Source organism: Massilia norwichensis (genome assembly GCF_024753245.1).
GTDB lineage: Bacteria > Pseudomonadota > Gammaproteobacteria > Burkholderiales > Burkholderiaceae_D > Telluria > Telluria norwichensis.
This window is the reverse complement of the sequence record NZ_JANUGX010000021.1, coordinates 56,294-113,114: the sequence shown is the minus strand read 5'-3', so window position 1 is coordinate 113,114 and position 56,821 is coordinate 56,294. Positions and strand designations below refer to the sequence as shown.

Annotated in this window: 49 protein-coding genes (2 of these 49 cut by a window edge); 14 read left to right on the top strand and 35 right to left on the bottom strand. The window is 67.6% G+C overall.

The window, feature by feature from the left end:
• Together NX782_RS17390 and NX782_RS17385 are read right to left on the bottom strand one after the other, a co-directional pair.
• Positions 1 to 1,186, bottom strand: the beginning of a protein-coding gene (locus tag NX782_RS17390; protein ID WP_258846738.1) for an LTA synthase family protein. 1,196 nt of this gene lie to the left of the window's left edge; 1,186 of the gene's 2,382 nt are visible here — the first part of the coding sequence; it begins with the start codon at positions 1,184 to 1,186; its stop codon lies off the left edge, out of view.
• A gap of 2 nt (positions 1,187 to 1,188) precedes the next feature.
• On the bottom strand, positions 1,189 to 2,448 hold the full coding sequence (locus NX782_RS17385) for a YaiO family outer membrane beta-barrel protein (protein ID WP_258846737.1): 1,260 nt from the start codon (positions 2,446 to 2,448) through the stop codon (positions 1,189 to 1,191).
• Positions 2,449 to 2,654: 206 nt separating this feature from the next.
• Here NX782_RS17385 and NX782_RS17380 point away from each other — a divergent pair, with 206 nt between their 5' ends.
• Positions 2,655 to 3,632 (top strand): DUF3108 domain-containing protein, encoded by a 978-nt coding sequence (locus NX782_RS17380; protein ID WP_258846736.1) that lies wholly within the window; start codon positions 2,655 to 2,657, stop codon positions 3,630 to 3,632.
• Between the two features lie 13 nt (positions 3,633 to 3,645).
• Here the strand turns inward: NX782_RS17380 and NX782_RS17375 are convergent, their stop codons facing one another.
• The 7 genes from NX782_RS17375 to NX782_RS17345 form a co-directional block, all read right to left on the bottom strand.
• Positions 3,646 to 7,911, bottom strand: coding sequence for a pilus assembly protein (locus NX782_RS17375; RefSeq protein ID WP_258846735.1), 4,266 nt, complete (start codon positions 7,909 to 7,911; stop codon positions 3,646 to 3,648).
• Between the two features lie 13 nt (positions 7,912 to 7,924).
• Entirely contained in the window at positions 7,925 to 8,533 is a 609-nt protein-coding gene (locus NX782_RS17370) for a hypothetical protein (RefSeq protein ID WP_258846734.1), read from the bottom strand.
• Entirely contained in the window at positions 8,530 to 9,738 is a 1,209-nt protein-coding gene (locus NX782_RS17365; protein ID WP_258846733.1) for a PilW family protein, read from the bottom strand. The genes NX782_RS17370 and NX782_RS17365 overlap by 4 nt, the downstream gene beginning before the upstream one ends.
• Complete coding sequence (locus tag NX782_RS17360; protein WP_258846732.1) at positions 9,735 to 10,175, bottom strand: prepilin-type N-terminal cleavage/methylation domain-containing protein; 441 nt, start codon at positions 10,173 to 10,175, stop codon at positions 9,735 to 9,737. The genes NX782_RS17365 and NX782_RS17360 overlap by 4 nt, the downstream gene beginning before the upstream one ends.
• Positions 10,172 to 10,795 (bottom strand): pilus assembly FimT family protein, encoded by a 624-nt coding sequence (locus NX782_RS17355; RefSeq protein WP_258846731.1) that lies wholly within the window; start codon positions 10,793 to 10,795, stop codon positions 10,172 to 10,174. Before NX782_RS17355 ends, NX782_RS17360 begins: the two co-directional genes overlap by 4 nt.
• Positions 10,795 to 11,229, bottom strand: coding sequence for a type IV pilin protein (locus NX782_RS17350; RefSeq protein ID WP_258846730.1), 435 nt, complete (start codon positions 11,227 to 11,229; stop codon positions 10,795 to 10,797). The genes NX782_RS17355 and NX782_RS17350 overlap by 1 nt, the downstream gene beginning before the upstream one ends.
• A 160-nt stretch (positions 11,230 to 11,389) precedes the next feature.
• The gene (locus NX782_RS17345) at positions 11,390 to 11,938 is read right to left on the bottom strand and encodes a GNAT family N-acetyltransferase (protein WP_258846729.1); all 549 of its coding nucleotides are present in this window, start codon (positions 11,936 to 11,938) and stop codon (positions 11,390 to 11,392) included.
• A gap of 149 nt (positions 11,939 to 12,087) precedes the next feature.
• Here NX782_RS17345 and NX782_RS17340 point away from each other — a divergent pair, with 149 nt between their 5' ends.
• Genes NX782_RS17340 through NX782_RS17325 form a run of 4 tightly spaced genes read left to right on the top strand, consistent with a single transcriptional unit; the run spans position 12,088 to position 18,954 of the window.
• Positions 12,088 to 14,430 carry a GH92 family glycosyl hydrolase gene (locus tag NX782_RS17340; RefSeq protein ID WP_258846728.1) on the top strand — a complete coding sequence of 781 codons (2,343 nt, stop codon included), beginning with the start codon at positions 12,088 to 12,090 and terminating at the stop codon, positions 14,428 to 14,430.
• Complete coding sequence (locus tag NX782_RS17335) at positions 14,427 to 16,724, top strand: GH92 family glycosyl hydrolase (RefSeq protein ID WP_258846727.1); 2,298 nt, start codon at positions 14,427 to 14,429, stop codon at positions 16,722 to 16,724. The genes NX782_RS17340 and NX782_RS17335 overlap by 4 nt, the downstream gene beginning before the upstream one ends.
• Position 16,725: 1 nt before the next feature.
• A complete protein-coding gene (locus NX782_RS17330) occupies positions 16,726 to 17,709 on the top strand; it encodes a LacI family DNA-binding transcriptional regulator (RefSeq protein WP_258846726.1) in 984 nt (327 codons plus the stop codon).
• 15 nt (positions 17,710 to 17,724) lie between these two features.
• Entirely contained in the window at positions 17,725 to 18,954 is a 1,230-nt protein-coding gene (locus tag NX782_RS17325; protein ID WP_258846725.1) for an AGE family epimerase/isomerase, read from the top strand.
• Between the two features lie 44 nt (positions 18,955 to 18,998).
• Here NX782_RS17325 and NX782_RS17320 read toward each other — a convergent pair whose 3' ends face one another.
• The 5 genes from NX782_RS17320 to NX782_RS17300 all read right to left on the bottom strand — a co-directional run bounded on the left by NX782_RS17320 (position 18,999) and on the right by NX782_RS17300 (position 21,436).
• Positions 18,999 to 19,316, bottom strand: coding sequence for a hypothetical protein (locus tag NX782_RS17320; RefSeq protein ID WP_258846724.1), 318 nt, complete (start codon positions 19,314 to 19,316; stop codon positions 18,999 to 19,001).
• Positions 19,317 to 19,338: 22 nt separating this feature from the next.
• Entirely contained in the window at positions 19,339 to 19,497 is a 159-nt protein-coding gene (locus NX782_RS17315; protein ID WP_258846723.1) for a hypothetical protein, read from the bottom strand.
• Positions 19,498 to 19,692: 195 nt separating this feature from the next.
• The gene (locus NX782_RS17310; protein ID WP_258846722.1) at positions 19,693 to 20,076 is read right to left on the bottom strand and encodes a nuclear transport factor 2 family protein; all 384 of its coding nucleotides are present in this window, start codon (positions 20,074 to 20,076) and stop codon (positions 19,693 to 19,695) included.
• A 24-nt stretch (positions 20,077 to 20,100) separates the two neighbouring features.
• Positions 20,101 to 20,955: a protein phosphatase 2C domain-containing protein gene (locus tag NX782_RS17305; protein WP_258846721.1), complete on the bottom strand. Its 855-nt coding sequence runs from the start codon at positions 20,953 to 20,955 to the stop codon at positions 20,101 to 20,103.
• A gap of 64 nt (positions 20,956 to 21,019) precedes the next feature.
• A complete protein-coding gene (locus NX782_RS17300; RefSeq protein ID WP_258846720.1) occupies positions 21,020 to 21,436 on the bottom strand; it encodes a secondary thiamine-phosphate synthase enzyme YjbQ in 417 nt (138 codons plus the stop codon).
• A 64-nt stretch (positions 21,437 to 21,500) separates the two neighbouring features.
• On the opposite strand from NX782_RS17300, the gene NX782_RS17295 reads away from it, so the two are divergent.
• The gene (locus NX782_RS17295; RefSeq protein WP_258846719.1) at positions 21,501 to 21,905 is read left to right on the top strand and encodes an efflux RND transporter permease subunit; all 405 of its coding nucleotides are present in this window, start codon (positions 21,501 to 21,503) and stop codon (positions 21,903 to 21,905) included.
• Here NX782_RS17295 and NX782_RS17290 read toward each other — a convergent pair.
• The 3 genes from NX782_RS17290 to prsT all read right to left on the bottom strand — a co-directional run bounded on the left by NX782_RS17290 (position 21,859) and on the right by prsT (position 26,346).
• Positions 21,859 to 23,115 (bottom strand): M56 family metallopeptidase, encoded by a 1,257-nt coding sequence (locus NX782_RS17290; protein WP_258846718.1) that lies wholly within the window; start codon positions 23,113 to 23,115, stop codon positions 21,859 to 21,861. The genes NX782_RS17295 and NX782_RS17290 overlap by 47 nt on opposite strands.
• Positions 23,112 to 23,486, bottom strand: coding sequence for a BlaI/MecI/CopY family transcriptional regulator (locus NX782_RS17285; RefSeq protein WP_258846717.1), 375 nt, complete (start codon positions 23,484 to 23,486; stop codon positions 23,112 to 23,114). The genes NX782_RS17290 and NX782_RS17285 overlap by 4 nt, the downstream gene beginning before the upstream one ends.
• 88 nt (positions 23,487 to 23,574) lie before the next feature.
• Positions 23,575 to 26,346, bottom strand: a complete 2,772-nt coding sequence (prsT, locus tag NX782_RS17280) for an XrtA/PEP-CTERM system TPR-repeat protein PrsT (protein WP_258846716.1) — start codon at positions 26,344 to 26,346, stop codon at positions 23,575 to 23,577.
• A gap of 40 nt (positions 26,347 to 26,386) precedes the next feature.
• On the opposite strand from prsT, the gene NX782_RS17275 reads away from it, so the two are divergent.
• Complete coding sequence (locus NX782_RS17275) at positions 26,387 to 26,605, top strand: hypothetical protein (protein ID WP_258846715.1); 219 nt, start codon at positions 26,387 to 26,389, stop codon at positions 26,603 to 26,605.
• Between the two features lie 21 nt (positions 26,606 to 26,626).
• Positions 26,627 to 27,427, top strand: coding sequence for a hypothetical protein (locus NX782_RS17270; RefSeq protein WP_258846714.1), 801 nt, complete (start codon positions 26,627 to 26,629; stop codon positions 27,425 to 27,427).
• A 1-nt stretch (position 27,428) separates the two neighbouring features.
• Here the strand turns inward: NX782_RS17270 and NX782_RS17265 are convergent, their stop codons facing one another.
• From NX782_RS17265 to paoA, 5 genes are all read right to left on the bottom strand, one after another.
• Entirely contained in the window at positions 27,429 to 28,610 is a 1,182-nt protein-coding gene (locus NX782_RS17265; RefSeq protein ID WP_258846713.1) for a tetratricopeptide repeat protein, read from the bottom strand.
• An 86-nt stretch (positions 28,611 to 28,696) separates the two neighbouring features.
• Positions 28,697 to 29,143, bottom strand: coding sequence for a hypothetical protein (locus NX782_RS17260; protein ID WP_258846712.1), 447 nt, complete (start codon positions 29,141 to 29,143; stop codon positions 28,697 to 28,699).
• A gap of 104 nt (positions 29,144 to 29,247) precedes the next feature.
• The gene (gene paoC, locus NX782_RS17255) at positions 29,248 to 31,449 is read right to left on the bottom strand and encodes an aldehyde oxidoreductase molybdenum-binding subunit PaoC (RefSeq protein ID WP_258846711.1); all 2,202 of its coding nucleotides are present in this window, start codon (positions 31,447 to 31,449) and stop codon (positions 29,248 to 29,250) included.
• Between the two features lie 3 nt (positions 31,450 to 31,452).
• Positions 31,453 to 32,406, bottom strand: a complete 954-nt coding sequence (locus tag NX782_RS17250) for an FAD binding domain-containing protein (protein ID WP_258846710.1) — start codon at positions 32,404 to 32,406, stop codon at positions 31,453 to 31,455.
• Positions 32,403 to 33,110 carry an aldehyde dehydrogenase iron-sulfur subunit PaoA gene (paoA, locus tag NX782_RS17245; RefSeq protein WP_258846709.1) on the bottom strand — a complete coding sequence of 236 codons (708 nt, stop codon included), beginning with the start codon at positions 33,108 to 33,110 and terminating at the stop codon, positions 32,403 to 32,405. The genes NX782_RS17250 and paoA overlap by 4 nt, the downstream gene beginning before the upstream one ends.
• A gap of 182 nt (positions 33,111 to 33,292) precedes the next feature.
• Between paoA and NX782_RS17240 the strand changes: the two genes are divergently transcribed.
• The gene (locus tag NX782_RS17240; protein ID WP_258846708.1) at positions 33,293 to 36,130 is read left to right on the top strand and encodes a hybrid sensor histidine kinase/response regulator; all 2,838 of its coding nucleotides are present in this window, start codon (positions 33,293 to 33,295) and stop codon (positions 36,128 to 36,130) included.
• 9 nt (positions 36,131 to 36,139) lie between these two features.
• On the opposite strand, the gene NX782_RS17235 is transcribed toward NX782_RS17240, so the two are convergent.
• Genes NX782_RS17235 through NX782_RS17210 form a run of 6 tightly spaced genes read right to left on the bottom strand, consistent with a single transcriptional unit; the run spans position 36,140 to position 42,826 of the window.
• A complete protein-coding gene (locus NX782_RS17235) occupies positions 36,140 to 36,493 on the bottom strand; it encodes a DUF5710 domain-containing protein (protein WP_258846707.1) in 354 nt (117 codons plus the stop codon).
• 7 nt (positions 36,494 to 36,500) lie between these two features.
• Entirely contained in the window at positions 36,501 to 39,056 is a 2,556-nt protein-coding gene (locus tag NX782_RS17230) for a response regulator (RefSeq protein ID WP_258846706.1), read from the bottom strand.
• A gap of 21 nt (positions 39,057 to 39,077) precedes the next feature.
• Positions 39,078 to 39,962 carry an ABC transporter permease gene (locus NX782_RS17225; RefSeq protein WP_258846705.1) on the bottom strand — a complete coding sequence of 295 codons (885 nt, stop codon included), beginning with the start codon at positions 39,960 to 39,962 and terminating at the stop codon, positions 39,078 to 39,080.
• On the bottom strand, positions 39,959 to 40,846 hold the full coding sequence (locus NX782_RS17220; protein WP_258846704.1) for an ABC transporter ATP-binding protein: 888 nt from the start codon (positions 40,844 to 40,846) through the stop codon (positions 39,959 to 39,961). Before NX782_RS17220 ends, NX782_RS17225 begins: the two co-directional genes overlap by 4 nt.
• Before the next feature lie 12 nt (positions 40,847 to 40,858).
• Entirely contained in the window at positions 40,859 to 41,878 is a 1,020-nt protein-coding gene (locus NX782_RS17215; RefSeq protein WP_258846703.1) for an ABC transporter substrate-binding protein, read from the bottom strand.
• Positions 41,879 to 41,911: 33 nt separating this feature from the next.
• On the bottom strand, positions 41,912 to 42,826 hold the full coding sequence (locus NX782_RS17210; protein ID WP_258846702.1) for a TauD/TfdA dioxygenase family protein: 915 nt from the start codon (positions 42,824 to 42,826) through the stop codon (positions 41,912 to 41,914).
• A gap of 192 nt (positions 42,827 to 43,018) precedes the next feature.
• Here NX782_RS17210 and NX782_RS17205 point away from each other — a divergent pair, with 192 nt between their 5' ends.
• Both NX782_RS17205 and NX782_RS17200 read left to right on the top strand, forming a co-directional pair.
• On the top strand, positions 43,019 to 43,468 hold the full coding sequence (locus tag NX782_RS17205; protein ID WP_258846701.1) for a DUF2231 domain-containing protein: 450 nt from the start codon (positions 43,019 to 43,021) through the stop codon (positions 43,466 to 43,468).
• Positions 43,455 to 44,777, top strand: a complete 1,323-nt coding sequence (locus tag NX782_RS17200; protein WP_258846700.1) for a PQQ-dependent sugar dehydrogenase — start codon at positions 43,455 to 43,457, stop codon at positions 44,775 to 44,777. Before NX782_RS17205 ends, NX782_RS17200 begins: the two co-directional genes overlap by 14 nt.
• A gap of 99 nt (positions 44,778 to 44,876) precedes the next feature.
• On the opposite strand, the gene NX782_RS17195 is transcribed toward NX782_RS17200, so the two are convergent.
• The 3 genes from NX782_RS17195 to NX782_RS17185 form a co-directional block, all read right to left on the bottom strand.
• On the bottom strand, positions 44,877 to 46,040 hold the full coding sequence (locus NX782_RS17195; protein WP_258846699.1) for an efflux RND transporter periplasmic adaptor subunit: 1,164 nt from the start codon (positions 46,038 to 46,040) through the stop codon (positions 44,877 to 44,879).
• Positions 46,030 to 49,227 (bottom strand): efflux RND transporter permease subunit, encoded by a 3,198-nt coding sequence (locus NX782_RS17190; protein ID WP_258846742.1) that lies wholly within the window; start codon positions 49,225 to 49,227, stop codon positions 46,030 to 46,032. Before NX782_RS17190 ends, NX782_RS17195 begins: the two co-directional genes overlap by 11 nt.
• 256 nt (positions 49,228 to 49,483) lie before the next feature.
• Positions 49,484 to 50,881 carry an aminotransferase-like domain-containing protein gene (locus NX782_RS17185; RefSeq protein WP_258846698.1) on the bottom strand — a complete coding sequence of 466 codons (1,398 nt, stop codon included), beginning with the start codon at positions 50,879 to 50,881 and terminating at the stop codon, positions 49,484 to 49,486.
• A 141-nt stretch (positions 50,882 to 51,022) separates the two neighbouring features.
• On the opposite strand from NX782_RS17185, the gene NX782_RS17180 reads away from it, so the two are divergent.
• Entirely contained in the window at positions 51,023 to 51,244 is a 222-nt protein-coding gene (locus NX782_RS17180) for a hypothetical protein (protein WP_258846697.1), read from the top strand.
• Between the two features lie 8 nt (positions 51,245 to 51,252).
• Here NX782_RS17180 and NX782_RS17175 read toward each other — a convergent pair whose 3' ends face one another.
• The 3 genes from NX782_RS17175 to NX782_RS17165 all read right to left on the bottom strand — a co-directional run bounded on the left by NX782_RS17175 (position 51,253) and on the right by NX782_RS17165 (position 53,873).
• Positions 51,253 to 52,233: a diguanylate cyclase gene (locus NX782_RS17175; RefSeq protein WP_258846696.1), complete on the bottom strand. Its 981-nt coding sequence runs from the start codon at positions 52,231 to 52,233 to the stop codon at positions 51,253 to 51,255.
• Between the two features lie 43 nt (positions 52,234 to 52,276).
• The gene (locus tag NX782_RS17170; protein WP_258846695.1) at positions 52,277 to 53,242 is read right to left on the bottom strand and encodes a chemotaxis protein; all 966 of its coding nucleotides are present in this window, start codon (positions 53,240 to 53,242) and stop codon (positions 52,277 to 52,279) included.
• A 148-nt stretch (positions 53,243 to 53,390) separates the two neighbouring features.
• Positions 53,391 to 53,873, bottom strand: a complete 483-nt coding sequence (locus NX782_RS17165) for an Lrp/AsnC ligand binding domain-containing protein (protein WP_258846694.1) — start codon at positions 53,871 to 53,873, stop codon at positions 53,391 to 53,393.
• A gap of 104 nt (positions 53,874 to 53,977) precedes the next feature.
• Here NX782_RS17165 and NX782_RS17160 point away from each other — a divergent pair, with 104 nt between their 5' ends.
• Positions 53,978 to 55,270, top strand: coding sequence for a D-amino acid dehydrogenase (locus tag NX782_RS17160; protein ID WP_258846693.1), 1,293 nt, complete (start codon positions 53,978 to 53,980; stop codon positions 55,268 to 55,270).
• A gap of 1 nt (position 55,271) precedes the next feature.
• Positions 55,272 to 56,375: an alanine racemase gene (gene alr / locus NX782_RS17155; protein ID WP_258846692.1), complete on the top strand. Its 1,104-nt coding sequence runs from the start codon at positions 55,272 to 55,274 to the stop codon at positions 56,373 to 56,375.
• 150 nt (positions 56,376 to 56,525) lie between these two features.
• On the opposite strand, the gene NX782_RS17150 is transcribed toward alr, so the two are convergent.
• On the bottom strand, positions 56,526 to 56,821 hold the 3' end of the coding sequence (locus tag NX782_RS17150) for a DNA polymerase II (RefSeq protein WP_258846691.1). The gene runs 2,095 nt beyond the window's last position; 296 of the gene's 2,391 nt are visible here — the last part of the coding sequence; the start codon falls outside the window, past its right edge; the stop codon is at positions 56,526 to 56,528.

The window sequence follows — 56,821 nt, the reverse complement described above, 5'->3', positions numbered from 1 at the left end:
CGCGCTCGCTGACGAAGCGTTCGACGCCTTCCTGGCGCAGGTACAGGCCTTCGTTGTCGAATTCCAGATTCGAACCGCTGTAGAAATTCAGGCGATAGCCCTGCGATTTCAGGACGCTGAGCAGCGAGGCATGGCGCGGCATCTTGTCGCCCAGCGCGGCCAGGCCGTTGTCGCCGAACGGCAGCGAGCCGAACACGGTGGTCAGCACGCCGAAGGTGCGGCCCTGGCCGGACAGGAAGTTCTCGAAATAGAGACTGCGGCCGGCCAGCTCGTCGAGGAAGGGCGTGAAGCTGCCCAGGCGCGCGCCGGGACCGGAAAAGTTGCGGCCCAGGCCTTCGACGATGATGAAGACCAGGTTCGGCGGGGTGGCGGACGGCCGCGCGAACAGCGGCCCCAGCGTATCCGGGGTCCGCTCCGGGCGCAGGAAGGGATAGCGCGGATCCTTGCCGGACCAGGGCAGCTCGCCGGTGGCGGCCTGCTGCGTATCGGCAGCACCCGACCCGGTCAGGTGGGCCAGGTTGCGGTCGGCAAAATAGGCCATCTTGTTGCGCAGGTAATCGATGCCGGCTTCGCTCTGCGCGGCCGGCGGTGCGAAGTGATCGGGCAGGAAGGCGAAGGCCAGCAGGCTGGCGGCACCCGCAACCAGGGTGCGGCGCGCACTGGCGCGCGGCCACCAGGCGCGCATGGAGACCTTGAGCAGGCCCCACAGCAGCGCCAGCGCGGCCACCAGGCCCAGGACCAGCGGCGGATCGACCCGCCAGCCGCCGCCGACCGTGGTCGCGAGCTCGGCCCGCGTATAGCCGAACAGGTCGGCGCCCAGCGGCACCCCGGCGATCCAGTGGTATTGCAGCAGGCCGGCTTCGACGGCCAGCAGCAGCGACCAGGCCAGGCCCAGCAGAAGAACACGCCAGCGCCGCGCCGGCACCAGCGCCAGCAGCGGCGCGCACAGCACGAACAGGAAGCCGTAGCGCAGCAGTGCCAGCAAATCGTTGGCCAGCGCCGGCCCGAACATCGTCGCGACGCGGATCTCGCCGCCGGCCGCGTGCCAGGTCTCGGCCACGCGCAGGCACAGCCAGGCCAGCATCAGGGCCGGCAGGCAGCTCAGCACGTCGCCGAGGGCTGCGGCCAGCGCGCGGCGTACGGGTCCCGCTTCCCTGGCAGGCGGCGCGGGCGGCTTGTCTGCCACGGCTACCATCGGCGGTACAGCGCGAACGAGAGCCCGCGCTCCCGGCCAGAGGCGGCGCCGTCGGCACGCGAGAAGCTCGCGCCGATCTTGCCGCCCCACTGCGGGTTGAAGTAACGAACCCAGGCCAGCCCACCGCCGCCCGAGCGGGCGCGTCCGCCGGCCAGGCTGAGCGGATCGTCGCTGCGGCCGCTGTTGGCCGTCAGCTCGAGGTAATTGTCGGCGTCGCCGGCGTAGTACCAGCGCGCCAGCAGGCGCTGGCCGGTGCTGTGCGAGCCTTCGGAGACGATGTTCTGGTGGCGCAGCTGCACGTAGAAATTGCCGCTGTATTTGGCGATGCTGACGCCGTAGATGTTGACGCGCGAATCGAAGCCCAGCACGTCGTCGCTGAGCGAGGCTTCCCAGCCCTTGCCGAGCGCCTGCCAGACTTCGAGACGGCCGCTATTGGCCGGGAACAGGCGGCTGGTGGCCGAGTGCTGGTAACGCAGGTTGGCGTAGGCGCCGTCCCAGAGGCCGGCATAGCCGTCGAGCGCCCAGGCGTAGTCGTGCTGGCCGAAGCGGTGCGCGCGCAGGGTCTCGAAGCCCAGCGAGCCGCCCTTCATGTAGCGCCGCAGGCTGAGGGTCTGGTCGTTCCAGCGCGGGCCGTTGCCGACGTCGGTCCAGCTCGAGGACAGCCCGGCGCCCCAGGTATAGCCGGCCGCGTTCACCGCATCCGGCGTGCCGGCGGACGGGATCGCCGCATTCGCGCGGACATTGGGCTGCAGGTCGGGCAGCAGGCCGTCGATCTCGCCGGCGTCGCCGCCCAGCGTGCGGGCGCGTTCGAGGTCGGCGCGCGCCTGCGCGGCATGGCCGAGGGCGCGATGGGCGCGGGCCCGTGCCACCAGCGCAGCCGGGTCGTTCGGGCGCAGCGCCACCAGTTGCTCGTAGGCGTCGAGCGCCTTGGCCGGCTGTTCGCTCCAGCGATAGGTATTCCCCAGTGCCTCCCAGACGTCGGCATAGCCGGGCGAGATCCTGGCGGCCGCGCCGAGGTCGGCCTCGGCTTCGTTCCAGCGCCCGAGGCGCGCGTAGACGATGCCGCGGCCGAGCAGCACGTCGGCATTGCCGGGCGAACGGGTCAGCAGCGCCGAATAGGCGGCCAGCGCCAGTTCGGGTTGGCCATTGTTGGCGAGCGCACGCGCCTTGGCGTACTGGTCGTCGAAGGACGGGATGCCAGGCGGCTGGACCTGGGCGGGCGGATCGGAAGGCAACTGGAGAGCGATGGGCATGGAGCGGTAACAAGGACGAAAGCGCAGGCCAAACTGTGCCGGACTCATCCTATTGCGTCAAGGAAAGCACCTATTCGAACGCCCGGATGTCGCGCGGAATCCTCAGTTCCTTGCCGCTTCATCATCGAGGCCGTCCGCTGAGTGACGGATGAGCGGCGGATGAGCGACGGATGGGCGGCGGCGGCGCCAGACGGTACACTAGCGGGATGAAGATTGCCGCCCTGCTCTCCAGGCACCGGCGCCTGCTGGTGCTGTGCGGGCTGTCCGCCTGCGCCCACCTGCTGCTGCTGGAACTGGCTGCGCGCCGCACGCCCGCCGCCCCGCCGCGGCCCGTCCTGCGCGAAGCGATCGCCCTGCGCCTGGCGCCACCGCCCTCGCCGGCAGTCGCGGCCCCGCCGCCGCGCGCCGCTGCCGGCGCGCCGCAGGACACCGTGCGTCCCCGCGCACGCGCGGCCGTGCCGCAGCCACCCTCCGTCGTTGCGCCCCGGGCCGGCAGCACGCAAGCCGCCGTCGCCGCAGTCGCCGGGCCGCCGCTGATGAGCGCCAACCCGGGCGCCTACCGTGCCGATCTGCCGCCACCGGCGCGCCTGGCCTATCGCTGGCGGGACGGCGCCGGCGGCGATGGCCCGGCCTATCTCGACTGGCGCCGCGACGGTGGCGGCTACCGCCTCGAACTCGACGGCATACTCGGACGGCTGTCCAGCCAGGGCCTGAGCGGCGATACCGGGATGGAGCCGGCGCGCGCCAGCGAGACCCACGCCGGCCGCGAAGAGGCCATCGGTTTCGATACGCGAACCGGGACGATCGCGTTCGAGGCCAGCGGCGCCAGCACCCCGGCCACGCTCGGCGTACAGGACCGCGCCTCGGTGCTGGTGCAGCTGGCGGCGATCGGCCGCGCGGCGCCGGGCCAGTTCCCGGACACGGTGCGGATCCCGGTGGCGGGTGCAGACGCGGTACGGGTCGAGGAATACCAGTTACTGGGCGAGGAAAGCGTGGACACCGGCATCGGCACGCTGGCGGCCTGGCACCTGGCGCAACTGACGGCGCCGGGCCAGCCCCGGCTCGAACTCTGGCTGGCGCCGACGCAGGACTGGCTGCCGGTGCAGCTGCGCCTGACCAGGGCCGACGGCAGCGTGTCGACCCAGGTCCTGGCCAGCGCCGAACGCGCCGCCGCGCAGCCCTAGCGGCGGCCGCCGCTCATTCGCGCACGCGGCGCCAGCCGGCGCGGTGGGCCTCGACGTCGGTGGCGCGCGCCACGCTGGAGGTGATGGTGTTGCCGTCGGCGGTGGTGGTGACCATCTTCAGCGCGCCCGAGGGCAGGCGCACGATGATGAAGCCGACCGCCGCCGAATTCGCGGACAGCGTGGAGCCGGCGATGGCGCCGATGCCCTGCTGGCTGTTCACCGGGGCCGCCGTGCAGACGTTGAGCTGGTACACATTGCTGCTGCCGCCCACCTTGCACGAAGACGAGGACGAAGGGATGTTCGACACCACGGTCAGCGTGCCGGCCGCGACCTTCGGATCGAGATTGACCCGCTCGCCCGCGTTCTGGTCGAGGTCGAAGAACCAGCCTGCCTGCGTCCCCAGGTTCACGCCGGCGCCGCTGATGGTGTAGACCTGGGTGTTGGCGGGATGGGCCAGGGTCTTCTCGACCATCGAGCTCGGGTTGCGCCAGCTGGCGGCCGGGATCCCCGTGTTGCTGTCCTTGAGCACGTAGACGCTCTGGGTGTTGGTGTCGGCGATGTCCGGCAGGTCGAGCAGGCGCCCGGTGCCGAAGATGACGACCTTCTGCGCACTGACGGTCCTGACGCCGGCGGTGTCGGTGTTCTCGACCTGGCACATCGTCACTTCCGGTCGGCTGGTCACGGGCTGCGCGGTGCCGGCATCGCCCATCTGCACCACGGTCGGATCGCCGCCCGCGGTGTAATCGAAGCGCCACATCTTGCCCTGGTTGTCGCCGGCGTAGACATAGGTCACCAGCGGATCGGTGAGCGGGTTGTCGGTGATCGCCGTGATCTTGGCCAGGCCCGAGGGCGTGGTGGTATCGCCGACGTTCGTGCTCTTCTTGCTGAGCACCCGGCCGGTGGCGACGTCCACCACGTAGAGGTAGCCCTTGCCGTCGCCGCCGAAGCCGCCGCCCGGCACATTGTTGTAGCCGGAAGTCAGGAACACCACCCAGCGCTCGGCGCCGGACGCGTCCTTCCAGGTGCCGAACTGCGGATTGCCGAAGGACAGGCCGAGGTCGGCGTCGTAGTTGTTGCCGCTGCAGATGGTCGAGTCGGCGCACAATTCCCACAGCGCGACCGGGTTGGCCGGGTCGGTCACGTCCAGCGCGTAGTAGCCGCGGCCGCCGGCATTCAGGCCGGCCACCAGCACGGAGCGCCAGTTGGTGCCGATCTTGACGTCCGAGATCTCGGGCGAGCCGTCGGTGCTGAACTGGTGGTTGGTGCTGTAGGTCGTGCTGGCTTGCAGGTGCAGCTTCTTCATCGTGATGCGCGGCATGTAGGCCCACAATTCGTTGCCGTTGCCGGCGTCGAAGGCGTGCAGCATGCCGTCGTTGGCGGCGACGAACACCGCCGGCGTGCGGCCGGCCTTGGCGACCTTGAATTCGGCGTAGCCGGCGGCGGTGTAGTTCTTGCGCGGATCGCGCTGGTAGGCCGGCTTGGACGCGGCGATGTCGCCCAGGACGATCGGCAGCACCTGGGTCACGCCTTCGTCCTTGGTGTTCGACAGGCTGTAGGCGCGCAGGCGGGTGTCGTCCGCGTATTGCTGGCGTCCGCGCAGCCAGCCCACGATATTGCTGCCGTCGTTGACGATCAGGCGGTCGGCGGGCGACAGGTTGCTGCACTGGGCCAGTGCCCCGCACTTGTTGTCGAACCAGGTCTTTTCGGTGTCGTTCAGGTTGGCGTAGTCGAATTCCTTGAGGCCGCCGCGGTCGACGTCCAGCATCTTGATCCTGCGCGAATCGGTGGTGGCCGCCACCTTGGTGCCGAGGGTATTGCTCGAGTGCCAGGTGATGGACTTGATCACCTCGCCGCTGACCGGATCGAGCTTGCGGTCGGTGAGCACGCCGAACCACTTCACGGTGGTGAAGGTGGCGGAGAAGATGTCGTTGTCCTCGAGCGTGATGTTCGGGGTCGAGGTCGCGGAGGCAGCGGCGGCGCCGACGTGCACCTCGATATTCGACAGCGCTTTCGAGAGGCCATCGACCACCTCGTTCGGGTCCGAGGCGCTGAAGTACTTGCCGCGGCCGTTGATCGCGGTGTGCCACAGGTCGTCGACGCGTTCCTGCAGCGCCGCGCTGTCGCTCACCAGGCCGACGTTCGGATCCGGCCACACCCAGGCCCTGCCGCCATTCCACGGGCAGCCGGTGCTGACGCCGGTGACCAGCTTGTAGAAATCCGAGCCCTCGGTGGCGCCGGTATCGTACTTCGGATCGAAGGTCATGACGCCATCCACGCCCAGGCCCAGCGCGTAGGTGTTCATGTGCAGGTGCTGGTTGTCGCCGGCGGTGGCGGCCGGCACCACGCCGTCCTTCGTCATCGGGTCGATGTCGGGACGCAGCGAGACCGTGCCGGTGCTGGAGCCGCCGTTATACCAGTGCAGCGCGACGTCGGCCAGCGTGCCGGCGCTCTGCCGGCGGGTATCGACGCAGCCGAGGCGCTGGCTGCAGAAGCGCGTCAGGTTTTCCGACTCGTCGTTGCTGGCGACGTTCGAGGCCGGCCCGCCGTTCCAGTAGCCGTCGGTGGTGATGAAGGCGAAATTCTGCTGGCACGGAAACTTGATCACTTCCGAGCCGACGGCACGCCTGAAATTGCCGAGGTTCGCATACATCTTGCCGATCGCATTCAGGGCCGGCCGCAGCGGGGTCGAGCCGCTCAGGGTCATGCCGTACAGGGCGCCGTACCAGGCGCTGCGGTTGTCGCCAGAAAATTCCGCCGGATAGACGAAGTCCCTGGACGTTTCGGTTGCTGCGCTCGACAGCGGCACGATGCCGACGTTGTACTTGTCATTGATCGACTGGAAGGCCAGGCCGACCGCCGTCTTCATCATCTGGTTGCGCGACTTGTAGTAGGTGTACCAGTTGGCGAAATTGGTCATCTCCTCGTCGTAGGTGCAGGTCGTGCCGGCGCAATCGGTGCGCGCCGCATCCTTCGGATAGCTGTTGTTCTCGGGGACGATGTCGGTCCGCACGAACACCGAGGCGCCGGTGCCGATCGCCGTGGTGGTGGCCGGGATGACGTCGGTGCGCCCGTTGACCGTGCGGCTCTGGGCGCTGGCAGTCACCGCCCAGCCATCGCGGCTGCCGTCGGCCAGCACTGCGCAATCGGGGTCGTCCTTGGCTGCACCGGCCGGACAGGTGATCGGTACCACGGCGAGCGTGTTATTGCCGGCCAAATTGATACCAAAGCTGGCGCAGTCCGGCACGCTGCTGTTGGCCGGCGGCGTGCGCACGCAAGCCGTGTACTGGCGCGTCAGGCCGGTCTTGGCGACGATCGACGCCGCCAGCGCGTTCGCCAGCGCCGCCTGCCTGGAGAGGGTCGTGGTGCCGCCAACCGCAGTGACCGCGCCGTCGGTAACGACCACCGCGCGTCCCGATTCCGTCACCGAAATGCTGTTCATGACCAGGTCATTGGTGGTCGACGAAGCGCCGATCGTGACCGTACCGTAGGCGCCGGTGACGGTGCTGCCGGTGGTCGAAAAGCGTGGGTAGATATAGCCGCCGCTCGTGTACTTCGCCTGGCAGGTATTCAGGTCGGTGGTGGTGCAGAAGCGCACCTTGGCCGGATAGGGATAGCCCGCCGGCGCCGGCGCACCGATCGTGACGGTCTTGCAGACGGTCAGTGCGGCGTCCTTGCAATACTCGGCCACGTTGATCGTGTAGTAGAACGGCGCGGTGGCGTAGGTGTAATTCGAGCTCTTGTAGGTGCCGTTGGGGTAGTTGTAGGCCGCGCCGGTGCCGTACACGCAGTTGGTCGAATTCGGTTTGCACCAGGCCATGTCGGGATAGCCGCTGGCCAGGTTGGACCGGGTCTGGGCATTGCCCGACATATTGGTGTTGTTGATGCCGAAGCCGTCGGTCGGCACCGAGGTCCAGTCCGAGGTCCGGCTGCGCGTCATGGAATTATACGAATTGCCGAGCGCATCGACCGGCGGCAGGTAGCGCACCTTGGGGTTGTAGTACTGGCGGTTGAAATCCGGGCTGTTGAAAGGCGGATGGCCTTGCGAGCAGGCGGTCCGGCCGGCCTTCAGCGTCACATCGTTGCGGCAGGTATCGTTGACGTAATCCGGCGTATAGGTGTACGCCATCGAGTTCGAGTTATCGTACAACAGCATCAAGTTGGGCTTGACGTTGCCGCTGCCGGTGATGTTCAGCAGGGGCAGCTGGGCGATGCCGGTGGGGGCCGCGCTGGCGCCGGCGCCGAGCAGGACGAGCAGGAAGAAGGCGAAGAGTTTTTTCATGGAAGGCCCGCGCTTACGCACCGATGAGCACGATCATCTGGTTGATCACGTTGCTGCCCCGCGGCCCGTTGATGCGCGAGGCGATGACATAGTGGAGTTGCGGCGCGCCGTCGAAGCTGGGCGCGTCCGATGCCAGGCTTTCGCCCAGCGCCACGGCGTTGCCGAGGCTGCCGCGCACCGAGGAGGTCTGCACGCAGCGGTTGTTGTTGGTGTCGAAGCGGCCGTCGCGTGCGCACAGGCGATGCACGACGTACTGGATGCTGTTGCCGTCGGCGTCGGTCAGCGTTTTGGCGCCCTCCCAGAAATCGTCGTCGTGCGGGGTCAGCTTGGTGCTCAGCGAGGCATGGTAGCCATCGTCCGTGTCGTCGGTTTCGAGCGCGGCCTTGTTGGCGGCGGCGGTACTGCTCAGCCATTGGAAACCCTGGTGCAGGCCGAGGTCGGCGGCGCGGTTCAGCGTCGCGTCATAGGCCAGGTTGCCGGTCGCCAGGGCGGTCGAGTGACTGGACTTCATCAGGTACACGCCGCCGACCAGCATCACCGCCAGGATCACCAGCATGACCGGCAAGGCGATGCCCTGCTCGCGGGCACGGCGCAGGACGCGATACGACGCCTGGTTCATCATGGCCTCCACACGAAGTTACGCAGCGGGACGATGGTCTCGAACACGCGGTAGCGGTAGCAGCGCCAGTCGACGCTGTCGCCGGGGACGGCCAGCTTGACCTTGACCGGGACCGCGGCGGCCCCGGCGGTGCCGCTGGCGAACACCTGGAGCGGCGCGGTGGTCGCGGTGCAGGTGCCGCCCGCGCCCGCCGCTTCCGGCGTCCGGCTGCGCGCGACCACGGCCAGGCGCACGGCGGCGATGCGCAGGTAGTCGCCGGCGCCGCCGGTGACGCCGTCGCCGTCGGCATTGATCATCGTCGACGACCATTGCTTGACCTGCATGCCGGCATCCGGCGTGAAATTGCCGCCGGCGCGGTCGTCGAAACCGTACTGCGCCTTGATCGAGACGATGTCGCCGGCCACCGCGGCCGGGCTGGCGGCGGCGCCTTTCATGTCGGTCGAGCGCAGCTGCAGGAAGCCGTTCGCGACCGACCAGGTATGGAAGGACAGCGAGGCCGCCGGACCGAGGTTGAACACGCGCGAGATGCCGGCGCCGAAGCCGGTACCCAGGCCGCCGCTGTTGTAGCGGAAATCGTCGCCCTGGTTCACGTCCACCGTTTGCTGGGCCGGCAGCGCAGCCAGCGCATCCGGGTCCGAGGAAATCTGGGCCAGCGCGCATTTGGTGCCCAGGCGCTCGGGCGCGACCACGACCACGTCGCCCTGGCGGAAGCCGTAGGGGACGCGGTCGACCACGATGCGGGTGCCGCTGGTATAGCTCGACAGCAGGCGCAGGGTGCCGGTGCCGGTGATCGAGCTGCCGGCATAGAAGCTGATCCGGTCGGGATTTTCGCCCTCGGTGGTCGGCGCACCGCTTGCGCCGGCGGCTTCCTTCTCGATGATGACGGGGCCCAGCGGCTTGACCGCGATGCCGCCAACCGTCACCGAGGCCAGTGTATAGCCGGAGACGTCGCTGAAGATGGTGTCGCAACCGGCGACCAGGGGATCGTTCAGGCCGTACCCGGCCTGGGCTGCGTCGCCGCTCATGGAAAACAGCGCCAGCATCCCGTTCTGCATCGCGTCCGAGCTGCCCATGCCATTGCGCTGGGTGCGCTCGGCGCCGCTCATCAGGCGCAGCGCGAACACCAGCGCCAGCATGCCGATGACGATGCTGATCATCAGTTCGACCAGCGAGAACCCCTGTTCACGCGAACGCAGTCGGCCTGTCATGTCTTGCTGCCTGCAATATAGGAAGTGATCCGGTGCTGGTTGGCGCTGGTGCCGGCCTTGCGGGTCCAGGCGATCCGGATATCGACCCGGGTGCCGGCGGCCGCGGCGCCGGGGGTGACCGTGACGCCGATCGTCGCGCTCGGAATGCGCGCAATGGTGGCCTGGTGCCAGGGGCGCAATTGCGCGCTCGGCGCCGCCCCCGCGGCCACCGCGTAGGCGGCCAGGTTGGCCTGGTCGGTGGCCATGATCCCGAGCAGCGATTCGGCGGCCAGCGTCGCTTCGGTACGCATCGCCGAATCTTCCAGCGCCGCGACCGAACGCGCCTGCAGGCCGAGCATGCCGATCAGGCCGATGGCCAGCAGTGCCACCGCGACCAGGGATTCGACCAGCGCGAAGCCTTGCTGCGCGCGGGTGCGGAACAGGCGGGCCGGCTTCATCGCGGGCACCTGCGGCGGTCGGGCGCCACCGCCGCCGGGTCGCAGCGCATGGCGATGCCGGCCAGGGTCAGCGACACCGCGAGCGGCGCGAAGGCGCCGGCGCGGTCGGCCGTGGGCGACAGCGTGATGCGCGAGATTTGCGGCGCGATGCGGGTGTCGACCCAGCCCAGTGCAGTGAAATACACGGCATTCGCGCCGGACGGACCGACCAGCAGGGACACCGCCCGCGACGACGGCAAACCGTCGGCGCTGCGCACGATCGATTTGTCGCCCAGGGTGCCGCGCGGATCGCCGGCCGCCGGCGCGCTGGCGGTGGACCATCCGGTGCTGTCCTCGTCGCAGGCGTCGTCGCTCGAGGGATAGCACAGATCGACGCGCCATTGCTGCTGGCCGCTGACCGCGTTATCGTCCAGCACCAGCCGGCTGGCGCTGTTGCGGCCGATCGCCTGGTTGCGCGCGAAGGCGAAGCCGTCGGCGTAATAGCCGGCGGCGGCGGTCGCCTTGCGTCCGAGCAGCCAGGCCGACATGCTGGGGATGCCGACGCTGGCCAGGATGCCCAGGATCGCGAGCACCACGGCGGCCTCGATCAGGGTGAATCCGCCGGCACGCGGCGCTCGCATCACTGGACGCACCGGCCGTCCTTGCGGTCGATCCAGCAGCTGGTGCTGGTGGTCCAGCCAGTGGGCGCGTGCGGGGTCGCACGGCCGCCGTTCTGGTCGATGGTGAAAGAAAAGTCCTGGGCCGGGCCCCTGCCGACCGCGGTCACCACGTAGGCCGAGGCAGTGGCGCTGGTGAGCGAATAGGAGAAGTTCGCGCTGGTGGCCGGCAGGCGGTCGAAGCCGACGTAGGTGCGGTTGTTCGACCAGTATTCTTCGGCAGCGGTCTGTACGGTGCCGAGGCCGGAATACGCATCCGCCAGGCGCGCGCGCGTCACGTAATTGCCGTAGGCCGGGATGGCGACGGCGCTCAGGATACCGATAATGGCCACCGCGATCATCAATTCGATCAGGGTGAAGCCGCGCTCCCGCGCCGTGGTTCGCTTGAAGCTAGACATATGGAATCCGAGAAAATACTTGCCCAACGACAATATTAGCCTAAGCCACCGGAATTTGGGCTCGGCAGCCGACAAAAAACAACGAAATCGGGGGCGATTTAAGGGGCGAAAATGCGCACGGCAGCGCAAACGATGTCGATCAGTTACCAGGTGATGACGATTAACTATCGACTGTTATTTTCCGCATATCGCGCGTCATGTACAGCGCGCCATCCGGATAGGTCGCGAGCGCTGCGGCAAGGTCCTGCCCGGCGTCCCGCACCGCGAAGCCCTGCCCCTCCCAGAAGCGGCGCGAGTCCTGCACCGCCACCAGTGCCGCATGCGGCAGCGCCAGCGTCCTCGCCCTTTTGGACAGGCCGGCGAGCAGCCGGCGCGCCAGGCCCTGCCCCAGCGCGGATGGCGCCACGGCCAGGTCGTGGATGTACAGCGTGTCCGCATCCGGCGCCGGCGCGAAGCGGGCGCCGAGCGGCGTCACCGCACCCAGCCGCGACGGATAGGCGAACACATAGGCACAGACGCCGTCCGCGCCGTCGGCGACCAGGGTGGTGCCGGAGGCTGCACGCAGGCGCGCCAGCACGATCGCGGCCGGCTCCTGCATGGCGGGCGGATAGCATGCGGCCTGCACGGCCAGCATCGCGGGCAGGTCCTGTTCCGTCATCAAGCGGATGGTGGCGGTGTGGGTGTCGGTATCGATCGGTCGCTCAAGCATGGGGCGGTATTATGCCCGATCGGCGGGAGGCGGACGAGGCCGCCAGCTATTGTTTAGTAAACGGCATAAACATCCTTCCCGGCATCGTGTCACTATTGCTCCTCCATAATTTTCGGGCTATGTTTCCGAAATTGCATCAAGGAGACACCATGGGCAAGCGCCACCTTCTCGCCACCCTCCCGCTGGCCGCCAGCCTCCTGTGCGCCGGTTTCGCCGCGGCCCAGCCGGGAGCTGCTTCCGGCAGCAAGACCGCCGAGGTCAACGTCTTCATCGGCACCGGCGGCGACGGCCATACCTTCCCGGGCGCGACGCGGCCCTTCGGCATGATCCAGCTGAGTCCCGACACCCAGGTCCGCCATTTCAAGCAAAGCTATCCCTGGGCCGCCGGCTACCGCTACGAGGACGATTCCATCCTCGGCTTCTCGCACACCCACTTTTCCGGCGCCGGCCACTCGGACCTTGGCGACGTGCTCCTGATGCCCACCAGCGGCGAACTGAAACTCGAACCCGGCTACCCGGAGCGCCCCTTCAGCGGCTACCGCTCGCGCTTCTCGCACAAGGACGAGCAGGCCGAACCCGGCTACTACGCCGTGAAGCTGCTCGACAACGAAGTCGACGTCGAGCTCACCGCCAGCGAACGCGTCGGCCTGCACCGCTACCGCTTCAAGCCGGGTGCGCAGGCGCGCGTGGTACTGGATCTGCGCGCCAGCATCTACGACTGGGCCGGCAAGAATTTGTGGTCGCGCCTGCGCCTGCGCGGCCAGGACACCCTGACCGGCATGCGCGAAACGCGCGGCTGGGCGCCCGGCCGCCAGCTGTATTTCGCGATCCGCTTCTCGCGCCCGCTGGCCGGTCACCAGCTGATGAACCGCGAAGAAGGCGTCGAGTACCGCGGCTTCGCTTCGCCCGGCAAGAACCCGGCCGAGAAGGTGGTAGTCGAGGGCAAGGCGCTCGAGGCGGCGCTCGATTTCGGCCAGCTCGGCGACACCCCGCTGCTGGTCAAGGTGGCGGTCTCCAGCGTCAGCGAGGATGGCGCCCTGGACAACCTGGACGAGATGCCGGGCTGGGACTTCGATGCCGAGCGTTCGCGTGCGCACGACGCCTGGGAGCAGGCGCTGGGCGCGGTCGAGATCGAAGCGCCGCAGCCGATGAAGCGCATGGTCTACACCAGCCTGTATCACAGTCTGCTGGCACCCAGCCTGTTCATGGACCGCAGCGGCCAGTATCGCGGACCGGATAATCAGGTGCACCAGGCCGACGGCTTCCGCTTCCATTCGACCTTCTCGCTGTGGGATACCTACCGCGCCCTGCACCCGCTGCTCACGCTCATCCAGCCGGAGCAGCGCAACGCCGACTTCGTGCGCTCGCTGATCGCTTCGCAGCAGGCCAGCCCCTACGGCATCCTGCCGGTGTGGCAGTTCGCCGGCCTGGAGACCTGGTGCATGATCGGCTACCACGCGGTGCCGGTGATCGCCGACGCCTACCTGAAAGGCATCCGCGGCTTCGACCCAGAGCAGGCGCTGCGCGCGATGACGGCCAGCGCCGAGTATGGCCCCTACGGCGGCCTGCAGCACTACATGAAGTACGGCTATGTGCCGATCGACCTGGAGCCGGAAGCCGCCTCCAAGACCGTGGAATACGCCTTCGACGACTGGACCATCGCGCGCATGGCCGAGAAGATGGGCAAGCAGGACGTGGCCGCGCGCTATTACAAGCGGGCCCAGAACTGGCGCAACGTGTTCGATGCGAAAACCGGCTTCGTGCGTGCCCGTAAGTCGACCGGCGAATTCCGCACGCCCTTCAACCCGGTGCAATCGAACTTCGGCAGCGACTATACCGAGGGCAGCGCCTGGCAGTATTCCTGGTACATGCCGCACGATAACGCCGGCCTGGTGAAGTTCCTGGGCGGCGATGCCGGCCTGCAGGCCAAGATCGACCAGGTGTTCGACGCCAAAATCGACGCCAACGTCTACGCCCACATGGAAGACATCTCCGGCCTGATCGGCCACTACGCGCACGGCAACGAGCCTTCGCACCATGTAGCCTACCTGTACAACTACGCCGGCGCGCCCTGGAAGACCCAGGGCCGCCTGGGCCAGATCGTCGCCAGCCAGTACAAGGACGCGCCCGACGGCCTGGCGGGCAACGACGACCTCGGCCAGACCTCGGCCTGGCTCGCATTTACGGCGATGGGCTTTTATCCGGTGGCGCCGGGCACCAACGAGTACGTACTGGGCCGCCCCTTCGTCGAGCGCGCCACGCTGAATCTCCCGAACGGCAAGCGCTTCACGGTGCGGGCAGTGAACCTGTCCAGCGCCAACGGCTACGTCGGCAACGTCACGCTGAACGGCCAGCCGCTGGCGCGCAGCTACCTGCGCCACGAAGACATCCTCGCGGGCGGCGAACTGGTGTTCACGATGCAGGCAACGCCGAACACGGCCTGGGGCAAGGACAAGAGCGCTCGCCCCTACACCCAGACGGCCTACCAATGAAGCATTTCTTGATGGCCGCCGCCTTCGGGCTGGCCCTGGCTGGCGCCAAGGCCGCTCCGCTCGACTTCGTGAATCCGCTGATGGGCACGGCCAGCAAGCCCGAGCTCTCGAACGGCAACACCTACCCTGCCGTCGGCCTGCCCTGGGGCATGAACTACTGGACCGCGCAGACCGGCAAGATGGGCAACGGCTGGACCTACACCTACGACGCCGACCGTATCCGCGGCTTCAAGCAGACCCACCAGCCCTCGCCCTGGATGAACGACTACGGCCAGTTCGCGATCATGCCGGTCACCGGCAACAAGCGCTTTACCCAGGACGACCGCGCCAGCTGGTTCTCGCACAAGGCCGAAGTGGCCAGGCCCGACTACTACCGCGTCTACCTGGCCGACAGCGATGTCGGCGCCGAGCTGACGCCGACCGAGCGCGCGGCCCAGTTCCGCTTCACCTTCCCGAAGACCGAGCAGGCCTGGGTCGTGGTCGACGCCTTCGACAAGGGGTCGTATGTGAAGGTGATCCCGGCGGAGCGCAAGATCGTCGGTTACTCGACCCGCTACGCGCGCGGCCCTTTACCCAACTTCCGCAACTGGTTCGTGATCCAGTTCGACAAAGCGTTCAGGACGAGCGAAGTGTGGGACGGCGACAAGATCATCGCCGGCGCGCTCGAAGCCCAGGTGCAGCACGCCGGTGCCATCGTCGGCTTTTCTACCGGCGCCGGCGAACGGGTCGGCATGCGTGTCGCATCCTCCTTCATCAGCCTGGAGCAGGCCGAGCGCAACCTGGCGCAGGAAATCGGCAACGACGATTTCGACGCGACGCGTGCCAAGGCAGGCAAGCGCTGGAACGCCGTGCTGGGCCGCGTCGAAGTCAAAGGCGGCAGCGTCGACCAGCAGCGCACCTTTTATTCGAGCCTGTACCGCATGGTGCAGTTCCCGAACAAGCTGTACGAACTGGATGCCGCGGGCCAGCCGATCCACTGGAGTCCCTACAACGGCCAGGTGCTGCCGGGCCGGATGTTCGCCGGCACCGGTTTCTGGGACACCTTCCGCGCCCTCTATCCTTTTCTCAACCTGATGTACCCGTCGATCAACCGCGAGATGCAGGAAGGCCTGGTCAACGATTTCAAGGAAGGCGGCTGGCTGCCCGAGTGGTCCAGCCCTGGCTACGCCAACGTCATGATCGGGAATAACTCGGCCTCGGTGGTGGCCGAAGCCTGGCTCAAGGGCCTGCGCGGCTACGACATCGAGACCCTGTGGCAGGCGCTGGTCCACGGCGCCAACAATGCCGGGCCGATCCAGGCGGTGGGCCGGGCCGGCATCGAAGACTACAAGCGCCTCGGCTATGTGCCGATCGATGCCGGCATCAAGGAGAGCGCCGCGCGTACGCTGGAATACGCCTACGACGACTTCGCCATCTACCAGCTAGGTAAAGCCTTGGGCAAGCCGCAGTCCGAGATCGCGGTCTACGCCGAACGCGCCCGCAATTACCGCAAGCTGTTCGACCCGGAATCCGGCCTGATGCGCGGGAAGAACCGGGACGGCAGTTTTCAAACGCCCTTCAACCCCTTCAAATGGGGCGATGCCTTCACCGAGGGGAACAGCTGGCATTACACCTGGTCGGTGTTCCACGACGTTGCCGGGCTGGTCGAGCTGATGGGTGGCCGCCAGTCCTTCGTCGACAAGCTGGACGCCGTGTGGACGCTGCCGCCAGTGTTCGACGAAAGCTATTATGGTGAAGTGATCCACGAAATCCGCGAGATGCAGATTGCCGGCATGGGCCAGTACGCCCACGGCAACCAGCCGATCCAGCACATGATCTATTTGTACGACTACGCCGGCGCGCCCTGGAAGACCCAGTACTGGGCGCGCGAGGTGATGAACCGCCTGTACCGCCCAACCCCGGACGGCTATTGCGGCGACGAAGACAATGGCCAGACCTCGGCCTGGTATGTGTTCTCCAGCCTCGGCTTCTACCCGGTCACGCCCAGCAGTCCGCAGTACGCTCTGGGCGCGCCGCTGTTCCCCGAAGCCGTCCTGCACCTGGAGAACGGCCGCAGCGTGCGAATCCGCGCCCCCGGCAACAGCGATGCGCGGCGCTACGTGGCTGCCTTGCGCATCGACGGCAAGGCGGTGACGCGCAACTGGATCGGCCACGACGAGCTGCTGCGCGGCGCGCGGCTGGACTTCCGCATGTCGGCGCAGCCCAACCTGCGCCGCGGCATTCGCGAGCAGGACGCGCCCTACTCCTTCTCGACGGACCCCACGGCGCCGCCGGCCCCGGTGGAGCGGCACTGAAATGACGGTCACCATCCGCGACCTCGCGCGCGCCGCCGGCTGTTCGATCGGCACCGTGTCGCGGGCCTTGAAGAACCAGCCCGGCCTGGCCGAGCCGACCCGCGCGCGCATCCTGTCGACCGCGCGCGAGCTGGGCTACGACTTCGGACGCCTGCGCCTGGGCGCGATCCGGCGCATCGTCTTCCTGCTGCACCAGCAGCACAACACCCTGTCCTCGAGCCCCTTCTATTCGCCGGTGCTGCAGGGCGCAGAGCAGGCCTGCCGCCGCGCCGGCGTGACCCTGTCCTTCAGCGTGGTGCATCCGGGCGAACCGGTGGCCGAACTGGTGCGCGCCCAACAGCCGGACGCGATTCTGTGCGCCGGCTATTTCGAGCCTGAACTGGTGGCGGTGCTGCGCGACAGCGGAAAGCCGCTGGCCCTGGTCGACATGCACCTGCCGGGCTTCAGCTCGGTCAACCCCGACCATCACCTGGGCGGCTACCTCGCGACCCGCCACCTGATCCGCACCGGGCGGCGCCGGATCGCGATGATCGCCGGCTCGCTGGCCCACTACAGCATCCACCAGCGCGCGCGCGGCTACCGCAAGGCCTTGTTCGAGGCGCGCATGCTGGCCGACCCCGAGCTCGAAGCCCAGGTGCCGGCCAGCGGCGAGCCGCTGCAGGGCGTGCGCGACGCGACCCGCGCACTGCTGGCGCGCACGCCGCGCCCGGACGCCCTGTTCTGCTATAACGACAGCGCCGCGCTGGCCGCAATGCAGGTCTGCCTGGACGCCGGCCTCAAGGTCCCGGCCGACATCGCCATCGTCGGTTTCGACGACATCGGCGCCGCCGCCCAGGCCATCCCGCCGCTGTCCAGCATCGCGATCGACAAGGAAGCGCTGGGCGCGGCCGGGGTCGCGCTGCTGCTGGATAAAGCCGGCGCAAGCCCCACCGAACACACCCTGCCCGTGCAGCTGATCGTGCGCGAGAGCAGCTATGACGACTGAACGGAGACGACCCGCATGTCCACCCCGCATCCCGACTTTTTCGACCCGAAAACCCTGACGGACCACGTGGCGCACACGATGGCCTTCTACCATCCGCGCGCGGTCGACCCGAACGGCGGCTTCTACCACTTCTTCCGCGACGACGGCAGCATCTACGACAGCCATACCCGTCATCTGGTATCGAGCACCCGTTTCGTGTTCAACTACGCGATGGCGCACCGCCACTTCGGCGGACCGGATTTTTTGGCGATGGTGCGCCACGGCGTGGCCTTCCTGCGCGACAGCCACCGCAACCCCGATACCGGCGGCTATACCTGGCTGCTGCGCCGCGACCACGGCGCCACCTCGGTACTCGACGCCACCAACCACTGCTACGGCCTGGCCTTCGTGATGCTGGCCTATGCGCACGCGCTGATGGCCGGCGTCGAGGAAGCGCGGCCATGGCTGGCCGAGACCTGGGATCTGATGGAGCAGCGCTTCTGGGAACCGGCGCACGGCCTGTACGCCGACGAAGCCAGCGCCGACTGGTCGCAGCTGTCTTCGTATCGCGGCCAGAACGCGAACATGCACAGCTGCGAGGCCATGCTGGCAGCCTACGCCGCCACCGGCGAGCAGCGCTACCTGGAACGCGCCGAGACCATCGCCTGGAACATCACGCGGCGCCAGGCCGGCCACGCCGACGGCAGGATCTGGGAACACTACCGCGCCGACTGGACCCCGGACTGGGATTTCAACCGCGACGACCCGGCCAACCTGTTCCGGCCCTGGGGCTACCAGCCCGGCCACTTCACGGAATGGGCCAAGCTGCTGCTGCTCCTCGAACGCCATGAGGAACAGCTGACACGCGGCGCCCACTGGCTGCTGCCGACCGCCCAGGAATTGTTCGAGCAGGCCATGGTGCACGCCTGGGACGCGCAGCATGGCGGCATCCACTACGGCTTCGCGCCCGACGGCAGCGTGTGCGACGGCGACAAGTACTTCTGGGTACAGGCCGAATCGCTGGCCGCCGCGGCGCTGCTGGCCGACCGCAGCGGCGACGCCAGCTACTGGGACTGGTACGCGAAGATCTGGGCCTATGCCTGGGACCACTTCGTCGACCACGAACACGGCGCCTGGTACCGCATCCTCACGCCGGACAACCGCAAGATCTCGGATGAAAAAAGCCCGGCCGGCAAAGTCGACTACCACACCATGGGCGCCTGCTACGACGTCGTGCCGCTGCTCGAGCGCAGGCTCGCAAAATAATCCAGCTTGTCGGGATTGCGCGCCTTGGGATGGCGCTCGGACGCTCAGCTGCCCGCGATCGGGCTGCCGAACAGGCCGACAGCCAGCTCGGCCCAGACCAGCAACAGGGTCAGCAGCAGACCGCCGCCGATCGCGCGGCGCTGCTGCACGGTGCGCAGTTTGCGCGTGAGCAGGACGTAGAGGCTGCCGATGCCGGCAAGCAGAATGCCGGCGACGACGAAGTCGAAGGGGCTCCAGTTCACTTCGCGGGTGAAGCGCATGGCCACGGCCGGCACCATCAGGATCGCGCCGGTGCCCAGCAGGACGCGGGCCAGGCCCCTGGCCAGGCTGGTCTTCTCTTGGGCATCGTCGAATCTGTTCATTGCGCGCATGGGTACGGAAGAGTCAGAGGGGGGCCGACTGGACCAGGCTCAGGCCAGATTTGGCCAGGGCCATTGCCACCGGCAATGCGCACAGCACCAGCACGACACCGATGCGAACACGGCGCGCGCGCTGCTTCTGCTGCGAAAAACGTGAGAGACGAAATCCTTTATGGGGGGTCATGGGCGTCCTTTCATGTGCATTGAATATGCAAAATCATAATACGCCGAGGCCAAAACCCCCGCCACGAATGGTTCCACCTCATCACGATGCGTTTGCGCTGGCGCACACGCCCATGTCTCCAGCCCGCAACAGCACTTGCCGGCAAGCCAGGCAAGCACGCTGCATTCCGGACCGCCTACGCGGGCTCCCTTCGGCTCAGCTGCGGTCGACAATCCTGACGATGCCGCCAGCGCCGAACGTGAATTCGGAACGCCCGGCCATCTCGATCAGCGTGCCGGCGGGCGGGCCGCCGGGAACATCGGCCGCCAGCCTGCCGCGCCAGGCGATCTCCGCGACCAGCATCTCGCCTTTCTGCGCCAGGGCGGTGACGCGCTGCTCGCGTTCCGAGAACAGGGTCTTCGATTGCTCGGCCAGCTGGCGAAAGGCGTCGATGCCGGTGGTTTCCGCGCTCAGGGTGCCGCCCGAATAGTTTTCAAAGCGGATCGCCGGGTCGAGCTGGGCCAGCATCCCTTCGATGTCGAAGGTGTTGTAGGCCGCCAGGTAGCGGTCGATCAGGTCCTTCTGCCGCGTATCCATCATCTTCCTCCGCTCATCAACCAGAAATCAGAAATGCCAGGCCACCGCCGAGGCGTCGTCGGCCTGCTTGACCGCCAGGCCGGCGCCGCCGGACGTCCGCTCGTGTTCCCGCAGTTCGCCCAGCAGCTGCTCCAGCCGGCCCTCGGCGCAGGCGCGCAGCAGGCCGGCATCGGTGTACAGGCCGTAGGCGTCGACCAATCGGTAGAAGCCGTCCGTCATCACCAGCAGTGTGGCGCCGCGCTCGACGCGCACCGCGTAACGGCGGGCGGCGAAGGGGCCGGCCGGCGCCAGGCACAGGCTCTGCGGCGCCGGCGCCATGTTCTGCTCTTCGCGGCGGCGCCTGAGCATGGGCAGCAGACGCTCGCGCCGCAGCGCCGGATCAGCCACGCCCTCGCGCACCAGGCCGGCAATCGCCTCCTGCAGCAGCGCCTCCTGCGGGTTCACCCAGGGATCGAGGTCGCGCACGCTGCCGTCCGCGCCCAGCAGCAGGGTCTTGCAATCCCCGAGGCAGTACACGATCAGTTCCGCCGTCGCACCCATGGGCATGATGCGGACCCAGGTCATGGCCGCGACCGGCCACGCATGCATCGGCACCGCCAGGCCCGCGGTACGGTCCTCGAAATCGGCGCGCACCGCGTCGACCGCCGTGCGCACCGCCTGCTCCTGCGAGCTGCGCCCAGCCAGCGCGCGGCCGAAGGCGCTGCCGAAGCGCCGCACGAACCAGGCGACGTCGCCGCCGTCCCTGTCGATGTAGTTCTGCTGTGCCACCGAGGTGGCGCCGTCCAGCACCACGATGTCCGTCATCCTGTCCTGCTCGAATACCGCGACATGGTCCTCGTTGCCGTGACCGGGCGCAGCCGAGGACACTGAAGTCCAAGCCATTCCATACTCCTGATTCATTGCATGAACTATACGCAATTTCAGGAAAAGATGCTGAACAACAACTTCAGCCACCCAGCACGGTCAGGATCACCCGGCGCCGGTGCGGCGCGGTCCGATGCTCCCATAAGTAGATGCCCTGCCAGGTGCCGAGCAGCAGACGGCCGCCGCCGACCGGTACGCTGACGCTGGTCGCGGTGAGCATGCTGCGCACGTGGGCCGCCATGTCGTCCGGCCCCTCGGCATCGTGCCGGTAGGCGGGATCGCCGTCCGGCGCCAGGCGCGCCATCACGGTTTCGAGATCGCGCCGGACGTCGGGGTCGGCGTTCTCGGTGATCGTCAGCGAGCAGCTGGTGTGCTGCACGAACACGTGGACCACGCCGCAGCGCAGGCCGGATGCGGCGACGGCGTCGGCGACGTCGGCGGTGATGTCGCGCGTGCCGCGGCCGGCGGTGGCGATTTCGAGGGTCGTTTGATAAGTCATGGCCACCCAGCTTATCATCTGGACATCGCCGCTGCCACGCGGCACACGACACCGGAGCCGAACCATGCCGATGCAGACCCTGTTTGCCGCCAGCCTGCTGGCCGGTGCCTCGTTCGCCGCCGTCGCCGCACCGGCCACCGCACCGGCCGCGCCATCGCCGGCGACGGTGGTCGCGATCCGCTACGAACTCGACGAATCCTCGGCCGAGCGCATCGAGGAACTGGTGGTCGATCCCATCGAACGCAGCCTGCGCGAGCTGCCGCGCGTGCAGGCCATGCGCACCACCGCCACGCATCGTCTCGCGACGGCGGAGCTGTCCTTCGACGGCGGCGCCGGGGAGCCGGACCTGGCCGAGGTCGTGGCCCGGCTCGACCGCTTGCGGCTGGATGCCGGCATCGCGGTGCAGGCGCGCAGCGTCGGGCTCAGGCCTTGTCGACTCGCATGCTCAGGCGAAAACCCTTCGCTGTGACGTAGCTGCCATCGGCCTGCTTTTCGTTGCGGCCGATGGCAAGCGTCATCGGCTCGCCGAACCTGGCGACCATGCGCGGGTTCGAGGCCAGCTTGCCGTCGCAGACCAGCTTGATCTGCACCGCGACAGTGGCGTCCTTGCCTTCCGCCAGCGTCAGCTCGGCTTCGCAGTCGCGGCCTTCGCCGTCGCGCAAGCCCGCGAGGCGATGGCTGCCCGCGGTCAGCACCTCGTCGTGGCTTGGCGCGCCGCCGTCGATACTCAAGTCCGTGGCCAGGCGATACTGGCCGCCCGGCGCGGCAAGCGGCAAGGCTTCGCCGCTGGCCGCCCAACCGAGACCGGCGCCGGCGACACTGAAACCGGCAAGCAGCACGGCGATGGCGATCCGCGCGCGGCGCGGCGATACGGAATCCTGCAAATGCATGATGCGCTCCTTGGTGGGTGAAATGGCCTGCATGGTGCAGCCGACCGGCAGGCTGGCGGTCGTGAGGGACTTCAACAAGGCATTCGCATAGGCGCGCGGCGCATGCTGCCCGCTGCCGAGGACAGCGCTGTCGCAAGCCAGTTCCTGGTCGGCCAGGAAGCGGCGGCGCGCGGCGCCGGCCAGCGGATGGAACCAGAACAGGCAGCCGATCAGCGCGGCCAGCGCGTTCCACCAAAGGTCGCCACGGCGCGCATGCAGCGCTTCGTGGGCCAGTACCGCAGCCTGTTCGGCGGCGTCGTAACGCAGAAGGAAGTCGGCGGGGAGCACGATGCGCGGCCGCAGCAGCCCGACCAGCATTGGGCCGGCATCCGGCCGCATGCTCAGCCAGGCGCCCTGCCGGCCGGGGCGCAGCGGCCCGAGCGCAAGCAGGAAGGCGCGCTGGCGCAGCAGCAGCAAGCAGCCGGCGGCAACGGCACCTGCCAACCACAGAACGGCCACCAGATACCCCAGATTCAGGTTGGCGGCCTCTACCGGCAAGGCTGGCAGCGCCACGCCATCGAGGGGGGCCGGTGCCAGCGCCAGCACTGCCGGCTGTGCCACCTGGTGGCGGGGCCAGCAGCAAAGCGCGAGTCCGATCGGGAGCGCCAGCCACAGCGCGTAGACAGCCGCGGCACCGATGCGCCTGCGCAGCGGGCGCCGTACGAGGATCAACGAGCCCGCCAGAAGCGTGAACACCAGGCTGGCGATGCCCAGGCGTAGCAGAAGCGCCGACACCAGCGCCGCGCTCATCGGTCCAGCCTGTCGATCAGCTTGCGCAATTCGGCCAGGTCGTCCTTACTCAGCGCATGGCGCTCGCCGAAGTGGGCAACCAGCGGCGCCACGCGCCCGCCGAACAGGCGGTTCAACACCGAACGGCTCTGGGTGTCGACCCAGTCGGCCCGCGCCAGCACCGGCGAATACAGGTAGCGCCTGCCCTGGTATTCGGCGCGGATGACGCCCTTCTTCAGCAGCCGGTTAAGGAAAGTCTTGATGGTCGCTTCCTGCCACTCGGCGTTGCCGGCCAGGGCGGCAACGATCTCGTCGGCGGTGCGCGGCGCGCCTGCCCACAGCACTTCCATCACGAGGGATTCGGCATCGGTAATCTGCGGCAGGCCAGCCATGGCGACTCCGTTTACAGTTGTAATCGATAATGATCATTACACGCGTAATCGGCAGTGTCAAGCGGATCGTTCGGGGCTCAGCGATGACTCAATCGCGCCGCAATTCGTCCAGCAGCCCGCGCGCCTGCCCGGCCTGGGCGAAGCGCATGTCGCCGGCCGTCAGTGCTTCCAGCTCGCGGCGGGCGCCGGCGCGGTCGCCGCTCCTGGCCATCGCCGCCGCCAGGTGGTAGCGGATGTCGCGCGCTTTCGGTGCCAGCGCATGGGCTTTCTGCAGCAGCAGCAAGCCGCGTCCGGCGTCCGCCTTGCTGCCCTTGTCGACCAGGATCCAGGCCAGCGTGTCCATCACGTCGGGCTGTTCGCCGGCCTGGCGGTAGGCTGCTTCGGCGGTGGCCTGGGCGCGCGGATCGCCGAGTTCCTGGTAGGCCAGGGCCAGGTTGTTCAGGACCACGGCATTGTCCGGCTGGCGCTTGAGCACCGCTTCGAGACGGTCTGCCGCCTGCCTGAAGTCGCGCTCCGCCATCAAGGTCTGCGCCTTGTAGGCCTGGGCCCGGATGTCGTCCGGATGGCTCGCCAGCCAGCGGTCCAGGCGCTGCACGGCTTCCTGCCGGCGGCCGGCCTGGCGCAGCGCGTCGTCGATCTTGATCGCCAGCTCGTTGGCCGGATTCAGTTTGAAGGCCCGCTCGTACAGCGCCAGCGCCTCGGGCGCCTGGCGCTTGGCCATCAGGATGTCGGCCTGCAGCTGGTAGCCGGCCGCGGCTTCCGGATGGCGGCGCTGCAGCTGCTCGGCCACCAGCAGGGCCAGGTCGCGCGAGCCCTTGCGCACATAGACTTCAGCCAGCGCCAGCTGGGCCGCGGGGAAGTCCGGCTGCATCGCCAGCACGCCCTTCAGCGCTTCCTCGGCCTGCACCGGCTGGTTCAGCACCAGGTTCAGCGCCGCGACCTGCATCAGCGCCTGGGCCGAGCGCGGCAGCGCGAAGGAAAGCTTGCGGTAGGTTTCCAGTGCTTCGGCGCGTTCGCCGTTCGCCAGCTGGCTCTTGCCCAGCAGGTCGAGCAGGTCCGGATTGTCCGGATGGTTCACCTGCAGCTTGCGCGCCAGGTTGAGGGCCTTCGGGAGCTGGCCGACGCGCAGGTACTGGCCGATCAGGTTGACGGCCGGCCCGACCGCATTCGGGTCGACCGCTGCTGCCTGTTCCAGCCAGCGCGTGGCCTCATCCTGCTTGCGGGCGGCCTCCGCCAGCGAAGCCAGCATGGTCAGCGCCGGCACGCTGGTCTTGTTCTTTGCCAGGAAGTCCTGCATCTGTCGGCGTGCCAGTTCGGGCTTGTTCTCGTCCAGCGCAAGCTGGGCCAGGTCGGCCGCCGCCGCGAAATACGTCGGGTCGAGCGTCAGCGCATGCTGCAAGGACGCGCGCGCCGCGTCCGGCTGGCGGCGCGCGATCGCCACCAGGCCCTTGAGCTCGTGTACCACCGCGTTTTCCGGCTGCACCCGCTCGAGCGCCTGCAGCGCCTGGGCGGCGGCATCCAGGCGCTGCAGGCGCAGCTGGGTGCGGATCAGGGCCACCGCCGCTTCCGTCGAATCCTTGTCCAGCGCGATCGCCGCCTGCAATTCGCGCAGCGCGCGCTCGGTCTCGCCCTTCTCCAGCCGCGACAGCCCGAGCGAGGTCAGCAGGCTGCTCGAGGCCGGATCGAGGACGCTGGCCTTTTCGAACAGTTCGGTTGCCTGGCCGTAGTCGCGCGAGCGCATCGATGACTCGCCGGCCAGCGCCAGCAGTTGCGGATCCTTGAAGCCGCTGGCTTGCGGATTGACCAGCATCGGCTCCAGCGCTTCGCGCGCTGCCTGGCTATGGCCGCTGCCCAGCAGGCTGGCGGCCAGCATCTTGCGGGCGTAGAGGTTGTCCGGGGTGCGCTCCAGGTAGTGGCGGAAGTGATGCTCGGCCAGGTAATAAGAGCCCAGGCGCATGTTGACCACGCCGGCCAGCAGCACGCTCGGCATGTGTTCCGGCGCCACTCGCAGCACCTTCAGCAGCGAGTCGTGCGCTTCCTGGACGCGCCCGCGCGAGAAATCGAGCAGTGCCTGGGTATAGGTCACCAGCACGCTGCCCGGCGCCAGCTTCAGCGCGGCGTCGAGCTCGGCCTGGGCCATCTGGTAGCGCTCCAGTCCGATCGCGGTATAGGCTTTTTCGACGTGCGCCGAACGGTGCTGCGGCTGCAGCGCCAGCACCTTGTCGTAGATGTCGAAAGCCTCGCTGCCCTTGTTCTCGGCGCGCAGCAGCTCGGCTTCGAACATCAGCGCATCGATGTGCCTGGGGTCGCGCGCGAGGATGCGTGCGGCCCAAGCATGCGCGGCGGCCGGCTCGCCGCCGACGAAGGCCGCGCGGCCCATGCCGATCATGGCCGCGGCGTCATCGGCGCGCACTTGCAGCGCCTTTTCGTACAGCGCCCGGGCATGGTCGCGCTTCTCGAGCGCCAGCCAGGCATCGGCACGCGGGGCCAGCAGCTCGCCGCGCGCGTCCTCGTCCTTGCCGGTCGCGTCCAGCGCTTTCTGGAATTCGGCCTGCAGATTCAGCGAGCGGGCCAGCAGCGCGAGCGCGGCTTCTTTCGGATAGCCCTGCTCCAGCGCCTGGCGCGCTTCCTTTTCCGCACTCAGGCCATCGCCCAGCTCCAGATAAACGGTACCCAGCAGGTAGCGCGTGTCGGCGCTGCGCGGTTCCGCGGCCACCGCGTTCTTCAGCGTGATCACTGCACTGCGCTGGTCGCCATGCTGGCGGAAGGCCTCTGCCTTCGCGCGAAGCTGCGTGCCCGATTCGCCGTGGCAGGCAGCCAGCATGGCGGGCAAGAGCAGCGGCAGCAATAGCGAAGCCATCAGCGCAGGAAGACGTCGTGTTTGAGGGGAGGAAGCAGGCATGGCCAATTGCCGCCGGGCGGCGCGCGAGATCAAAAGTATATTGTCGCGGTGGCATGGCGGGCCAGGCAAGCAAAATTTCCGCTGCGAATCATTAGCTGCGTTTGCCGCCTGTCGGAAAACTTTACAGTTGCATACTTCCGACAAGTTAACCGTCAGTCAAGTGCCTGATTTACAAGTAAAGTTAATGTGTGGCATGATTCATGCTGAACAAAAATAAAATCAGTCCGCTGGGGGATCCGTGAAAAAACTTCGCAAGTTCGTGTTCGGCGCCATCGCGCTGCTGGCTGCCATGAGCGCCCATGCCGGCGGCATCAGCGACACCGGCGTCAACGCCTACTGGGGATCCGACAGCCACGGCTACGGCGACGTGATCGGCGGCAGCACCTACGACATCAAGGGCGCCACCATCACCCGGATCGGCAACGTGCTGACGATCGCGATTGCGACCAACTTCGCCGGGCACGCCGGCATGGATGCGAACGTCATCCAGGGCGGCGTCGGTTACGGCGACCTGTTCCTGGCCGAGACCTGGAATCCCTTCGGCAGCGACCCCAATCACGTCAAGGACAACGACAACAACGGTACCCTGTGGTCCTACGGCTTCGCGCTGGACAACCGCTACAGCAACAGCGGCGGCACCTTCAAGCTGTACCAGCTGAATGGCAAGACCAACGACGCCAACGTGCTGGACTCCGAAAGCTTCAATACCTGCGTCAGGGGCGTCAGCTGCGTGTATCGCAATGGCCAGGCGACCGCCGTCAACACCAGCAAGACCAACAAGAACGTCGCCTATACCGGCATGACCGGCAGCTGGAGCGTCATCGCGAACAAGGAAATCAAGTTCACGATCACGCTGGCCTCGACTTCCGACCTGCTGAAATACAGCTCGCTGGCCATGCACTGGGGCGAGACCTGCCAGAACGACGTGATCGAAGGACAGGTCAGCCTGGTGCCGCTGCCGGGCGCCCTGCCCCTCACCGGCCTGGGCCTGGTCATGCTGGGCCTGGCGCGCCGCCGCCGCACGAAGGCGGCAGCCTGACTCAGGGCCGCAGCGCGTAGCGGTCGACGAAGGCCCGGACGCCGTCGGGGTGCGCCGCCAGCCAGCGCTCGTAGTCGGGCCGGTAGGCTTCCTTGTACAACAGCACGAAGATGGCCGGCTCGAGCTGGCCGTCGCGCTGCATCGCTTGCATCTTCAGCAGCGCCGGATCGCTGAGCTGCTTGCCGGAAGCCGCGTTGGCTTCGGCCGCAACCTGCAGCGCCAGCTGCCAGGCTTGCAGCTCGACCTCGAACGGCGAAGGCTTTGGTGCATCCTTGGCGGTACGCGCCTTTGCTTCCGCCATGGCCAGCGCCAGGCGCATGGCATTGTCCGGTGTCTCCGAGGTTTTCTGCAGGTCGCCGTCGATGCTGATGGTCGCCTTGCCGTCTGCGCCGATGCCGACGCTGACGCCGCGCCGCAGGGCCAGCGGCGTCAAGGGATGGCCGGTACGGCTGCGCAGGCCGGCGAGCTTGTTCCAGCTCGGCAGCTGGGCCGGATCGGCGGCGATGCCGGACAGCAGCGCGGCTTCCCCTTCCGCCAGCTTGCCCTGCTCGACCAGGGCATCGGACAGGAAGCGCCAGGCCTGGCCATTGCGCGCTTCGATCTCGGTGGCGCGGCGGAACAGGGCTTCGGCCTTGGCCCACTCGCGCTGCATGTACCAGCAATCGCCGGCGCCGACCCAGGCGGTGGAATATTGCGGATCCAGACGCATGACTTGCTGGTACTGCGCCAGCGCGCCCGCGTAGTCGTGACGGGAGAAGCGCAGTTCGGCCTCGTTCTGCGCGGCGGCCGCGGCCTGGTTCGGCTGGTGCAGCGGCGACGGCGTGGCGTCAAGCAGCATGCGCAGCACTTCCTGGGCCAGCGGATCGTCGGGCTTTAATTTCAGTGCGCCGCGTGCCAGCCCTTCGGCCTGTTTGCGCAGCGCCGCGGCCTGCTCGGGTTTGGCCGGGTCCAGCGCCACCAGATACATGTGCGCCGCCGCCGACAAGGGGGCGGAGGCCTTCGGCGCGGCGGCGGCAGCGGCCTGGTATTTGGCCAGCGCATCCGCCAGCTTGCCCTGCACGGTCAGGGCCCGGCCTTCGGCCACCAGGCTGGCGCAGGCGCCGCTGCAGGCAGGATCGGTGTCGGCGTGGGCGAGCGGCAGTGCCAGCGCGAGGGCGATGGCCGCAATCAGTGGGCGCAGCATGGCGTCTCCATCAATCGAAAACGCCGATGCTACCCGATCCGGGCGGCGCAAATTCCTCGAAATGTCACACTGCGGGACTTCTCTGCCTACTGGCGCAGGCGCGGGCCGCTGGCCTTGCGGAACTCCGCCAGGTGCGAGGAAGGAATCAGGTTGATCTCGGCCGAATGGAAATGGTCGCACAGGGGCCGCAGGGCGCCGTCTTCCGGCTTCCAGCAGGCGGCCTGTTCGCCGTCTTCGTAGATGTCGACGGTCCAGCCGGCACCGCCGATGGTCTGCACGATGCCGCTCACGCCGCCTTCGAACGAGGCCGGCAAGTCGAAGGCGACGCGCAGCACGGTCGCATCCGGCAGGCGCGGATACGGGGTCGTATAGAAGTCGTACAGCTCGGCCACCGGCCAGAACAGGCCCAGCACCTGCTGCAGCACGGCCTGGCTATTGGCGCTGCCGCGCCCGGTCACGACGATGCGTACGCCGAGGCGCAGCCATTCGTCGGTTGCCGTCTCGATGCGGTCCAGGGTTTCGACGGTCAGCATGGCATTCGACTCCGGTAGATTGACGCTCGTCATACTACCCGGAGTCCAGCCCGAGATGCTCTCCAAAAATCACAGGATGGCGATTCTTCCGCCATCGGTTGTAGCTACGCCACGGTGGGCAATTTCGGCAACAGTTTGTCGAGCGTGACAGGATAGTCACGCACGCGCACGCCGGTGGCGTTGTAGATCGCGTTCGCGACCGCCGCGCCGACCCCGCAAATCCCCAGTTCGCCGACGCCCTTGGCCTTCATCGGCGAGGACAGCGGATCGGTCTCGTCGAGGAACACCACGTCCTGGTGCGGGATGTCGGCATGCACAGGCACCTCGTACAGCGCCAGGTCGTGGTTGATGAAGCAACCGACGCGCTTGTCGACCACCAGGTCTTCCATCAGCGCCGCCCCCACCCCCATCGTCATCGCCCCGATCACCTGGCTGCGCGCCGATTTCGGATTCAGGATGCGGCCCGCCGCGCACACGGCCAGCATGCGGCGCACGCGGGTCTCGCCGGTGACGGCATCGACGCCGACTTCGACGAAGTGGGCGCCAAAAGTCGACTGCTGGAATTTCTTGTCCAGCTCACCGTACTCCATCTTGTCCTCGGCATTCAGCTCGCCGCCTTCGGCCGCCTGGCGCAGCCGCAGCGAGCGTCCGCCGGCGCTCACCATGCCGTCGCTGAAATCGGCGTTGGCGGGATCGAGGCCGAGCTTTTGCGCCACCATCTCGCGCAGCTTGACGCACGCCGCGTAGACGCCGGCGGTCGAACTGTTGCCGCCCCACTGTCCGCCCGAACCGGCCGATACCGGGTAGTTCGAATCACCCAGGCGCACCACCACCTGGTCCAGCGGCAGTCCCATCATCTCGGCCGCGGTCTGGGCGATGATGGTGTAGGTGCCGGTGCCGATGTCGGTCATGTCGGTCTCGATCGTCACCTTGCCGTCGCGCTCGAGGCGGGCGCGTGCCCCCGAGCGCATGTTCAGATTGTTGCGGAAGGCAGCGGCCATGCCGTAGCCGATCAGCCAGCGTCCCTCGCGCATCTGGCCCGGCACCGGGTTGCGCTTGTTCCAGCCGAAGCGCTCGGCGCCCATGCGCAGGCAATCGACCAGGCGGCGCTGCGAGAACTTGCGCTCGCGCTTTTCCGGATCGACGCTGGTGTCGTTCACGATGCGGAACATCACGGGGTCCATCTTGAGCTTTTCCGCCATCTCGTCCATCGCGATCTCGAGCGCCATCATGCCCGGCGCCTCGCCCGGCGCGCGCATCGCGTTCGCTTCCGGCAGGTCCAGCCTGGCCAGACGCAAGGCCGTGTAGCGGTTCGGCCCCGCGTACAGCAAGCGGGTCTGCTGCACCGCCGTTTCCGGCTTGCCGTCCGGGAGGTCCCCCGACCAGCTTTCGTGGGCGATGGCGGTGATCCGCCCTTCGCGCGTGCAGCCGATACGGATGCGCTGGATGGTGGCCGGGCGGTGGGTCGTGTTGTTGAACATCAGCGCGCGCTGCAGCGCCACCTTGACCGGCCGGCCCGCCTGGCGCGCGCCCAGCGCCGCCAGCAGCGCCTCCGAACGCAGGAACAGCTTGCCGCCGAACCCGCCGCCGATGTAGGGCGAAAGCAGATGCACGTTCTCCTCGGGGATGCCGAGCGTCTTGGCCATGTCCTTCTTGCCCCAGTTGATCATCTGGTTGGCGGTGAAGATGGTCAGCTTGTCCCCTTCCCATTTCGCCACCGAAGCGTGCGGCTCCATCATCGCGTGCGACTGGTCCGGCGTGGTGTAGATCGCGTCCAGCTTGACCGGCGCGCTGGCCCAGGCGGGATCAAAGTCGCCCGCGCGGGTTTCGGGTTTGTCCTCCTTCTTGCCCAGCTTCGCGCTGTCCTTGGCCTTCGCCAGATCGTACTGGCCCCTGGTCTTCGCGTATTCGATTTTCACCAGCCCGGCGGCGGCACGCGCCTGCTCGAAAGTCTCGGCCACCACCAGCGCCACCGCCTGATGGTAATGCTCGATCTCCGGGCCGCCCAGCAGCCTGGCGGTGTTGTAGTCGCCCTTGCCCAGCTTGCCCGCGTTGTCCGCGGTGACGATCGCGATCACGCCCGGCGCGCGTTTGGCGGCCGACAAATCCATGGCCACGATGCGGCCCTTGGCGATGCTGGCGCCGACCACGTAGCCGTAGGCGGCATTCGGGATCGCCTGGTGCTGCTCGTAGGCATAGGGGGCGGTGCCGGTGGTCTTGAGGGGCCCGTCGATACGGTCGGTAGGACGGCCGACGATCTTCAGCCTGTCGATCGGGTTGGTGCCGGCGGCGGTGGTGAATTTCATCGTTCAGGTCCTCCTTGCTTCGAGCAGCAGGCCGTCCAGCGTGCGCTGCACGAGGGGCACTTTGAAAGCGTTGTCTTCGGTGAGGCGGGCGTTGGCCAGCAACTGGTCCGTCACCGCCTTGCCGCCGCGCGCCAGCTGCTGTTCCGCGTTCGGCATGCGCCAGGGTTTGTGGGCGACGCCGCCCAGGGCCACGCGCCCGCTGCCGTCGCGCTGCACGATGGCGGCCACCGACACCAGCGCGAAGGCATACGAGGCGCGGTCGCGCACCTTCTGGTAGAAGTGCCGTCCGCCGACCGGCTTGGGCAGGGTCACCGCGGTAATCAGCTCGCCGGGCGCCAGCACGTGTTCGATGTGCGGGGTGTCGCCCGGCAGGCGGTGGAAGTCGGCGATCGGAATCACGCGCCGGCTGCCGTCGGGCTTGACGGTTTCGACGTTCGCGTCCAATACCCGCATCGCGACCGCCATATCGCTCGGGTGGGTGGCGATGCAGGCATCGCTGGTGCCGACGATGGCGTGGTGGCGGTTGAAGCCGCCGATCGCCGAGCAGCCGCTGCCCGGCGCCCGCTTGTTGCAGGGCTGGTTGGTATCGTAGAAGTAAGGGCAGCGGGTGCGCTGCAGCAGGTTGCCGGCGGTGGTCGCCTTGTTGCGCAGCTGGCCGGTGGCGCCCGCCAGCAGCGCCCGCGACAGCACCGCATAATCGCGTCGCACGCGCGGGTCGCTGGCCAGGTCCGTGTTGCGCACCAGGGCACCGACCCGCAGGCCGCCGTCGCCGCTGGCCTCGATCCTGTCCATGCCGATGCCGTTCACATCGATCAGGTGGGCCGGGGTCTCGATCTCCAGCTTCATCAGGTCGAGCAGGTTGGTGCCGCCGGCGATGAAGCGGGCGTTGGGCGTGGCCGCCGCGGCTTTCGCGGCTTCTTCCGGGCTGCGCACGCGCTGGTAGGTAAAGGCTCTCATGCCTGGCTCCCTGCCGGATTGGCGCCGGCCACTTCGGCGATCGCGTCCATGATGTTCGAATAGGCGCCGCAGCGGCAGATGTTGCCGCTCATGCGCTCGCGCATTTCCATCGGCGACAGCAGCGGACGCGCGTTCAGGTCCGCCGTCACGTGGCTCGGTATGCCGCGCTTGACTTCGTCGAGCATCGCCGCCGCCGAGCAGATCTGGCCCGGCGTGCAATAGCCGCACTGGTAGCCGTCGTGCTTCACGAAGGCCGCCTGCAGCGGGTGCAGCTTGTCCGGCGTGCCCAGGCCCTCGATGGTGACGATCTCCGACCCCTCGTGCATCAAGGCCAGGCTGAGGCAGGAATTGATGCGGCGGCCGTCGGCGATGACGGTGCAGGCGCCGCACTGGCCCTGGTCGCAGCCCTTCTTGGTGCCGGTCAGGCGCAGGTGCTCGCGCAGCAGGTCGAGCAGCGTGGTGCGGGTATCGACTTCCTTTTCGTAGCGCTGGCCGTTGACGCGCAGCGCCACCTTCGACAGCACCGGCGCCGGCGTTGCCGCGTTTGGCGATCCGGCCTGCGGCGCGGTCGCACCCGGCGTCTGGGCGCCGGCGGCGCCAGGCAGCGCCGCCGCCGTGGCGGTCAGTGCGCCGGCAATCAGCAGTTCGCGGCGCGCGGTGTCGATGTCCCGTCCCGGCGCTGCGTCGTTCAGATGGTCGTCCATGGCCTTGCTTCCTTTCCCGGTGAGTCGCGCCGCCATCTTATGTCGATTCCGGCTCTGCGCCGCACACGTTTCGGCAGAGCGAAAAATGCACCAGCATGGTGCGGAAAGACAGTGCGTAAGCGTGCGGGCGCACGCAAAGTTTGTCCTGTAAAATTGTCTATTTCGCCATTCTCCCTTCTCTCATGAATCACCGCGATGCTTTCCTCGCCAACGGCGGCGACGCCGGCGCGCGCATCCTGGCGCGGGACTGGCGCAGCCACCCGCTCGGCGCCCTGCAGGACTGGCCGGCATCGCTGCGCATGTCCCTCGGCATGGTGCTCGGCTCGTCCTTCCCGAGCTTCATCGCCTGGAGCGACGCACTGTTCATCTTCCACAACGACGCCTATACCTCCATGCTCGGCAACAAGGCCGCGACGGCCTTGGGCACCCCGCTGTCCGAACTGTGGCCCGAGGCTTGGGATACCCTGGCGCCGCTGACGCGCCGGGTGCTGGACGGCGAGGCGCTGTTTTTCGAGAACTTCCAGGTCACCATCGAACGCAAGGGCTATCCCGAACAGGGCTGGTTCACCTTTTCCTACAGCCCGCTGCGCGACGAAACCGGCAATGTGGCCGGCCTGCTCTGCACCGTGGTCGAAGTGACCGACAAGATGCTGGCCCTGGCGCGCCACAAGGAAGCCGAGGAGCGCTACGCGCTGTGCCTCGAGGCCTCGGGCAACATCGGCACCTGGGCCTATGAGCTGGATACCGGCGCCACCTTCGTCGACGAGCAGTTCGCCCGCGTGTTCCGGGTCGATGCCGGGCTGGCCCGCGCCGGGACCGAGCTGGAACGCTTCACCGACATGATGCATCCGGACGACCGCCCGCGCGTGGTGGCCGCGATCGAGCATGCGATCGCCACCGATACCCTGTACGACATCGAATACCGGATTCCCCAGCAGTCGCGCGAAGACGTGTGGGTGAATGCGCGCGGCAAGGTGTTCCGCGACATCAGGACAGGCCGGGCGCGCTTCGCCGGCGTCGCGGTCGATATCACGGAACGCAAGAACGCCGAGCTGGCACGGCTGGAAAGCCAACGCATCGCCAGCGCGGCGCTGCAGCGCGAAGTGGAGAACCGGCGCCGCCTCGACGTGCTGCTGGATGCCGCGCCGGTCGGCATCGTCTACGTCGATGCCCAGGGCGGCCTGCTGGCCGCCAATGCCGCCAACCGCGCCATCTGGGGCGAGCACCCCGGCGCGGAGCACCTCGGCGAATACGGCGACTGGAAAGGCTGGTGGCCGGCCGGCTCGCCGCGCGCCGGCCAACCGCTGGCGCTCGACGACTGGCCCGTGGCCCGCGTCCTGCGCGGCGAAAACCTGTCCGGCGACATCGTCGAAATCGAGCCCTTCGGCGCCGCCGGCACACGCAGGACCATCCTGATCCGCATGGCGGCGATGCGCAACGAACAGGGCGAGATCGTCGGCGCGGTCGCCGCCAACATGGACATCAGCGCCCAGGTCGAGGCCGAGCGCGCGATGCGCGACAGCGAAGCCAGGTTCCGCTCGATCACCAACCTGATTCCGCAGCTGATCTGGTCGGCCGACGCCAGCGGCACCAACGACTACCTGAACACGCGCTGGAGCGAGTACACCGGCCTGTCGGTACAGGAACTGGCCGGGCATGGCTGGGTGAAGATCGTCCACCCCGACGACCTGCCGGCCCTGCGGGAGGCATGGGCGCGCAGCCTGGCCACCGGCGCCCCGTATGAAGTCGAGCACCGCCAGCTGCACCATTCCGGCGAATACCGCTGGGTGCTGAACCGCGCCCTGCCGGTGCGCGGCGAAGACGGCAGCGCCGTGCGCTGGATGGGCGCCGTCACCGACATCCACGACAAGAAGCGCAGCGAGGAAGAACTGAAAGCCGCCGCGCGCCGCAAGGACGAGTTCCTGGCGATGCTGGCGCACGAGCTGCGCAATCCGCTGGCGCCGATCAGCAGCGCCGCCCAGCTGCTCGGCCACGTCGCCGCCGACGAGAACCGGGTGCGCCAGGCCAGCGAGATCATCGGCCGCCAGGTGCGCCACCTGACCGGCCTGGTCGACGACCTGCTGGACGTCTCGCGCGTGACCCGCGGCCTGGTCGAGCTGCAGCGCGAACGTGTCGACCTGAAGGCGGCGATGGCCAGCGCGGTCGAGCAGGCGCGTCCGCTGGTGGAAAGCCGCCGCCACCGCCTCGACCAGGCCATGGATGCGGCCCCGGCCTGGGTCGACGGCGACCGCATCCGCCTGGTGCAGGTCATCGCCAACCTGCTCAACAACGCGGCCAAGTACACGCCGCAGGGCGGCGCGATCGCGCTGTCGCTCGAAGTGGGCGCCAGCCATGCCGCGATTTCAGTGCGCGATAACGGCATCGGCATCGATCCGGCCCTGCTGCCCCACATGTTCGAGCTGTTCACCCAGGCCGAGCGCACGCCGGACCGCGCCCAGGGCGGCCTCGGGCTGGGCCTGGCCCTGGTCAAGAGCCTGGTCGGCCTGCATGGCGGCAGCGTCGAGGCGCACAGCGCCGGCCCGGGCATGGGCAGCCTGTTCCGCATCGTGCTGCCGCTGGCGCAGCCCGTACGCGCGCCGTCTTCCGCGCACGGCGCGCAGCTCGAGCAGGGAGCGGTGGCGGGCCGGCACATCATGATCGTCGACGACAATGCCGACGCCGCGCAGTCGCTGGCCGACATCCTGCGCGCCCTCGGCAACGAGGTCGCGGTGGCGCACGATCCGCGCCGCGCGCTGGCGATGGCGCAGCAGGACTGGCCGGAAGTCTTCATCCTGGATATCGGCCTGCCCGACATCGACGGCTATGCGCTGGCGCGCCAGTTGCGCGCGATGGCGGCGCAGCGCGCCGGCGCAGGTCCGGCCCTGTATCTGGCCCTGACCGGCTACGGCCAGGCGCACGACAAGGTGCTGTCGAAAGCGGCCGGCTTCGACCGCCACTTCGTCAAGCCGGTCGATCTGGCGGCGCTGCTGGCGGCGCTGGCAGAAGCGCCGCAGGCTTGAGGGCGGGCGTCAGCGCCGGCCGAGCGCCTGCATCGCCTTCAGCACATCCTGGTGCGCGGCCGTCCAGCCGCTTTGCGCCAGTACCGGCGCGCACAGCGGGCAGGCTTCGAAGGGATTGCAGGCGTGGTCGATCTCGACATAGCGGCTGCCGGTGACCAGCTTGGCGGCGCGGGCGTCGACCCGGCCAGGCGCGGACTTGCCATCGGCCTTGCCGTCCGCCTCGCCGTCCTTGGGCAGCCAGCGCTCGAAAGCCTCGAGCGCCACGCCGGTCGGCACATACCAGCGCTTGCGGGTCGGATTCCAGCGAGCGCCGAGTTCGCGGGCCTGGTCTTTTTCCGCGTAGGGCACATTCAGAAACGTCATGCCGCCATCATACCATCCGCGCCAACAGGTTCTCGAGGTCTTCCAGGCTGTAAGGCTTGGCGACCACCCAGAACGGGAACCCGAGCGCGTCGCGTTCGGGCGCGCCATAGCCCGAAGCGAAGGCCACCTTCAGCCCCGGCTGCCCCGCGAGCGCGAGGCGCGCCAGGTCGATGCCGGACTGGCCGGCCAGGTCGATGTCGGTGAACAGCAGGTCGAAGGCGCCGTCCCGCAGCAGGGCCACGGCGGCATCCAGCGTGGCCGCGCCGCTGGCGGCATGGCCCAGCGCATCGAACAGGCCGCAGGTCGTCTGCATCAGGTCCCGATTGTCTTCCGCCACCAGGATGCGGCGCGCCACCGCCGCCTGCGCCACCGTGCCCGGCTCGGGCACCGCCGGGATGCTGCGGTTGGCCAGCAGGTGGCGGATCTTGCGCGCCAGCTGGTCGCGGCCATAAGGCTTCGAGAGCAGCTCGACGCCCGGATCGAGGCGGCCGCCATGCACGATCGCGTTCTGGGTGTAGCCCGAGGTGAACAGCACCGCCAGGCCCGGCAGCAGTTCCTTGGCCTGGCGCGCCAGCTCTGGGCTGCGCAGCGGTCCGGGCATCACGACGTCGGTGAACAGCAGGTCGATCGGCATGCCGCTCTTGACGATGCTGAGCGCGGCGCTGGCATTGTCCGCCTTCAGCACACGGTAGCCTAGGCTGCCCAGCATCTCGACCACGGTGCGCTGCACAGCCGCATCGTCCTCGACCACCAGCACGGTCTCGGTACCGCCCTCGACCGGGCCCCCGGTCAGGCGCGTCACGGTATTCTCCGTTTCGAAGCTGCGCGGGAAATACATCTTGATCGTGGTGCCGTGCCCGACCTCGGAATAGATGCGGAAATGGCCGCCGGTCTGCTTGACGAAGCCATAGGCCATCGACAGCCCGAGGCCGGTGCCCACGCCTTCCGGCTTGGTCGTGAAGAAGGGTTCGCAGGCGCGCTCCAGCACCTCCGGGCTCATGCCGCTGCCGGTATCGGACACCGCGATCAGCACGTACTGGCCAGCCTTGATGTCCGGCTCGGCGGCCACATAGGCATCGTCGAGCAGCGCGTTGCCGATCTCGATCGTGAGGCGGCCGCCGCCAGGCATCGCGTCGCGCGCATTGATCGCCAGGTTCAGGATCACGTTTTCGAGCTGGTTCGGGTCGACCACCGTGTTCCACAGGCCGCCGCCGCGCACGGTCTCGATCTGGATGGTTTCGCCCAGCGCGCGCCGCAGCAGGTCGTCCATCTCGCCGACGATGCGGCCCGGATTCACCACCACCGGCTGCAGCGGCTGGCGGCGCGCGAAGGCCAGCAGCTGTGCGGACAGCTTGCCGCCCCGCTCGACCGCCTGCAGCGCCGTCTCCAGCAGCTGGCGGCCATCGCCGTCGGGCTGCAATTGCTCGATACGCCGCTGCAGCAGTTCCAGATTGCCGCCGACCACCTGCAGGATGTTGTTGAAGTCGTGGGCCACGCCGCCGGTCAGCTTGCCGATCGCTTCCATCTTCTGCGAACGCTGCAGCGCATGCTGGGCCGCCGACAGTTCCTCGGTGCGCGCGCTCACCAGCGACTCCAGTTCCATCTGGTGCCGCGCCAGTTCGTCCCGTGCCTGCTTTTGCTCGGTGACGTCGTTGCCCTGCACGAAGATGCCGATCACCGCACCCATCGGGTCCAGTACGGGCTGGTAGATGAAGTCGAGGTGGCGCGTGGCCTTGAGCCCATCCGGGCCGCTGAGCAGATCGACCGGCACCGCGCGGCCGATGAAGGCGCGCCCGGTGCGGTAGACCTCGTCGAGCAGGCCGGTGAACCCCTGGTCCACGACTTCCGGCAGGGCCGTACGGATATTCTTGCCGATCAGCTCGCGGCCGCCGGTCAGCTGGCGGTAGGAGGCATTCGCCAGTTCGAACACGTGTTCGGGGCCGCGCAGCACGCAGATGAAGCCCGGCGCCTGCTCGAACAGGCGCTGCAGGTGCATCTTGTCGCCCTGCAGTTCGTTGGCCAGCTTGAGCGCCGCATGGGCCTCGGACAGCGCCGCGGTGCGCTGCTCGACCATGCGCTCCAGCTCTTCCTGTTTGCGGCGCAGGCTTTCCTCGGCCAGCACGCGCTCGGTCACGTCGCTGCCCTGCGAGAAGATGCCGACCACCGCGCCGGCTTCGTCGACGATGGGCTGGTAGACGAAGTCGATGTAGCGCATCACCGCCTGGCCGCCGCCGGCCTGAATCACGCCCAGCGGCAGCGCCGTGCCGACGAAGGCCTGGCCGCTCGCGAACACCTGGTCGAGCAGCTCGAAGAACTGCTGCCCTTCCAGCTCCGGCAAGGCTTCGCGCACCGGCTTGCCGATGATGTCCTTGAAGCCGGCCAGCCGGTGGTGGGCATGATTCTGCAGCTCGTACACGTGGCGCGGTCCGCGAAAAAAACAGACGAAGCCGGGTGCCTGCTCGAACAGCCGCAGCAGCTCGCGGTAGGGCCGGCTGATCTTGGCCTGTTCGAGTGCGGACTCGGTGGCGAGCGTGGGTGGGTGGAGAGGCAGGGGTAGATTCATCCCACCCATGTTACAACAAACTCAGCGCTGCATCCCCCAACGCCGTACCGTCAGCCGCTCGACGGCATCGAACACGATGTGTTCGAACAGCAGGCCGATCACGATCACCGTCGCCAGGCCGGCAAAGACCTTGTCGGTGAACAGCTCGTTACGGCTCTGGAAGATGTACCAGCCCAGGCCGCCCTTGCCGGAGGTGGTGCCAAACACCAGCTCGGCCGCGATCAAGGTGCGCCAGGCGAAGGCCCAGCCGATCTTCAGGCCCGACAGGATGGCCGGCAGCGCCGCCGGCACCAGGATCTGGGTCACCATGCGCAGTCCGCCCAGTCCGTAATTACGGCCGGCCATGCGCAGCGTGTCCGGCACCGCGCGAAAGCCGGCATAGGCATTCAGCGCCAGCGGCCACATCACCGAATGCACCAGCACGAATACCAGGCTGCCCTTGCCGAGACCGAACCACAGCAGGGCCACCGGCAGCAGCGCGATCGCCGGCAGCGGATTGAACATGGCGGTCAGCAGCTCCAGCAGGTCGCGCCCGAGCCGGCTCGACATTGCCAGCGTCGTCAGCAGGAAAGCGCCCAGCGCCCCTGCCAGGTAGCCCTGCAGCAGCACCGCCAGCGACACGCCCACGTAGCGCGGCAGCTCGCCGGAAGCGATGCCCTCGGCGAAGGCGCGCGCGGTCTGCAGGAAGCCCGGCAGCAGCAGGTCGTTGTTGGCGGCGCGCGCGGCCCACTCCCAGAGTGCGGCCAGCACCAGCAGCAGGACGGCCTTGCGCAGCCAGCCGGCGCGCGCCAGGAAGCCCGGCAGGCGCGCCCGCGACGCCGGCACGCCCGCCGCCTGCGTGGTCTCGGGTGGCAGCAAGGGCAGCTCGTACTCCGGCCGAAGCACAGGATCGATGCGCGCGCTCATGCCTGCACCGCCACTGCCGCCGGCTCGCCGGCTGCGCTTTCCCGGTCTGGCGCCGCGGGCTGCGCATCGCCGAACAGCAGGCGGTGGATGCGCTGGGCCGCTGCCTGGAACGCCTCGCTGCCGCTGCTGGCCAGGCCGAACCGGTGGCTGTCGATCTCGGCCCGCACCCGGCCCGGATGCGGCGACAGCAGCAGGATGCGGTTGCCGACCACCAGCGCTTCCTCGATCGAATGGGTCACGAACAGCATCGTGAACCCGACCTCCTCCCACAGCGCCTGCAGCTCTTCCTGCATGCGCCGGCGGGTGAGCGCATCGAGCGCGGCGAAAGGCTCGTCCATCAGCAGGATGTCGGGCTGCATGGCCAGCGCGCGGGCGATCGCCACGCGCGCCTTCATGCCGCCGGACAGGGTATGCGGGTAAGCGTCGGCAAAGCGCGCCAGGCCCACCTTGTCGAGCCAGTGCAGCGCGCGCGCCTGCGCTTCCTTCTTCTTCACGCCGCCGGCCAGCAGCGGGAACATCACGTTCTGCCGCACCGTCTTCCATGGCGGCAGCTGGTCGAATTCCTGGAACACGACGATGCGGTCCGGCCCCGGCTTGACGATGCGCCGGCCGCGCAGCAGCAGGCCGCCGCTGGTCGGCTGGACGAAGCCGCCGACCGCCTTCAGCAGGGTCGACTTGCCGCAGCCGGAAGGCCCGAGCAGCACGAAGCGGTCGCCCTCATAGACGTCGAAGCTGACCTGGTGGGTGGCGCGCACGCTGCCGGCACCGGACGCGTAATCGATGCTGACATCCTGCGCCCGCAGTAGTGGTGCCGGTAATGGCGCCGACAGGGGCGCCGGCAGCGGCGAAGCCGCGAGCGCCGCCTGGAATGGAAATATGTTCATGCGCCCTCCTCCTTAACTACCCGCGCCCAGCGCCGGGTGCGCGAAGAAGTAGTCGCGCCACGAAGCCGGCTGGTTCTTGATGGCGCCGGCCTGGAACAGGAACTGGGCCAGGCCCAGCGTGTTCTGCGGCGCCACCTTGAACTGGATCTGTGGGTTCTTGATCACCTTCAGCAGGAAGGCACGGTCGGTTTTCGCCTTGGTCACGCGCAGGTAGGCATCGGCCCCGAGCTCCGGGTTGGCCGTGATCAGCTGGGCCGCTTCGTTGAGCGCATCGACGAAGGCACGGTAGGTCTTCGGGTTTTCCTTCACCCACTTCTCGGTGGCGTACAGCACGGTGGCGGAGTTCGGCCCGCCCAGCACGTCATACGAGTTGAGGACGATGTGGGCCTTCGGATTGCCGGCCAGTTCCTGGTCCTGGAAAGGCGGGTTGCCGAAGTGGCCGTTCAGCTCGGTCTGGCCGGCGATCAGGGCGGCGGTGGCATCCGGGTGCGGCACCGACTGCGTCAGGCGGTCCAGGCGCGCGTACTGCGCCGTGCCCCACTGCTTGGCCGCGGCCATCTGCAGGATGCGGGCCTGCACCGATACCGTCACCGCCGGCAGTGCAATGCGGTCCTTGTCGCTGAAATCGGCGATCGTCTTCACGTTCGGATTGGTGCTGACCAGGTAGTAGGGAAAGTTGCCGAGCGAAGCGATGCCCCTGACGTTCTGGCGGCCGCGGGTACGGTCCCAGATCGTCAGCAGCGGCCCAACGCCGGCACCGGCCACGTCGATGGAGCCGGACAGCAGCGCATCGTTGGCGGCATTCCCGCCCGACAGCTGCACGTACTCGACCTGCACCGGCACACCCTGTTTCAGGCCGTGCTTTTCGATCAGCTTCTGGTCCTGGGCCACGTTCAGCAGCAGGTAGACGAGGCCGAACTGCTGGGCGATGCGCAGCTGGCCCTCGGCCCGCGCCGGTGCGGCGAGCAGCGCGGACAGCGCCAGCGTGGACAGCATCAGGGTGGTGGAAAACCTGGCAAACGGGATGCGCATGGTGGTCTTTTCTTGGTGGATTGGATGGGCACATCAGAAGGGCACGTCGCCCTCGATCGTGGTGCGGTACAGTTTGCGGCGCTGGTGCTCGGGGCAGCCGGCCGCCAGGTGCATCAGCGAGCGGTTATCCCAGAACACCATGTCCTGCGGCTGCCAGCGATGGCGGTAGATGTGCTCGGGCCGGGTGCCGTGGTCGAACAGCGCGGCCAGCAGCCCGCGCGATGCGTCTTCCGGCAGGCCGACGATGCGGGTCGTGAAATGCTCGCTGACGAACAGCGCCTTGCGCCCGGTTTCGGGATGGGTGCGCACCACCGGGTGCACGACCGGTTTCACTTCGTCGATCTGGGCCTGGGTCAGGGCCGGTCGCCAAGGATTGCGCTTGCGCAGGTCTTCGTAACGGGCCAGGTAGCTGTGCTCGGCCGTCAAGCCTTCGACCGCACGCTTCAGGTAGTCAGGCAGGCTGTCCCAGGCCGTGTGCTGGTTGGCGAACAGGGTATCGCCGCCCTCTTCCGGCAGCTCCTGGGCGTGCAGCATCGAGCCCAGGCTGGGCGTTTCCTTGTACGAGAGGTCGGAATGCCAGAAGTGGCCGGCATCGCCCAAGCCGATCGGCTGGCCGTTCTCGCGGATATTCGAAATGACCAGCACCTCCGGATCGGATGCCAGCTGGAACTGGCGCAGCACGTGGATCTGCAGCGGGCCGAAGCGGCGGCTGAAGGCCACCTGCTGGGCCGGCGTGATCTGCTGGTCGCGGAACACCAGCACGTGATGGTCCAGGTGGGCGCGGTGCAGGCGCGCGAAGTCGTCGTCGGACAGCGGCCGGCTCAGGTCGAGCCCCAGGACCTCGGCACCCAGCGGCGCATCGTAGGCCCTGATCGCGAACTGCTGGCGCGACGGCGCGTTGTCTGCGTTGTCTATTAGTTGCTGCGTTTCCTGGAGAACGGCGGACATGGGCGGATCCGGATGAGTGAACTTGGGCCCAGCTTATGCCCGCCCGTTTGCCGGGACAACGAAGCTTTTCGAGGAAGCTCATACGGATTTTGCAGCGCCCTGTCATGCGACAGCATGTTCAAGATTTTGCTAGGCTTATAACAAGCTATCGCGCCTGGCCATCAGGCGCTCACACCTTGAAAGGGCAGCATCATGCAAGCGCAAACCCGTTCATCCCGATTCAGCATCACATCGGCGATCTTCGACGTGCTCGACCCGATACCGTTCGGCTTCTTCGTGGCCGCGCTCATCTTCGACGTCCTGTACGCAAATACCTACACCATCCTCTGGGTGAAGGCGGCAGCATGGCTCATCAGCATCGGGCTGGTGTTCGCCATCATTCCCCAGCTCATCAATCTCGGCCGCACCTGGTTCGGCAAGGCCCGCGTCCGTACGCGCAACCTGGCCCTGAACTTCTGGCTCAACGTGGTGGCGATCATCGCCGCCCTGCTGAACGCCTTCGTGCACAGCCGCGACGCCTACGCCACCATGCCGGCTGGCGTCTGGCTGTCGATTCTGACGGTGCTGGCGATGGTGGTCGGACGGGTTCTGCTGGCCAGCGATACCGTAACTTACAAGGAATACAGCCATGGACAAGCTTGAACGCGGATGGCCGCTGACGCTGGGCATCGCCGCCGCCGTGTCGCTTCTACTCTCCGCCTGCGGCGAGAAAGCCCAGGTCAACATCTCCCAGCAGATCGGTGCCAATCCGGTCATGCCCAAGCCGCAGGACTTCCTGGTCCCGCCGATGCAGGTGCCCGAGGGCGTCGGCTGGAAGGGCGACGCCAGGCCGCAGGTCATCGCCGGCCTGCAGATCGAGAAGATCGCGTCCGGACTCAAGCACCCGCGTTCGCTGCTGACGCTGCCGAACGGTGACGTGCTGGTGGTCGAAGCCAACGGCCCCGGTGAAGAAGCCGTCACCACGCCGAAGCAGGTCATTGCCGGCAAGGTCAAGAACAACTCCGGCAAGGGTGGCAAGGGCGGCAACCGCGTCACCCTGCTGCGCCGCAAGCCTGGCGCCGGCGGCGAGTGGGAACAGCACGTCTATATCGAGAACCTGCACTCGCCCTTCGGCATCCAGCTGGTCGGCGACACGCTGTACGTCGCCAACACCGGCAACATCATGAAGTACCGCTACGTGCCGGGCGAAACCAAAATGTCGGACCCGGGCGTCGAACTCGGCGACCTGCCCAGCACCGTCAACCACCACTGGACCAAGGCGATGGTGGCGAGCCCCGACGGCAAATACCTGTACGTCGGCAGCGGCTCGAACAGCAACATCACGGAAAACGGCCTCGAAGTGGAATACCGCCGCGCCGCCGTGCTGGAAGTCGACGCCACCAACGGCGCCAGCCGCGTGTACGCCTCGGGTATCCGCAATCCGACCGGCCTGCAGTTCGAACCGCAATCCGGCAAGCTCTGGGCGATCGCCAACGAGCGCGACGAAATCGGCGCCGACCTGGTCCCGGACTACCTGACCTCGGTGCAGGAAAAAGGCTTCTACGGCTGGCCCTACAGCTACTGGGGCCAGCACGTCGACCGCCGCGTCCAGCCGCAGCGCCCCGACCTGGTGGCGAAAGCCATCAAGCCGGATTACGCGCTGGGCGCGCACGTCGCGGCCCTGGGTCTGTGGTTCTATACCGGGAACATGCTGCCGCAGTACAAGGGCGGCGCCTTCGTGGCCGAACACGGCAGCTGGGACCGCACGCCGCTGTCCGGCTACCAGGTGGTGTACGTGCCTTTCGCGAACGGCATGCCGAACGGGCCTGCGCAGCCGGTCGTGACAGGTTTCCACTCGGCGGACGAGAAGCAGCTGTTCGGCGCGCCGGTCGGTCTGGCGCAGGATGCGGAAGGGGCGCTGCTGATTGCCGATGACGTGGGCAATGTGGTTTGGCGCGTCACGAAACGTTAAACCGTAGGGTGGGGTGTTGAGGCCGGGCGCCTCAACACGAAGGTGCCCACGCGCGGCGTGTGCGTAATGCCTTCGTTACGTGGGCACAGTGTGCCCACCCTACCCTTTCTGCGCCACCTTCACCTGATCCCCATCCGCCAAGCCATCCGGCGGGCTATCGATAATCCGGTCCGCCTTCGTCACCCCATCCCCCAGCTGGATCACGTTGCCGAGATCGCGCGCAATCGTCACCTTCTTGATGCGCACGCGGTTGCCCGCGTCCAGCACCGCGACCTGGGTACCGTTGCGGCCCATGATCAGGGCACCCGGCGGAATCGCCACGGCATCGCCGGCGACGGCCGCCTCGTCGAACTGCACGGTGGCGAAAGCACCCGGCAGCAACTCGCCCTTCGGATTCTCGACCGCCAGCTGGACCAGCATGGTGCCGGAACCGGCATTGATGGCCTGGGCCAGCGATTGCACCTTGGCCTGGTAAGTCACGCCCGGACGTTCGGGCACGCTCACGCGCGCGGTGCTGCCCGGATGGATCTGCGCCACCTGGCGCTGCGGCACCTGCACGTACACGCGCAGGCGGCGCAGGTCGGACACCACGAACAGTTCGCTGCCGGCGCTGCTTCCCGCTGTACCGCCCGAACCCGCGTTGACCAGGGCGCCGACGTCGGTATTGCGCGCCGTGACCACGCCGTCGAAAGGCGCCACCAGCTGGGTATAGCGCTTCAAGGCCTGCTGGCGTTCGACGCTGGCCTGCAGGGCCGCCGCGTTCGACTGCTTGGAGATGAAGTCGCCCTGCTTCTCGTCGGCTTCCTGCTTCGACACCGCGTTCTGCGCCACCAGCGACTGCCAGCGCTTGGCCGTGCTCTCGGCCAGCGCCAGATTGCTGCGCGCGACCGCCAGCTGGGCCTGGGCCTGGCGCAGGTCCTGGTCGAGGTCCGGCGTCTCGATCACGGCCAGCACCTGGCCGGCTTTCACCGGCGCGCCGATGTCGACGTTCCAGCGCGCCAGATAGCCGGACACGCGCGCATAGATGGGTGCGCGCGACCAGGCTTCGATGCGGGCCGGCAGGGCCAAAGGCGTGCCGGCGATGTCCTTCATGGCCACCAGGTTCACCGTCGGCACCGCCTGTGCCGCCGCCATTTCCTTGAGTTGCTCCGCCTGCGAGTGGCGGGTGGCGAGGCCGCCGGCCACCACGGCGCCGGCCACGGCCAGCGCGATCGCGGCGAACACCAGCGGGCGTTTCGAATTCTGGGCTTGTTTAGCTTGCATGGGCAGGAACTCCGGATGGGGGTGGCAGGCCTGCGTCCAGCGCGCGCTTGTGGCGGCGTCCGTGGACCAGGCTGAAAACGACGGGAACGAAGACCAGGGTGGCGATGGTCGAGAATACCAGGCCGCCGATCACCGCGCGGCCCAGCGGCGCATTCTGCTCGCCGCCCTCGCCCAGGCCCAGCGCCATCGGCAGCATGCCGATCACCATCGCCAGGGCCGTCATCAGGACCGGGCGGAAGCGCACATATCCGGCTTCAAGCGCGGCGTCCGCGGCATCGCCGAGCACTTCCAGGCGCTCGCGGGCGAAGCTGATGACAAGGACGCTGTTGGCGGTGGCCACCCCCATGCACATGATGGCGCCGGTCAGCGCCGGCACCGACAGCGTGGTATGGGTCGCGAACAGCATCCAGACGATGCCGGCCAGCGCCGCGGGCAGCGCCGAGACGATCACCGCCGGATCGAGCCAGGACTGGAAGTTGACGACGATGAGCAGGTAGATCAGGCCGACCGCGCCCAGCAGGCCGAACAGCAGACCCGAGAACGCGCGCTCCATGGTGCGCACCTGGCCCAGCATCTCGACGGTCGCGCCTTTCGGCACGTCGGCCTTGGTATCAATCAGCACCTTGCGGATGTCGGCGGCGACGGCGCCGAGGTCGCGGCCCTGGGTGGTGGCGTGGATCTGCACCATCGGCGCGACGTCGTACTGGCTGACCACGGCGTTGCCGCTGGCGCGCTCGAAGCGGGCGATGCCGCCGAGGGTGGCGGCGTTGGCATTGCTGCCGTTGCCCACCGGGAGATTGGCCAATGCCGACAGCGAATCGAGCTGAGTCTGCGGGGTCTGCATCACGATCGGATAGGTCACGCCGGTGGCCGGGTTCAGCCAATAGGTCGGCGACACCTGGCTCGAACCGGCCAGGTTGACCACCATGCTGTTGGTGACGTCGCGCGTGGTCAGGCCGAGCAATTGGGCCTGGGTGCGGTCGACCTCGACCTTGAACACAGGCGCGCGGTTCGACTGCTGGATGCGGGCATCGGCCACGCCGGGGATCGCGCGCACGCGCTTGAGCAGCTTTTGCGCGTAGGCGAAGTTGGCGTCGATGTTGCGGCCGCGCACCTGCACGTCGATCGGCGCCGGCGAACCGAAGTTCAGGATCTGGCTGACGATGTCGGCCGGCGGGAAGGAGAAGGTGGTGTCCGGGAATTGACGCGGCAGCACCTCGCGCAACTTCGCCACGTAGTCCGCGGTGGGCGCGTGCTCCTCGCCGAGCGCGATCTGGAAGTCGCCGTCCTGGGTACCCATGGTGCCGGTGTTGTTGTAGGTAAGGTTGATGCTCGACGAGGGCATGCCGATGTTGTCGACCATGGTCACGATCTCGTGGGCCGGGATGACCTTGCGGATCGCCTGCTCGATCTGGGCGAAGCGCTTCGCGGTTTCCTCGACCCGGGTGCCGACCGGCACGCGGGCATGGATCAGCACCTGGCCCGAATCGACGGACGGGAAGAAGTTACTGCCCAGGAAAGGCACCAGCAGGAAGGACAGCGCCACCACGGCGACGAAGCCGATCAGGAAGGGACGGCGGCGCCGGATCGAATGCTCGAGGATGCCCTTGTAACGGTGGCGGATACCCTCGAAGCGTGCCTCGAAACCGCGCTGGAAGCGCTGGAAGGCGTTGGCCGGCTTCGCGTGGTGCTCCTCGTGCGGATTATGGGCGCGCAGCAGCCAGTTGGCCATGGTCGGCACCAGGGTGCGCGACAGGATGAAGGAGCACACCAGCGCGAAGATCACCGCCTTCGCCATCGGCACGAACAGGAAGCCGGCCACGCCCTGCAGGAAAAACATCGGAATGAACACGATGCAGATGCACAGCAGGGAAACCAGGGCCGGCGCCACGATCTGCTGGGCGCCGTCCATGATCGCCGGCTCGACCGCCTTGCCCTGCTCCAGGTGCCAGTTGATGTTCTCGATGGTGACGGTGGCGTCGTCGACCAGGATGCCGACCGCCAGCGCCAGGCCGCCCAGCGTCATCAGGTTCAGTGTCTCCCCGGTCGCGGCCAGCGCGATGATGGAGCCGAGGATGGACAGCGGAATCGACACCGCGATGATCACGGTCGAGCGCCAGCTGCCCAGGAACAGCAGGATCATCACGCTGGTCAGGGCCGCGGCGATCGCGCCTTCCATCGCCACGCCCTTGATCGCGGCGCGCACGAACACCGACTGGTCGTTGATCGGCACCACCTTCAGCGCCTCCGGCAGGCTGTCCTTCATGGCGTTCAGCTTGGCGCGCACGCCGTCGACGATGGCCAGCGTGGAGGCCGAGCCGTTCTTCAGCACCGACATCAGCACCGACCGGCCGCCATCGACGTGCACGATGTTGGTCTGCGGCGCATTGCCGTCGTGGACGTCGGCGACATCGCCCAGATAGATGGTGGCGCCGCCGACCACCTTGACCGGCAGACGTGCCAGGTCTTCGATCGCGGACGGCGCGTTGTTCAGCTGGATCGTGTATTCGAGGGCGTCGATCTTCTGGTTGCCGACCGGGGTCAGCACGTTCTGCGCGGCCAGCGCGTTGGCGATGTCCTGCGCCGACAGGCCGCGCGCCTGCAGCGCATCCGGCTTGACGTCGATCTGCACCTGGCGCTGCTTGCCGCCGTAAGGCAGCGGAATCGCGGCGCCGGGCACCGTCACCAGCGGCGTGCGGATGGTGTTCAGGCCGAGGTCGAACAGCTGCTGCTCCGACAAGCCCTTGCCCGACAGCGCCAGCTGCAGGATCGGCACCGTGGCCGCGTTGTAGTTGATGACCAGCGGCGGCGTGATCCCGGCCGGCATCTGGCGCGCCGCCGACTGCGCGATCGCCGTCACCTGGGCGTTCGCCACCGCGATGTCCACGCCCGGCTGGAAGAAGATCTTCACCACGCTCACACCCGGATAGGTGTTGGCTTCGATGTGTTCGATGTCGTTGACGGTGGTGGTCAGCGAGCGCTGGAACAGGGTCGAGACACGCCCCGTCATCTGGTCCGCCGGCAGGCCGGTGTACTGCCAGGCCACCGCGATCACCGGCATTTTGATGTCGGGGAAGATGTCGGTCGGTGTGCGCATCGCGGCCAGCGGGCCGATGATGAGCAGGGTGAGCGCCAGCACGACGAAGGTGTAAGGTCGTTTGAGTGCGACGCGGACAAGGCCTAGCAGCATGGAATACTCCGAACAGGGGCGCAGCAGCGTCACGTTGGCGGCGATCTGCCGTCATCTTCCTGTAATGACAGCCCATCTGCCGCGAAGCCGTGGCGCAAAACCCAATAATATGCGCGAAAATGCGCACGCTGGCTAGGGGTTGTAGACTGCAAAACCCCATGAATTTTGCGCATCAATACGCCCTTGGCGAGCATCGTCCATACGAATGCCACGGCATGCCGACACACCCACGGCAGCCGTGTCACAGTCGTATTTAGCAGCCCGTGAAGGCCGGCTCGGGCCGCCGCGCCAGCAGATGCGACAACCTTTGCAGACCCGCCTGCAAGCGTCCACGGTCCTTGATGCTGCCCAGCGAGATCCGGATCGCATTCACCGATCTGTCGCCGGTGGCGAATGCCTCCGCCGGCGTGACGGCGATACCTTCGCTCTCCGCCGCGCGCGCCAGCTGGGCCGAGTGCCAGTACGCCGGCAAACTCAGCCATACATGCAGCCCGTCGCCGCCCCCGCCGTAGCGTCCCGCCAGGATATCCCCCGCCATCCGCTGGCGCAGGCGCGCCTCCGCCCTGACCCCTTCCAGCAGCCGTCCGGCCGATCCGTCGAGGATCCACTGGGTGGCCAGCGCGGCCGTCAAGGGCGCGACCATCAGCGCAAACGATCTTAGAGCGGCCAGGAAGCGTTCGCGTTCCTGCGGGTCGCGGATCAGGACGAAGGCGACCCGCAAGCCCGGGGTCAGGCACTTCGACAAGGTCGAGATGTAAATCACCTGTTCCGGGGCAAGCGCGGCGAGCGGCGGCGGCGCGGCATCGGCCAGGCGCCAGTAGGGATCGTCCTCGACGATGCGGACCTTGCAGCGCCTGGCGATGGCGGCGAGCTCCTTGCGCCGGCGTTCCGGCATGGTGAGCGCGGTCGGGTTCTGCAGGGTCGGATTCAGGTAGACCAGCGCCGGCTGGTGCCGGCGGCAGGCTTGCTCGAGCATGTCGGGCAGCATCCCGTGCTGGTCCGTTTCCACCGCAAGGATGCGGCGGCCGAACTGCCTGGCCGCGGCAAGCAGGCCTGGATAAGCGAGCGGCTCGGCCAGGATGACATCGCCGGGCGCCGTCAGCGCCAGGATCAGGGCCGCGAGCGCCGCTTGCGCACCCGGACAGACCAGCAGCTGCCCGGCATCCAGCTGGCCGAACATCGGTGCCAGCCAGCTGGCGCCGGCCTTGCGGTCGGCCTCGCTGCCCCCGCCCAGGTGGTAAGTCATCAGCGAGGCATTGTCGGCCCGCATCAGTACCTGCGACAAACCCTGCTGCAACAAGTCGTCGAAGTCGACCCCATCCGGCGGCGGCGGAGTATTCATGCTGAGGTCGAGCACCGGGCTCAGTTCGACTTTCGGCGCCGCGACATAGGTGCCGCGGGCGCCGCGGCCCTCCAGCAGGTTGCGGCGCCTGGCTTCGTCGTAGGCGCGCGTGACGGTCGTCAGGTCGAGGTCCAGCTGCGCCGCCAACTGGCGCTGGGGCGGCAGGCGGTCGCCCGGCTTCAGCGAGCCGTCCGCCACCGCCGCCTGCAAGGCATCGGCAATCTGCAGGAAACGCGGCCCCTTGTTGCCGGCCAGGCGCGGCAGCCAGCTTGGCAAACCCTCATCTTGTATGGCTCTCAACTGGGACATTTTGTCTCAATGTATGGAAAATGCTTTTCAGTAGAATGCCCTGGAACCTGCAGCAACACCATCCTCGCATGGCAGTCGCCGGCGTTTTATCCTCACCCCATGCGTGCAAGTAGCAAGTAATAACCTGGAAATAGACAAATCATGGAATGGATCCCGACCGTCTTCGTGGCCTTCAAGCTGATCGTGCTGGGCATCGGCATGTTCTTTGCCATCAAGTGGCATTACGACCAAGGCAAGAAGGGCAAGGAGAATGAAAGGCGCGCGGTGCTGCGCGCCAGCGGCAAGGTGGCCGCGATCTTCGTGGTCTCGCTGCTGGCCGTGGGCCTGCTCGCCTTCGTCCTGATCGATAAGCTCGGCATGTAAGCCGGACTTCAGGCTTCCCCGTCCACCACCACCCGATCCCGCCCGCCCCGCTTGGCTGCATACAAGGCCTTGTCGGCCGCCTCGATCAGCGCCTTCGCATCCTCCAGCCGCCCTTTCTCCATGCTGGCCACGCCGATACTCAGGGTCACGCAGGGACGTACCGCCGTGGGCGCATGCGGCAGGTTCAGCGACGCGACGTATTCGCGGATGGACTCCGCCAGCCGGCGCGCCTGCTCGGCATCGGTATCCGGCAGGATCGCCGCGAACTCCTCCCCGCCGTAGCGCGCCGCCACGTCGGCCGGACGTTTCAGGCGCGACGCCAGCGCCTGCGCCACCGCGCTCAGGCAGGCGTCGCCGGCCTGGTGGCCGAAGTGGTCGTTGTAGGCCTTGAAGGAATCGATGTCGGTCAGCAGCAGCGACAGCGTGCCGCCCAGGCGCTGGGCGCGCCGCAGTTCGCGGTCCAGCGCGACGTCGAAGTAGCGGCGGTTGGCGATGCCGGTCAGGCCGTCGACGTAGGAGCGGGCGCGCAGCGATTCGGCGTGGTCGAGCAGGCGCTTTTCGCGCTCGACCGTGCCGCTGACGTCGCGGATCTCGATCAGGCAGAAGGTTTGATCGTCTTCGCGGAACGGCGAGACCGTGACCGCCTGCTCGATCAGCGGACCGTCGAAGCTGCCGGCGGCGCGCAGCGGAAACGGGCTGCGGTTCTCGGCTTGCGGGATCGCCGTGCTCAGATCCTCGGCAAAGGCGGCCAGCACCGCCGCTTCCACGCGCGAACCGCGCAGCGCGGCGAACACCTCGAACAAGGGCTGCCCGATGACGCGGGCGGCGGCGCGGCCGCAGCGCGGCGTGAGCCAGCTGTTCCACAGCACGATGCGCCGATCGGCGTCGATGACGATGACCCCGCCATTGATGAGGTTCAGGACGCGCGCGGCGATGGCGGGGGCGGCACCGGATACGGCGCCGCCGGCTTCGGATTTGGAAGTGATCACTTGGCAGTTTGAAAACAAATCGACTGCCGGATCATACCGGAACTCAGGGGTGCAGAACAGCGCGCAGAGTGCGCGACAAGTCTTCGGCCGAGTACTTGGCGACGTAGGCGTCGGCGCCGACTTTCTTGACGTGCTCCTCGTTCGTCGTGCCCGACAGCGAGGAGTGGATGACCACCGGCAGGGTCGAGAAACGCTGGTGCGTCTTGATCTTGCGGGTCAGCGTGAAGCCGTCCATTTCCGGCATCTCGAGGTCGGTCAGGACGGCGGCCACGCGGTCGTGCACGGTCTTGCCTTCGGCTTCGGCGGCGCTGGCGATGGCGTTCAGTTGCTCCCAGCATTCGCGGCCGCTCTTGGTCATGATGAAAGGCAGGCCCATCGCATCCAGTCCCTGCTCGATCAGCGCCCGCGCGACCACCGAGTCGTCGGCCGCCAGCACCACCGAACCGGGCTTGATGACGATCTTGCTGCCGACCGCCTGGCCGACCAGCTTGTCCTCGCCTTCCTTAGGCGGGTTCAGGTCGCGCAGGATGGTTTCCACGTCCAGCACCTGGGCCAGGCGCGCCGGCTGGTCGTCGACCGGTTCCAGGCGCGCGATGCTGGTCACCATGCCGCTGCCGGCGCTGCGCTCGGCCGACATCACCTGGCTCCAGTCCAGACGCACGATCTCTTCCACGCTCTCGACCGCGAAAGCCTGGGTGTTGCGGGCGAATTCCGTGACCAGCATGATATTCAGGCCGGTGACAGGCTTGACGCCGGCGATGCCCGGCAGGTCCAGCACCTGGATGATCTGGCCGCGCAGGTTGACCACGCCCAGCACATGCTTCGGGCTGCCTGCGATCGCGGTGATTTCCGGCATCGCGACGATCTCGCGGATCTTGAACACGTTGATGCCGAACAGCTCGCTGTGCTGGCCCTGCTCATCGCCGCCCAGGCGGAAAAGTAAAAGCTCGAATTTATTGGTGCCGGTGAGGTTACTGCGTTCGTCGACTTCCTGCTGAACCGATTTCATGTGATGTCCCGAAAAAGAATTGATTCCTCCGGGAAATGATTCTAGAACTGAACATCGCGCTTGTGTCATGACAGCGCAAATACTTGCTCAATTTCATCACTTTCTGTTCCAAAAAACCACGAACGCACACCGCCCCAGGCGCGGCTCATTATCCAATCGACAGCGCCAGGGTTTCCTTCACCTCCTCCATCACCACATAGGACTTGGACTGGGCCGAATCGGCCAGGTGCAGAATCTCGCCGAGCAGGCGCCGGTACTCGGACATCTCGGGAATGCGGGCCTTGATCAGGTAGTCGAAATCGCCCGACACCAGATGGCATTCCATGACTTCGGGAATGCTTAGCATGGCGCGGCGGAAGCGCTCGAAGGCCTTTTCGGATTTCTGCAGCAGCGTGATCTCGACGAACACCAGGATCTGCAAGCCCATCGCCTGCGGATTCACGCGCGCGTAATAGCCGGCGATGACGCCGTCGCGCTCCATGCGCTTGACCCGTTCGATGCAGGGCGTCAGCGACAAGCCCACCCGCTCGGCAAGGTCCTTCATCACGATCCGGCCATCGTTCTGTAGGATGGAGAGGATGTGGAGGTCGATCTTGTCGAGCACCCGGCTCGATTCTTTTTGAACGCGCATGAAGTTTCACCAAATTCCAAAGTAAATATAGGAACTAATTTGCCTATATCAGATATAAGATAGCAATATTTTCTAATTCATCCAATCTATTTTTAGAGAGCACTATGCGAGTCATCGTACTGGGAAGCGGCGTGGTCGGCGTGTCGACTGCTTATTATCTGGCGCGGGCCGGTCATGAAGTCACCGTGATCGACCGTCAGCCCGGCGCCGGGCTGGAAACCAGCTTCGCCAATGCCGGCCAGATCTCCCCCGGTTACGCCTCGCCCTGGGCCGCGCCCGGCGTCCCGCTGAAGGCCGTCAAGTGGCTGTTCCAGCGCCATGCGCCGCTGGCGATCCGCCCGGACGGCTCGCTGTTCCAGCTTGCCTGGATGTGGGAGATGTACAAGAACTGCGACGCCGACCGCTACGCCGTCAACAAGGAACGCATGGTGCGCCTGGCCGAGTACAGCCGCGACTGCATCCGTACCCTGCGCAACGAAACCGGCATCGACTACGAAGGCCGCCAGCAAGGCACCCTGCAGCTGTTCCGCACCCAGGCCCAGTTCGACGGCGCCGCCAAGGACATCGAAGTGCTGCGCCAGGCCGGCGTGCCCTTCGAGGTGCTGAGCCGCGAACAACTCGCCAACGCCGAGCCGGCACTGGCAAACGTGCGCGACAAGCTGGTCGGCGGCCTGCGCCTGCCGAACGACGAAACCGGCGACTGCCAGATGTTCACCACCAGGCTGGCCGCGATGGCCAAGGAGCTCGGCGTGCGCTTCGAATTCGGCGTCGACATCCGCGCCATCGAGTCGCAGGGCGACCAGATCACCGGCGTGCGCACGGATAAAGGCACCTTCACCGCCGACCGCTACGTGGTGGCGCTGGGCAGCTATTCGCGCCAGCTGATGAAGCAGTTCTTCCGCGTGCCGGTGTACCCGCTGAAGGGCTACTCGATCACCGTGCCGATCACCGATGCGTCGCAGGCTCCGGTATCGACCATCCTCGACGAAACCTACAAGATCGCCATCACCCGCTTCGAGAACCGCATCCGCGTGGGCGGCATGGCGGAAATCGCCGGCTACAGCAAGGCCCTGAACCCGCGCCGCCGCGAGACCCTGGAGATGGTCGTGACCGACCTGTTCCCGGGCGGCGGCGACGTGTCGAAAGCCAGCTTCTGGACCGGCCTGCGTCCGATGACCCCGGACTCGACCCCGATCGTCGGCGCGACCCCGCTGCGCAACCTGTTCCTGAACACCGGCCACGGCACCCTGGGCTGGACCATGGCCTGCGGCTCGGCGGCGGTGATCTCGGACCTGGTCAGCGGCAAGGTCCCGGCCATCCACACCGACGACCTGGCGATCTTCCGCTACGCCGGTTCGCGTCCGTCCGCGGCCCGCCCCGACTTCGCGAAAGCCTGACGTGCCGGGTGTCATCGATGCCCGTGCGGGCGCGGTCCTGAGCGTCGACCTGCAAGCCATCCGCGCGAACTGGCGCCTGCTCCGCGATACCGCGGCCGGCGCCGTGTGCGCGGCCGTGATGAAGGCCGACGCCTACGGTCTCGGCATGGCGATGGTGGCGCCGGCCCTGGCCGGCGAAGGCTGCCGCGTGTTCTTTACCGCCCACCTGGACGAGGGCATACGCCTGCGTCCCCTGCTGCCGGCCGACGCCACGGTCTATGTGCTGCACGGCCCGCCGCCGGGAACGGCGCGCGACTTCGTCGAGCACGGGCTGATCCCTGTCCTGAACGATCCGGCGCAGATCGCCGAGTGGCGCGCCCTGTGCCGCAAGCTGCAGCGGCGCCTGCCGGCCGCGCTGCAGTTCGATACCGGCATGTCGCGCATGGGCCTGGCGCCGGCCGACGTCGACCGGCTGCTGGCCGACCCTGCATGGCAGGACGACATGAAGCCGGTACTGGTGATGAGCCACCTGGCCTGCGCCGACGAACCGGCGCATCCGGTCAACGCCTCGCAGCGCGAACGCTTCGCGGCCTTGCGCACGCGCTTTGCCGGCATTCCGGGCAGCCTGGCGAATTCCTCGGCGGTCTTCCTCGGCCGCGACTACCGGCACGACCTGGTGCGGCCGGGCGCGGCCCTGTACGGCATCAACCCGCAGCCGGCGCTGGACAATCCGTTGCGCCAGGCGGTCTCGCTGCGGGCGCGCATCGTGCAATCGCGCAGCGTGCAGGCCGGCGACATCGTCGGCTACGGCGCGCGCTATGTGGCCGACGGTCCGCGCCGCATCGCCACCATCGGCATCGGCTATGCGGACGGCTGGCTGCGCTCGCTCTCCTGCCGCGGCCATGCCTACATCGACGAGGTGCGCGTGCCGTTTGCCGGCAACGTCTCGATGGACAGCATCACGCTGGACGTGACCGGGATTGCCGAAGACCGCGTGCAGCCGGGTTGCGAAGTCGAGCTGCTGGGCAGCCGCCAGACCGTGGACGATGTGGCGCGCGAGGCGGGGACGATCGGGTATGAGGTGTTGACCGGGCTGGGCAGCCGCTTCCACCGACAATACCTGTAAGGTCGTTCCCGCGATCTCACCCTCGTCATTCCCGCGATCTCACCCCCGTCATTCCCGCGATCTCACCCCCGTCATTCCCGCGAAAGCGGGAATCCATACGTCGCGTGATCAGTGCCTCAGCATGGATTCCCGCCTTCGCGGGAATGACGATCAGAACAGCGCGCCCTGCGGGCTGGTGAGCCGCGCAAAGCTGTCCCCCATGAACGGCAGGATCGCATCCGCCACCGGCTCCAGCTGCTTTTCCAGGTAGTGCGCGTAGTCGATCGGCGAGCGCGTCCCCGCCTCGCGCACGTCCAGCGGCTCCGGCCCGGCGGTGGTCATCACATAGCGGATCCAGCCGCCGTTGCGGTATTGCGGCGGCCGGCCCTGGCGCACATGGTACTCGTCGGCGATGCGCGCCGCGCGCACGTGCGGCGGCACGTTCTTTTCGTACTCGTCGAGCGCGC

Coding starts and splice junctions, on each gene's coding strand:
- NX782_RS17385 (WP_258846737.1), bottom strand. CDS start 2,448: ATGCCCATCGCTCTCCAGTTGCCTTCCGATCCGCCCGCCCAGGTCCAG.
- NX782_RS17380 (WP_258846736.1), top strand. CDS start 2,655: ATGAAGATTGCCGCCCTGCTCTCCAGGCACCGGCGCCTGCTGGTGCTG.
- NX782_RS17375 (WP_258846735.1), bottom strand. CDS start 7,911: ATGAAAAAACTCTTCGCCTTCTTCCTGCTCGTCCTGCTCGGCGCCGGC.
- NX782_RS17370 (WP_258846734.1), bottom strand. CDS start 8,533: ATGATGAACCAGGCGTCGTATCGCGTCCTGCGCCGTGCCCGCGAGCAG.
- NX782_RS17365 (WP_258846733.1), bottom strand. CDS start 9,738: ATGACAGGCCGACTGCGTTCGCGTGAACAGGGGTTCTCGCTGGTCGAA.
- NX782_RS17360 (WP_258846732.1), bottom strand. CDS start 10,175: ATGAAGCCGGCCCGCCTGTTCCGCACCCGCGCGCAGCAAGGCTTCGCG.
- NX782_RS17355 (WP_258846731.1), bottom strand. CDS start 10,795: ATGCGAGCGCCGCGTGCCGGCGGATTCACCCTGATCGAGGCCGCCGTG.
- NX782_RS17350 (WP_258846730.1), bottom strand. CDS start 11,229: ATGTCTAGCTTCAAGCGAACCACGGCGCGGGAGCGCGGCTTCACCCTG.
- NX782_RS17345 (WP_258846729.1), bottom strand. CDS start 11,938: ATGCTTGAGCGACCGATCGATACCGACACCCACACCGCCACCATCCGC.
- NX782_RS17340 (WP_258846728.1), top strand. CDS start 12,088: ATGGGCAAGCGCCACCTTCTCGCCACCCTCCCGCTGGCCGCCAGCCTC.
- NX782_RS17335 (WP_258846727.1), top strand. CDS start 14,427: ATGAAGCATTTCTTGATGGCCGCCGCCTTCGGGCTGGCCCTGGCTGGC.
- NX782_RS17330 (WP_258846726.1), top strand. CDS start 16,726: ATGACGGTCACCATCCGCGACCTCGCGCGCGCCGCCGGCTGTTCGATC.
- NX782_RS17325 (WP_258846725.1), top strand. CDS start 17,725: ATGTCCACCCCGCATCCCGACTTTTTCGACCCGAAAACCCTGACGGAC.
- NX782_RS17320 (WP_258846724.1), bottom strand. CDS start 19,316: ATGAACAGATTCGACGATGCCCAAGAGAAGACCAGCCTGGCCAGGGGC.
- NX782_RS17315 (WP_258846723.1), bottom strand. CDS start 19,497: ATGACCCCCCATAAAGGATTTCGTCTCTCACGTTTTTCGCAGCAGAAG.
- NX782_RS17310 (WP_258846722.1), bottom strand. CDS start 20,076: ATGATGGATACGCGGCAGAAGGACCTGATCGACCGCTACCTGGCGGCC.
- NX782_RS17305 (WP_258846721.1), bottom strand. CDS start 20,955: ATGGCTTGGACTTCAGTGTCCTCGGCTGCGCCCGGTCACGGCAACGAG.
- NX782_RS17300 (WP_258846720.1), bottom strand. CDS start 21,436: ATGACTTATCAAACGACCCTCGAAATCGCCACCGCCGGCCGCGGCACG.
- NX782_RS17295 (WP_258846719.1), top strand. CDS start 21,501: ATGCCGATGCAGACCCTGTTTGCCGCCAGCCTGCTGGCCGGTGCCTCG.
- NX782_RS17290 (WP_258846718.1), bottom strand. CDS start 23,115: ATGAGCGCGGCGCTGGTGTCGGCGCTTCTGCTACGCCTGGGCATCGCC.
- NX782_RS17285 (WP_258846717.1), bottom strand. CDS start 23,486: ATGGCTGGCCTGCCGCAGATTACCGATGCCGAATCCCTCGTGATGGAA.
- prsT (WP_258846716.1), bottom strand. CDS start 26,346: ATGGCTTCGCTATTGCTGCCGCTGCTCTTGCCCGCCATGCTGGCTGCC.
- NX782_RS17275 (WP_258846715.1), top strand. CDS start 26,387: ATGGCCAATTGCCGCCGGGCGGCGCGCGAGATCAAAAGTATATTGTCG.
- NX782_RS17265 (WP_258846713.1), bottom strand. CDS start 28,610: ATGCTGCGCCCACTGATTGCGGCCATCGCCCTCGCGCTGGCACTGCCG.
- NX782_RS17260 (WP_258846712.1), bottom strand. CDS start 29,143: ATGCTGACCGTCGAAACCCTGGACCGCATCGAGACGGCAACCGACGAA.
- paoC (WP_258846711.1), bottom strand. CDS start 31,449: ATGAAATTCACCACCGCCGCCGGCACCAACCCGATCGACAGGCTGAAG.
- NX782_RS17250 (WP_258846710.1), bottom strand. CDS start 32,406: ATGAGAGCCTTTACCTACCAGCGCGTGCGCAGCCCGGAAGAAGCCGCG.
- paoA (WP_258846709.1), bottom strand. CDS start 33,110: ATGGACGACCATCTGAACGACGCAGCGCCGGGACGGGACATCGACACC.
- NX782_RS17240 (WP_258846708.1), top strand. CDS start 33,293: ATGAATCACCGCGATGCTTTCCTCGCCAACGGCGGCGACGCCGGCGCG.
- NX782_RS17235 (WP_258846707.1), bottom strand. CDS start 36,493: ATGACGTTTCTGAATGTGCCCTACGCGGAAAAAGACCAGGCCCGCGAA.
- NX782_RS17230 (WP_258846706.1), bottom strand. CDS start 39,056: ATGAATCTACCCCTGCCTCTCCACCCACCCACGCTCGCCACCGAGTCC.
- NX782_RS17225 (WP_258846705.1), bottom strand. CDS start 39,962: ATGAGCGCGCGCATCGATCCTGTGCTTCGGCCGGAGTACGAGCTGCCC.
- NX782_RS17220 (WP_258846704.1), bottom strand. CDS start 40,846: ATGAACATATTTCCATTCCAGGCGGCGCTCGCGGCTTCGCCGCTGCCG.
- NX782_RS17215 (WP_258846703.1), bottom strand. CDS start 41,878: ATGCGCATCCCGTTTGCCAGGTTTTCCACCACCCTGATGCTGTCCACG.
- NX782_RS17210 (WP_258846702.1), bottom strand. CDS start 42,826: ATGTCCGCCGTTCTCCAGGAAACGCAGCAACTAATAGACAACGCAGAC.
- NX782_RS17205 (WP_258846701.1), top strand. CDS start 43,019: ATGCAAGCGCAAACCCGTTCATCCCGATTCAGCATCACATCGGCGATC.
- NX782_RS17200 (WP_258846700.1), top strand. CDS start 43,455: ATGGACAAGCTTGAACGCGGATGGCCGCTGACGCTGGGCATCGCCGCC.
- NX782_RS17195 (WP_258846699.1), bottom strand. CDS start 46,040: ATGCAAGCTAAACAAGCCCAGAATTCGAAACGCCCGCTGGTGTTCGCC.
- NX782_RS17185 (WP_258846698.1), bottom strand. CDS start 50,881: ATGTCCCAGTTGAGAGCCATACAAGATGAGGGTTTGCCAAGCTGGCTG.
- NX782_RS17180 (WP_258846697.1), top strand. CDS start 51,023: ATGGAATGGATCCCGACCGTCTTCGTGGCCTTCAAGCTGATCGTGCTG.
- NX782_RS17170 (WP_258846695.1), bottom strand. CDS start 53,242: ATGAAATCGGTTCAGCAGGAAGTCGACGAACGCAGTAACCTCACCGGC.
- NX782_RS17165 (WP_258846694.1), bottom strand. CDS start 53,873: ATGCGCGTTCAAAAAGAATCGAGCCGGGTGCTCGACAAGATCGACCTC.
- NX782_RS17160 (WP_258846693.1), top strand. CDS start 53,978: ATGCGAGTCATCGTACTGGGAAGCGGCGTGGTCGGCGTGTCGACTGCT.